Source organism: Roseovarius sp. JB2-10 (assembly GCF_055693585.1).
Window position 1 is genome coordinate 1,876,714 of sequence record NZ_CM146337.1, and the last position, 55,199, is coordinate 1,931,912.

The window sequence follows — 55,199 nt, forward strand, 5'->3', positions numbered from 1 at the left end:
GCACGGTCATCACCAAACGGGGCGGGTATAACCCGGTACGCGGTGCACAGTTCTTCACCCAGATCCCCGATCCCGGTGATCGGTTCCTGGGCACCCACCCGCCCAATGCCAAACGCCTTGAAACGGTGATCCGTGTGAACAACAGTCTTTGATGCGCCAGCTCACTGGTGTGATCAGCGATCGCGGGTCGAAATACGCTGTGTCGGGCGGTCCCGCTGCTGATCGGGCCGATGTAGATGAGTTCCTTAAAGAGCTGAAAAAAGACAAAAAATTCGCGCGCGCTACACATAACACGTGGGCCGTCCTGCAATCGGACGGCACACCGCTCAAAGGTGATGACGGCGAAGCAGGGGCTGGGATGGTGATCCTGCGCATGCTCGAACGTGACGAATTACACGATCATATCATCGTTGTGACCCGCTGGTATGGCGGTAAACATCTGGGGGGCGACAGGTTTCGCCACGTACAAGACTGCGTGCACGCCTATCTGGAAGACAGATCTCACCCGTAAGGGTTTGACCGAGATCAAAGTGACTACGGGCATTTCGCCTTATTCCTGAGATGACGCGGCCCGAGGTAGCGGGCGTTTTCATCCGAAGGGAGTTACGAAATGCCGAACCAAAAGACATTGCGCCAACATGCTGATCTGATGGACCGAATGGCCACAACTCTTGGTCTCGATCTGGAAGAGACGATCATGGCAGGTCAATTGCAAATCGATACGTTGGGAGATGCGGTTCTGGCCTGCACGGGATGTGCAAATGCCAGTGGATGCGGAAAATGGCTGGCACGGCAAAAACCGCCAGTCGCAATGGCACCGGAGATGTGCCGCAATAGCGATTTGTTTTCACTGTTGAAACGCGGGAAATGCGTTTGACGAGATCAGCCCGCGACAGCCAAGGCCGTAGAAACCGCGAAGAAAACGCATGCGGAGGCAATCAGAACGAAGCCGTGCCAGATCGCATTCGCGTATCGCAAACCTTCCCACCGATAAAATACAACACCTGTCGTGTAGAGCAGCCCGCCGACCACAACCAGTGTCAGGCTATACACAGGTAACACGCTGGCCAGAGGCGCGAAGAGTGCCACGCCAATCCAGCCCAGGGCCACATAAGGCACCCACCCGGTTGTCATCTTGCCGCGCGCCGCCATCAGTTTTGAAATCGCGCCCGCAAGAGCGAGGGCCCAGACGAAAATCAACACCACATAGCCAAAGGTTGTATTCAAAACAACACTGAGCGGTGTGAAGGTTCCGGCGATCTTGAAGTAGATAGCCGCGTGATCAATTCGGCGCAAAATGGGCCGTGCGGGCGTGTAGGCCGCGATGTGGTAGGTTGCAGAGGCGGTAAGCATGGTCACCAGCGCTGCGGAATAGACACATGCAGCCCAATAGCTGGGTCCTGATAACTGCGCAGACAGGTTTTTGAAGATAAGACTTACGCCGATGAGAGCCGCCACAACACCCAGTACGTGAATTGCCACATCGGCAATACGCTCCGCTCTGGTGTATACTGGGTACGACATAACTAACCACAACTCCTGTTTACTTTTTACGCCAATTATCGACGTTCAGCCTAACGAATTTGTGTCAATACTTTGTTTCCGCAACGGCAACTTGTGGTTGGGTCAGTAAAAACAGGCATATCTAGTGTTGTGGACAACTCACGACAACAGGATTTACTGGCTCTCTTTACAGAGCGCACGCTCTTTTCCCGGGTGTGAAAAGAGAACCGCGTTGCTTGGGAATAAGCACGGATGTTAACCTTTGGAAGGGGTCAACACGCCCCACAGGTCGTATTCACCGGCTTCATCGACGGTGACGGAAACCATATCGCCGACGGACAGGTTTTCGGTATCAGCATCAATAAACAAATTTCCATCAATCTCCGGGGCATCTGCCTTGGTTCGGCAGGTGGCGATGCCGTCTTCGTCGATATCGTCCACGATCACGTCTTGCACTGAACCGATTTTGGCGGCCAGTTTTTCCACCGAAATGACCTGCGCTTTTTCCATAAAGCGATCCCAACGTTCCTGCTTCACCTCGCTCGGTACATGGTCGGGCAAGGCATTGGATCTGGCGCCTTCCACGTTTTCGTATTGAAAACACCCAACTCGGTCGAGCTGCGCTTCGTCCATCCAGTCCAGCAGGGTCTGAAATTCCGCCTCGGTCTCGCCGGGATAGCCGACGATGAACGTACTGCGCAGGGTAATCTCAGGGCAAATGTCTCGCCATGCCGCAATTTCATCTAGTGTTTTGGTGGCAGCGGCCGGGCGGGCCATTCGGCGCAATGTCTCCGGGTGGGCGTGTTGAAAAGGAATGTCCAGATAAGGCAATACCAACCCATCTGCCATCAGCGGTATCAACTGCCGGACATGTGGGTAGGGGTAGACATAGTGCAGCCTGATCCACGCGTCCAAACCGCCCAGATCACGTGCCAGATCGGTAATATGCGCCCGGTGCCCGCGGTCTTCGGCATGTTTGATATCGACGCCGTAGGCTGATGTGTCCTGACTGATGACCAGTAACTCCTTGACGCCGGCATCGACCAGTTTTTCGGCTTCGCGCATCACGGCATGGGCCGGGCGGCTGGCCAACCATCCCCGCATGTCGGGGATGATGCAGAACTTGCACTTGTGATTGCACCCTTCTGAAATCTTTAGGTAACTGAAGTGGCGCGGTGTCAGTTTGACGCCGGAGGATGGCAACAAATCCACAAACGGGTCAGGGCTGGGAGGCACTACCGCGTGGACCGCATCCAGCACCTGTTCGTATTGATGCGGACCGGTCACGGCCAGAACACGCGGGTGCGCGCCGGTGATGTAATCCGGCTCAGCCCCAAGACACCCTGTCACAATCACCTTGCCGTTTTCGTCAAGCGCCTCGCCAATGGCATCAAGGCTTTCGGCCTTGGCACTGTCGAGAAAACCACAGGTGTTCACGATCACCGCATCGGCACCGGCATAGTCAGGTGATACGCCGTACCCCTCTGCACGCAACCGCGTGAGAATACGCTCACTGTCGACCAATGCCTTGGGACAACCGAGCGACACCATGCCGATGGTCGGCTGACCCCGGCGTGTGGTTTCAGCGACACGGGCGCGCGCAAGGTCCGGGCGCAGATCTGGTGGATTGGAGCTCATGCCGCCGCCTATACATCGCGCAATTGCCCCGGGGAAGGGGAAAGCGGTTGTTGGGGGCGGGGCCGCACCCTACATTCCAATCAACGAGCGGTGTGGGAGCGTATCATGAAATGGATCATTCGCCTGATAGGCCTGGTGTTTGTGCTATTGGCCGTCTTTGCCGGAGCGTTGTTTTTCCTCCCCGGTGACCGGATTGCAAAAATCGCCGCCGATCAGATCAGCGCGATGACCGGTCGCCAGGTCGAAATGTCGGGTGAGACCAAGCTGAGCTTCTATCCCGTTCTGGGCATCAGCACGGGCAAGGTTTCCGTGGCCAACGCGGACTGGTCCGATGCCGGGCCGATGATGACAGCGGAAAGTTTCAAGATTGGTGTCGATCCCCGCGCCTTGGTGGGGGGCGATATTCGGATCACGGGCCTTGAGGCCGTTGGGCCATCCATCCTGATGGAACGTGCTGCAGACGGTCGCGTGAACTGGGAGCTGGGCGTCGAGGGCGTGGCCCCTTCCGGAACAGCCTCACCGGACAAACCGGCAGAATCGCGGGCTTTGGCCCTTACGCTTGACCGCGCGTTGATCACGGGCGCGACGCTCAACTACGTAGATCACGGCACGGGTCAGCGCACCACACTGGCGAATTCCGATTTTGACCTGCGCTGGCCCGCCTATCAGGGCGAGGCGACATTTGATGCGGTGCTGCGCCCATCAGGCGAGGTGGTTGAGATCAGCGGGCAACTGGGTACAGTTGCCAATTTCATTGAAGGTGGCGTTTCAGAGATGACCGCAACGGTCAACGCACCCGGCGGCAGTCTGAGTTTTGACGGTCGCGGGGCCACATTGCCCCAACTGACCGGCAAATTTTCGGCAAACCTGAAAAACACAGCACAGTTTCTGGCGGCTCTCGGCCTGAGCGGGATCGATATTCCCAAAGGGCTGGGCCGGGCGGTCACGGCATCGGGTGAATTGACCATCACCGAAGACATGAGTGTGTCGTTGCGCGACGGCAGCCTGCAATTGGATCACAACACGCTCAACATCGCGGCAGATGTCAGCATGGCGGGTCCCCGGCCCCGGATCAATGCGCAGCTGCGTGCCGGAGCGCTTGATTTCTCGGCGCTGGCCAGCGGCAACAGTACCGAAGGGTCTGGAGGCGGCTCTGGTGGCGGGTCGGGCGGTGCAACCACCACCGGAACGGCCGTCAGCACAGGCTGGTCAAAAGACCCGATTGATGTCAGCGCGCTTGGCCTTCTGGATGGGGAAGTCGCGCTTGTCGCCGAAAAACTTGACTTTGGCACATTCAATTTCGGCAAGACACGCATTCTGACGACCATCGACAATTCACGCGCCGTGTTTTCGTTGCGCGAATTGCAGGGCTATGGCGGCTTGGTCACAGGTCAGTTCGTTGCAAATAACCGAAACGGGCTTTCGGTTGGCGGCGACATGGCGGCCCAGGGCATCGATATGAAGGCGCTTATGACGGATGCCGCCGGCATCAATCGCTTCTCAACATCCGGCAATGCAAAGCTGAAGTTTTTGGGTGTGGGTCAGTCGGTCGATGCGATTATGAACAGCCTCCAGGGCTCAGCCTCGGTCAAGACCACGAACGGACATATCAGCGGATTTGACCTCGACAAGCTGATGCGGTCCGGCAACGGCACGGGCGGCACCACGGTTTTTGACAGCCTGAGTGCCAGTTTCATCATCGCGGGCGGACAGATGCAAAACAGTGACCTCTTGATGCCCATGCCGCTGGCGCGGGCGTCTGGGCAAGGGCGGATCGGCCTTGGACCGCAGGATATAGATTACCTCTTTACGCCCGCGCTCTTGGAGGGCGAGAATTCCAAAGGTATCGCCATCCCTGTGCGTATTCACGGCCCCTGGGCCAATCCACGGTTCACGCCGGACCTCGAGAAAGCAATCGATCTCAATCTCAAGGATGAGAAAAAGAAGCTGGAAACAAAGGCCAAAAAAGAGGTCAACAAACTGCTTGAAAAAGAGCTGGGCGTGCAAAAGAAAGAAGGTCAATCGACCAAAAGGGCAATCCGGGAAAAGCTCGAAAAAGACGCGGCAAAGGAGCTTTTGAAGCTCTTCGACTGAGCGTCTTTTTGCGCGACGCAGTAACGATTTCCGGAGATTGCCGTTTTGGGCTTTTGTTTCCGTCGCTCAGGCATCTTAACTGCGTCAAACAGCAAAGGTATTTGACATGACGCACTCCGACAAAACGCGCGCATTTAGCGCCCTTCACGTGAAATCTGATCCGATCATCCTGTTCAATATCTGGGATCCGGGCAGCGCCAAAGCCGTCGAAGCGGCAGGGGCCAAAGCATTGGCAACAGGAAGCGCGCCTGTGGCAATGGCCCACGGGTTTGCCGATGGGCAAAAAATCCCGCTGGAAATGATGCTGGACAATCTCAGCCGGATTGTCAGTGCAACAGATTTGCCGGTCACGTCAGATATTGAGGGCGGATATGGCATAGCGCCCGCGGAGGTGGCGCAAACCGTCACCAAAACCATTCGCGCCGGTGCAGTAGGGTTCAATTTCGAAGATCAGATCGTGGGAACCCATGACCTTTATGATAGCGCCGAACAATCCGCGCGGATCGCCGCGGCGCGTGATGCGGCAGATGCGGTTGTGTCCGACGTGTTTATCAATGCGCGAACGGATATTTTCCTCAAGGCCAAACCAGATACACATACCGATGATATGCTGAATGAAGCCCTGTCGAGGGCGACGGATTATGCAGCGGCCGGGGCCAGTGGGTTCTTCGCACCAGGTCTGGCGGATGAGGCGCTGATCAAACGTCTCTGTGCGGAATGCCCCATCCCAATCAATATCATCGCGCTACCCCATGTGCCCGGTCCTGCGCGGTTGGCGGAACTGGGCGTGGCGCGGGTCAGTTATGGCCCGGTGCCGTACAAACAAATGACCGCATGGCTGGAAAGCCAAGCAAGCGCAGCCATCGGGTACCGCGATCAGAGCTGAACTGCACCTTCGATGATAATTTGCGTGGCGCCGCCGATCAGGACGGACCCATCTGTGGTGGCCGATATATAGACCCGGCCCTCGCGCCCCATTTTCGTTCCCTGCGCCACCACGATATCGTGCGTCAGGCGGCCATCTTTGTGCATCCACTGTGCCAGAGCTGCATTCAGAGACCCTGTGATCGGGTCCTCATCCATGCCGCTCGAAGGTGACACATTGCGCACCTCGTAGTCGCATTCTGACCCTGCCTGATGCGCGCCAATAAGGCTCACACCCTGAAACGCGGGCCAACGCACGGCACTGGCATCTACGTCCAACACAGCCTGCGCTGTGGCGAGTTCCAACACCTGCCATTTCGGGCCATTTTCCAACAGGGCGGATCGAACCACATCCTGCGTCGCAATGCCGAGCGCTTGGCACAATCGCTCACGGGTATCGCGCGGCATCTGTGCGATGCGCGTCTCCGGGGCGACAAAAGCCGGGACGGCACCACGCATATCGATGGCCACAAGCCCAATGGCGCATTCTTGCTGAATGATATCGGGGTCACGCGGAATGCCACCGGTGTGGAGCCATGCCGCGCAACTGCCCAAGGTCGGATGACCCGCAAACAGCATCTCTTTCATTGGTGTGAAAATGCGCACCCTGTAATCCGCACGAGGGTCAACCGGCGGCAATAGAAAAGTGGTTTCCGCCAGATTTGTCCAGGCGGCAAAGTCCTGCATTTGTGCATCGCTCAAGCCGTCCGCATCCACTACGACCGCCAGGCCGTTGCCTTTGGTCGGCACGGAAGAAAAGACGTCACATTGAATGAAACGGCGCGCTCTCGGGGCGGCCATTTTGCACAATTACCGGCGGCGATCGCGGCGCGAACTCATTGGCTGAAACGCCACGCCGACATGTGCTTCGCAATAGGGTTTGCCTGCTTGCACTGGCAAACCGCAGAACCAGAAATCTGGTGTCGCTGGATCACCCACAGGCCATTTGCATGTGCGTTCTGTCAACTCCATCAGGTTCAGCTTCTTGGCCTTCTTCTCGATCTCGTTGACCTTGGCCAGCGCAGCCGGGTCAATTTCATTTGTCGAAGGTTGCGGCGGCAATGGCTGACCGGCCGGAATGATCGGTTTGATCCGCGTAACCGGCTGGGGTGGTGGTGCCGCGGATTCGGTCTTGGGCTGCGGCTTCGGCGCTGCCTTTGGTGCGGCCTTTGGCTTGGCCGTTTTGGCTGCTGTCTTGGCCTTGGCATCAGATTTGTCCGAGCCACCGCCATTACGGTTCGACAGACCCAAACGATGCACCTTGCCGATCACGGCATTGCGTGTCACGCCGCCCAGCTCCTTGGCGATCTGGCTGGCCGATTGGCCTTCGCCCCACATCTTTTTCAGAAGTTCTACGCGCTCGTCGCTCCAGGACATGGCCTGTTCCTTATCTCAAAAGGCGGCATCGATTTGCGTGCCGCCCTGTACAATTCCATCAGCGCTCTATTCTAGTCACTCACGGCTGAGTTACAAGGCATCGATTCGGGTTATACGCAGGCACATCACATGGCGAACGAATTTGAAATGGGCACACGCCGCTTCGGACGTGTCAACTGGCTGGGTCTATGGACTTTGGCACGTCGTGAGGTTCAGCGCTTTATGTCTGTGTGGACGCAGACCCTGATGGCGCCGTTGGTTACTGCGGCCCTGTTTCTGATGATCTTTACCATTGCCATCGGGCCGCGGCGCGGTGATGTGATGGGTGTTGATTTCACGACCTTTCTCGCGCCGGGTATCTTGATGATGACGGTCATTCAGAACGCATTTGCCAACACGTCCTCGTCGATCGTGATTTCTAAGGTTCAGGGAAACATCGTTGATACGCTGATGCCCCCCTCAGCCCGGCGGAGATGGTGTTGGGCTATCTCGCGGGGGGTGTTGGACGCGGTTTCGTGGTGGCCTCAGCTATCGGGGCCGGGCTTTGGGTATTTCTCGGGATTGGCGTGCAACACCCGCTCTGGGCGCTTGCGTTTGTGCTTCTGGGCGCGAGTTTCATGGGCGCATTGGGGATTGTCGCCGGGATTTTTGCCAACAAGTTTGATCAAATGGCCGCCATCACAAACTTCATCGTGACGCCGCTCGCGTTTTTGTCCGGCACATTCTATTCGGTCGAAGCGCTGCCGCCGGTCTTGCAACAAATCACCCATTTCAACCCGATCTTTTACCTGATCGACGGCATGCGATACGGCATGATCGGTGTCTCCGACAGTGCACCAGAATTGGGTTTGGTCGTTGTGACGCTGGCAACGCTGGCCATTGCAGGCTGTGCGTGGATGATGGTGGCGCGGGGCTATCGCCTCAAGGCTTAACCTTTGCGAACCAAACGCGCTTCCCGCCACGCCAACAGGGCGGCACCGCTTAGAATGATCGCAGAACCGACAACAGAAACCGTATCAGGCCAAACGCCGAAAACCGCCCAGTCATACAATGCCGAAAAGACCAGAACCGCGTAAAAGAACGGCGCCACGAAACTGGCATCGGCACGGGCCATGGCATTGACAAAACACGCCTGTGCGCCTGCCATAAGCACACCAATTCCTGCCAAAGCCGCCCATTGAGCGGTGTTAGGCCAAACCCAGACGAAACTGGCGGCAAAAGCCGCGATACAAAGTCCGATGGCGTTATTGACCAGAAGGATCTGAACAGGTGCTTCGCGCGCCGACAATTGCTTGATCAAGATCACTTCCGTGCCCAAAAGCACAGCGGATCCCAGGGCCAAAAGGGCGCCGGCCTCGAGTGCCCCGCCCCCGGGTCGCGTCAGGATGGCCGCGCCGAGCAGCGCGATGAGGGCTGCGCCCCACCGCACGGGCCCTACTTTTTCACCCAGAAACGGGATCGCCAGGATCATGGCAAAGACCGGGTTGAGAAAGCTGATCGCGGTGGCATCCGACAGCGGAATAAATGCGGCTGCGGCAAACATCAGTGTGACGCCGCCCCAACCGAGTGCCGAACGCGCCGTATGCATCCTGAAATTGGGTCGCGTGAAGGAGGGTCGGGCAATGGCCACAAAGCTTGCGATGGTTATCAACGCAAAGAGAAACCGCCCGAAACTGACCTGAAGTGCAGGAATTTCAGGCCCAAGAACGCCGGTACCCAATGCTTTTGCCAGCAACATTGTGCCCGCGGCAAATGCTGCTGCCAGAAGCGTCAACACGGCGGCCAAACGCGGGTTCTGTTCTTGAGTCGTCTTCATGGTCTCAGCCATGACCCCGTTGCTAGGCAACAACAACCCCCGAAACGTCACGCGTGGATTTTTTGCTTCACCTTGCGCCGCGAACCCGCTAAGTGGCGTGCATGATCAAACGCCAACCATACGCGATGAACCGACGCCGACGCCAAAGCGCCTGACGTCCCGCCTTTCGTTTGATCCCGCGCTGACCAAGCGCATTTTACCCCACCATTGTTGACTTGGCCGTTGCCCTCAGGCAATTCTGCGGCCTTCCTGACCAAAAGGATGCAAGACATGATCCCGTCCGTTCTGCCGACCTATAACCGTGCCGCTCTAACTTTTGTCAAAGGCGAAGGCAGCTGGCTGATCGAGGCAGATGGCCGCCGATTTCTTGATCTGGGCGCCGGGATTGCCGTGAACGCTTTGGGGCACGCGCATCCGGCATTGGTCAAGGCGTTGACCGATCAAGGCGCGGCGTTGTGGCATACGTCCAACCTTTACAATATCCCACAGCAGCAGGCGCTGGCGGACAAGCTGGTTGAACACAGCTTTGCAGACACGGTGTTTTTCACCAATTCCGGGACAGAAGCTTGTGAGCTGGCTGTTAAAATGGCACGTAAGCATTTCCATGATGCCGGGCATCTGGAACGCACGGAAATCATAACCTTTGAGGGCGCGTTTCACGGTCGGTCCTCGGCGGGTATCGCGGCGGCGGGTTCGGAAAAGATGACCAAGGGTTTTGGTCCCTTGCTTCCGGGGTTCACCACGCTGCCTTGGGGCGATCATGATGCAATCACTGCAGCGATTTCCGATACGACTGCCGCGATTTTGATCGAACCCGTACAGGGTGAAGGTGGTATCCGCCCAGTGCCCGATCAATGCCTGAAGGGGTTGCGCGACCTTTGTGATCAATACGGCCTCTTGCTCATCTTTGATGAGGTGCAATGCGGTATGGGCCGTACGGGCCGTCTGTTTGCACATGAGTGGGCGGGCGTTGACCCCGATATCATGATGGTTGCCAAGGGTATTGGTGGTGGATTTCCCTTGGGTGCCGTGCTGGCCAATGAACATGCGGCCAGTGGCATGACCGCTGGCACACACGGCTCTACCTATGGCGGCAACCCATTGGCATGTGCTGTGGGTTGCGCTGTTATGGATGAGGTTACAGCGCCCGGGTTTCTGGCGGATGTAAACCGTAAGGCGGGCCTGCTGCGGCAAAAGCTGGAGGGGTTGGTGGCTGATCATGCTGACGTGTTCGATGCGGTTCGCGGATCAGGCTTGATGCTGGGGCTGAAGTGCAAAGCGTCCAATATGGATGTGGTCAATGCAGGCTACCGCGCTGAGGTTATCACAGTGCCTGCCGCCGATAACGTGGTCCGGTTGCTGCCGCCGCTGACATTGAGCGAAGAAGAGATCACTGAGGCTGTTTCGCGATTGGCCGCTGCGGCTTCGGCGGTCAAAGCCGCCGGTGCAATTGAAACGGCCTGAATTCCCGGCTGATCCTTCCAAATTTAGACTAGTTAGAAGCGACGTGTTCCATGAATCATTTTCTAGATATTCACAAAACTCAACCCGATGACCTGCGGTCTATCATCGATCAGGCCAAGGCCATGAAGGCCGCACGTCTGGGCCGTCCACGCGGCACGGCGGATGACGATCAACCTCTGGCCGGTCATGTGGTTGCTTTGATTTTCGAAAAACCCTCAACCCGGACGCGTGTCAGTTTCGATGTGGGCGTTCGGCAGATGGGGGGCACAACGATGGTGCTCAGCGGTACAGATATGCAGCTTGGCCATGGCGAAACCATCGCCGACACGGCCCGCGTGCTGAGCCGCTATGTTGATTTGATCATGATCCGGACTTTCGACGAAGCTGTTTTGATGGAAATGTCGGAATATGCTGATGTTCCGGTGATCAACGGGCTGACCGATCGGACACATCCCTGTCAGATCATGGCGGATGTCCTGACCTATGAAGAACATCGCGGGCCGATTGCTGGCAAAAAAGTGGTGTGGTGCGGAGATGGCAACAATGTATGCGCTTCGTTTTTGCACGCGGCTGCGCAGTTTGAGTTTGATTTGACGTTTACCGGTCCTGCCCAGTTGGATCCAGAGGCCGAATTCGTAGGGCTGGCCCGCAAGGCCGGGCGGACAATCACGGTGGAGCGCGACCCGTTCAAAGCCGTTGAAGGAGCAGACCTTGTGGTGACAGACACCTGGATCAGCATGCATGACAGCCAATCCGCCAAGGAGCGGCGTCATAACATGCTGCGCGCCTATCAGGTGAATGAGGATTTGATGGCCGCCGCCAAACCGGATGCGGTGTTTATGCATTGCTTGCCTGCCCACCGCGAAGAAGAGGCCACATCTGCGGTCATGGACGGCCCGAATTCCGTGATCTTTGATGAGGCCGAAAACAGATTGCACGCGCAAAAGGCCGTGATGCGATGGTGCCTGGGTGTTTGATCTGGCACCCGAGACGTGCTGAGCAAGAGAGGACCCAAAGATGGTGATTAAACGCATCAATGCAGAAGACGGGGCTGAAGCGGCGGGCGCGTATGTTCAGGCGCTTGAGGTTTCGGGCACATCGCGCCGGCTCTACATCAGCGGGCAGGCACCGATGACGGCGGATGGTCATGTTCCGGAGGGCTTCAAAGCGCAGGCCGAAGCCGTTTGGCACAACATTCTCGCGCAATTGCACGCGGCCGATATGACCGCCGAGAACCTTGTGAAAGCCACGACATTTCTGGTGGACCGTAAACACCGCGATGAAAATCGCGACGTGCGTCAGGCCATGTTGGGCGGTCACACATTCGCGCTGACCGTCGTTTTGGCCGGTATGTTCGAAGAGGGGTGGTTGCTTGAAATAGATGCGATCGCAGAGAAATAACACTGGCTGAAACATGCGGCAGGAGACCGGCCTATCCGAACGGATATCACCCGTGGCGCGGCGCTTGCAAATCCCGCAGCAGTCCCTAGCCTGCAGATAGCAGAACAGGTCACAGGGGTTTTCATGTCCAAAGCACAAATCGGGGTCTATGGCTTGGGCACAATGGGCAGTGCTCTGGCGTTGAACATGGCTGACAAAGGCTTCCGTGTGGCTGTGACCAACCGTGAAACCTCATGGATCAGCGATTTCATCGCCGAGGCAGGCCCTCTGGCTGAAAACCTTTTCGCACATGAAGAGCTTGGCGACTTTGTGGGCGCGCTGACCACGCCGCGCGTGATTTTATTCATGATCCCGTCGGGCAAGCCGATGGATATGATGATCGAGGCTATTGCGCCGCTTCTGGCGCCCGGCGACACGATCATCGACGGGGGAAATGCCGATTTTCACCAAACACGCAGGCGTTCAAAGGAACTGGCCGACAAAGACATACACTATGTCGGCATGGGGGTGTCGGGCGGTGAAAAAGGAGCGCGCCACGGTCCTTCGATGATGGTGGGTGGCACAAAACACAGTTGGACCCAATTGCGTGATGTCCTTCGCGCCATTGCTGCCCGGTTTGAGGGTGACCCTTGTGTCGACCACCTCGGACCCGACGGCGCGGGTCATTTCGTCAAGACCGTGCATAACGGCATTGAATACGCGGAAATGCAGGTCATTGCGGAGATTTACGGTCTGCTCCGGTATGGGTCCGCGTGGACGCCTGCGGATATCGGCAAGATGTTTACCCGGTGGGATCAAGGGAAGCTGAAGTCATACCTGATTGAAATTACGGGGAAAACACTCTCTTTCGAGGACCCGCAAACCGGTCACCCCATGGTGGATGTGATTCTGGACGCGGCGGGTCAAAAAGGTACTGGGCGCTGGACGGTGGTAGAGGCAGTCAAGCTGGGCCAGTCGGCCAATATGATCGAAGCGGCGGTCGGCGCGCGCAGTTGGTCGTCCGAAAAGCAAACACGTGTCACGGCGCAAGACGTGCTTGGTGGATCACGCGGTGCGCTGGACCTCAGCGAGGCGGAATTGTCGGACGCGTTTCTGGCGGTGCGAATTTTGGGATATGCACAGGGTTTCCGCGTGTTGGCCGCGGCCTCGCAGGAGTTTGAATGGGATCTGAATTACGCCCGTATTGCAGAGGTCTGGCGCGCCGGATGTATCATTCGCTCGGCGCTTTTGGATGATATTTCAGAAGCCTTTGACGGTGACTTGCCCGCGGGACAGCTGATGTTGGCGCCCAAGCTGGTGGCAATGCTGGAGTCGGGCATTCCCGCGTTGCGGCGGGTGGTTGCGGCCTCGGTAACGGCGGGGCATGCGGTTCCGGCAATGGCTGCGGCGCTCAGTTGGTTCGACACAATGCGCCAAGGCTACGGTACCGCCAATATCATTCAGGCGCAGCGTGATTTCTTTGGTCACCATGGGTTCGAGCGTCTGGGTGAAGAGGGCAAACATCACGGTCCGTGGTGGACGTAACAGTTGTCAAAATGAGTGCGCTGAAGCGCACGCTCGATACCTCGTCGTCGGGCCTGCGGCCTCCTCTTCGGTACATGTGGCCAGCGCGATGACAAGGTGCTGAGCCGGTTCTGTTTGGTAGGCCTGCAAAAGGGGTGCTGATCAGCCGGATAATCGCTACAGAATCCCTTGACGACCGAAGGCTTTGAGCCTAAAGACCGCAAACGGAATTCGGGGCGCTGCGCGAAACGCACGCGCCCGTTTGTATTGAAGAGGGCCGCATGCGCCCTGGACCCTGGAAGAGGATGACCCCATGTCGCGCCGCTGCGAACTGACCGGAAAAGGCCCGATGGTTGGCAACAACTCCAGCCACGCCAACAACAAAACACGCCGTCGGTATTTGCCGAACCTGAACGATGTGACCCTGCAATCGGAAACGCTGAAGCGCGGTATCAAGCTGCGTATTTCGGCCGCAGCCCTGCGCAGCGTTGATCATCGTGGTGGTCTGGATGCGTTTTTGGCAAAAGCCAAAGACACTGAACTGTCGGCCAATGCGCTAAAAGTCAAAAAAGCAATCGCCAAGGCCCAAGCAGCCAACGCGTAAGCGAATTTCAAACGAAGACCGCAAGGCCCTGCCAAAACGGCGGGGCTTTTTTTATGTGTCGGTTTGTGTGGCGAGTATCTTGTCGACCCAAGCGGGTACAATGCGGGTGGCGGGGCCGTGGTGCACTTCGGAGAAGTCGCGCACATTGACCGAGGCTTCGAGGTTCAGTTCAACCGTGTGCGCGCCTGCACGTCCCGCATGTTGACCAAATGCGGCCGCCGGATAAACATTGCCTGACGTGCCAATGGCGGCAAAGATGTCCGCTTCATCCAGATGCGCCCAGATGGCCTCGGACCAATAAGGGGTTTCACCAAACCAGACGATATCTGGACGGGTGGTGGGGGCCGCGCATGAGGGGCAGGGATCACTAACGTGCATTTCCATGGGTGCGGGCCATCGATGCCCGCAGGTCGCACACAGCGCACCGGTCAGAGCACCATGCATGTGGATCACATCGGGTGAGCCTGCGGCTTCATGCAGGGCGTCGACGTTTTGCGTAATGAGCACAACCTCATCTTTGTAGTCGCGCGACAGGCGCGCCAAAGCGCTATGCGCAGCGTTTGGTTTGACAGTGGCGGCCTTGGCACGCCGGGCGTTGTAGAACCGATGAACAAGCTCCGGATTGCGCGCGAACGCCTCGGGTGTCGCCACATCTTCGATGGCATGCTTTGCCCAAAGACCATCGGCGTCGCGAAACGTACTCAGCCCGCTTTCTGCCGATATACCCGCACCGGTCAGGATCACGATTTTTCCCATGGGCCACCTTTTTTACCCTGTCTGACAGGAATCGCATCGATTTGGACAAAAGAATACCAGTCTTCACTGGAAAATAATGTGCGGGTTGATTTACCTCGTACGGTCAATTGCCTCGCAGCTTCGGGAAATCCGAAAGGGGAATTCGGCGCTTGAAAAAACCGATGCCATCGCCATGAGAACCACTTGCCCGGCCCACGTATCAGGCGCATTTGAGAGGGTAAGGAGTACGCATATGCCAATCTCATGCCTCAAAACAGCCCCTGGACAGCCGCCCCAAACGGCAGCAGACATTGCCGATACCGTACAGGTGATGCTGGCGCGATTACGCACGGGTGGCGCACAGGTTGCGTTGGAATACGCGCGGCAATTGGATGGTTGGCAGGGTGAAATCACCGTCTCCAAAGCCCAAATCGAGGCGGCGGTGGACCGCGTGCCTGATGCGCTTAAGGAAGACATCCGGTGGGCGCATGAAAACATCTCGCGCTTTGCCGCCGCCCAACGCGCGACCGCACAGGACATGGAGATTGAATTGCGCCCCGGTCTGGTTGCCGGGCAACAGCAGATTCCACTCTCGGCCACCGGGTGCTACGTCCCGGGCGGAAGATACACGCATATTGCATCTGCGCTCATGTCGATTGCCACGGCACGCGAAGCCGGGGTCGCTGATATCACCGCCTGTTCACCGCCCAACGGGTCAGACGGCATACCGGATGCGATGCTGTTTGCGATGGATTTGGCCGGGGCCACGCGTATTCTGGCGATCGGCGGCGTGCAAGGTGTTGCGGCCATGGCGTTTGGTATGTTTGGGGCACCTGCGGCGGATATTCTGGTGGGGCCGGGAAATGCCTATGTGGCTGAAGCAAAAAGACAATTGTTCGGACCCATAGGTATCGACATGTTCGCAGGCCCGACAGACAGCCTGGTGTTGGCGGATCGCACGGCAGATGCGGAAACCGTTGCTGTCGACCTGATCGGTCAGGCAGAACACGGCGCGAATTCACCGGTTTGGCTCGCCACCACTCACAAAGAACTGGCAGATCAGGTGGTGGCGCGCATTCCTGCGATCATTGCAGATTTGCCCGAGCCGAACCGCAGTGCCGCCGCCACCGCATGGGCCGATCTTGGGGAGATCGTCCTGTGCGACACGGCAGAAGAGATGGCGCAATTTGCCGATGACAAGGCGCCCGAGCATTTGCATGTGCAGGCGGAAGATCTGCCATGGTGGCGAGACCGTCTGCGCGCCTACGGGTCGCTTTTTTTGGGTGAAGAGACCACCGTTGCTTTCGGCGATAAGGCAGCTGGTCCCAACCATGTGCTGCCAACATCCGGCGCCGCACGATACACGGGCGGCTTGAGCGTTCATAAGTTTCTGAAGACGGTGACGTGGCAACACGTCGATGAACGCTGCCTGCCAGATCTGGCGCGTGTCACAGCCAGTCTGAGCCGTGCAGAGCGGATGGAGGGGCATGCCCGGTCTGCTGATATCCGGTTGGAGCGGTTTGCGCTGCGGACGGAGCGGCAGGCAAACAGCATCTAACACGACCTAAGATGCCAACGGCAGCTCGACGATGAAGGTTGCGCCTTTTCCAGCCTTGGAGTCGAGTTGGATGCGGCCTTTGTGCGCCGCAATGATCCGGTGGCAATAGGCGAGGCCGACGCCCGTTCCTTTGCCGACCTCTTTTGTTGTGAAGAGCGGGTCGAATATGCGCGTTTTCAGCGCGTCCGGCACACCCGGTCCGTTGTCGGATATCGTTAAACGCAGTGTCGTATCGTCATGCGTCCCGTCGATAGTAATTCGATCGCCGATTTCCGCATCCCGAATGGCATGAACCGCATTCGTAAGCAGGTTGATCACAACCTGCATGAGCTGCACTTCATCCGCTGTCACATCTGGGCAGTTTTCGGGCAGCTGAGAGGTGAGCTGAATACCAAGCGCTTCGGCTTCGCCCTGAATAACCTCTTGTGCTGCATGGATTATTTTTCTGGGTGAGAGGGGCTGTAGGTCGAGCGGTTCCTGTCGTGCCAGTGACAGGAATGAACGCACAATCCGGACGCATCGGTGGGCCGCCAGGGATAGTTTGTTGACCCTCTTTTCAAGTGGTGAATTCTCCAACTCTTCTTGCAGGATTTCCGCGTTGCCGACGATGATAGACAGGGGATTATTCAACTCATGCGACACGCCGGCCAGAAGTTCACCAAGGGCCGAAAGTTTTTCGGATTGGAACAATTGCTCTTTCTGGCGATCAAGCTCGCTGCGCACCGCCAGATCGTCCGTCAGGTCTTCGATGTTAGCAACGATCACATCCTCGCCATGGTAATCAATCAGACGGGCGGAGATATCTGCCGGAAAGGCTTGTCCCTCCGCGCTCAGACAGGTCACCCGCATGTTGTCGACGCGGGCATCCGGTAGCAAAGCGGTCACAAAATCTGCACGCTCTTCGACATGGGCGAAATGCGCAAAACTGCTCTTGGCAACCCCCAGCAATTCCGTCGCCGAAGGCGAACGATAGAGGATCATACCGTCGGCCACTCGCGACATTGTCAGGCTGGTTGGGCAGGCCTCCAGCACCTTGCGCAACAGCAATTCCGCCTCGCGGATAGCGTCAGCCTCACGCAGACCAACTGCGCCCGCAGACTGGGTCATCGCAAATCCACCATCCGACGTTTGCGACAATTGGATACTGAAGGCCGCGCCGCCGGCCACTGGCATTTGAACGGCTTCAACCCGTGTATTGTCGTCCAGACGCGCTTCGGTCTTGCTCAGCAACAAGCTGACAGGTTGAGGCATGGCACCACGGTTGACGGCCTCGTGCAAAAACATTCCCCATGGCGTCCCCGGCTCCAACATATCTGGCAATGCCGGGTACATGCCACGAAAGCTCGAATTGGTGGTTGTCAGCTTCGCATCCGCGTCAAAGAGCGCGACCCCGTGATCGATCAGATCAAGGGCTTCCTTTAGAATATCCGGGTCGCGGGTCATGCGATCTCAGCCATCCGCAGCGGTCGCGGTGGCATCCTCGATCAGGATAAAGTCACCCGTTTGCCAAGGGCTTGCCGTGAATTTTTCTGATACCAGCGAGCCAAAATGGGCGTTGGAAAGCACCGACATTGGCCCGGCTTCAGACCGGTGCAAAACGGCGTCGCTGACTGTGGGGCCGAACACATCATAGATGTAGTTCTGATTGCCGACGACGGAACCGATCACCGACCCGCTGGCCAAACCTATCCTGGCGCTCCATTTGATCGGGTGCGAGGCATTCCGCCGTTCCAGATAACGCAAAAATCGCACGGCAGAGTTGGCCACGGCCATTGCGTGATCTTCGTTCGGATCCGGAACGCCGCAGACCGCTACATAACTGTCCCCATTGGTGCGAATGCGTTGGCAGGCAAACTGCGCACCAATACGATCAAAAGCACTGTAAATATCGTTCAGATCGCTCAGGATAACCGCAGGTTCATGCTCACCCAACAGGGCATTAAAGCCGATGAAATCCAATGCCAACACGGAAACAGGATCAAACAGGCGCGGAGACACAACGCCGAAGGTTTTGTATTCTTCATAGGCCGCACGGGGCATCATGTTGAGCAGCAGTTTTTCCACCTGCTCCTTCTCGCGCTTGATCTCGTGGGTGTTGCGTTCGACCATCATGGAATAGGAATCAATCATTGATTCCAATTCCTTAATCCGTGTGATGTTCTGGCAAACCAGAACGGCAATATTGCCAGTTTTGTCGTCGGCCCGGTTGAATTCCATCGCAACTGTCATGCTGCGACGGCGCAGTTTGAAGGAGGCCTCCGTGGTCAAATGCCCGCCGGCTTCCATTTCGCGCACCAATTCATCCATCGCGATGTCCGGAAAGACATGCGTCAGCCGGGTGGACGGATCTGGTTCACCGAACCATTCGTTGAATGTATCATTTCGAAACCGAAAGGCCTGGGTTTCCAGGTCGATCAGGGCCACACCTACGCCGATGGCGCGCAGCAGTTGCTCGTTTATGGCTTCAATCGACATGTGGCGCCTCGGTCAAAAGCGCGCGCCGGGCCTCAAAAGCACCTACAATGGTTGTCACATCAGCCTCTGAAACGTCAAACTCGGTCAAGACCTCGCCGACGATTGTTTTCAAACGGTCAAAGTGATGATTTTCGATGGTCATGCTCTGATGCGCCCGCGCAATATGCTCATCGGTAAATGAGGCAGGCCCCCCATCAGGGATGATACAAACTTGGTCTGATGATCAATCAGGCGCGGCAGGTCGACATGATCGAAAAACGGCCCCACATCATCATCTTCCAATAGCCGGTCATACAGCTTCAAAACTATCCGGCTTACGGCAGAAAAACCGCCGTATTTGTCAAAAAGTGACTTTTCCATTCGCCCCTCGTGACGGTTTGGACCGTCTTTAAAATTTGGCTTGGTTACCAATGCAGCGAGATTTATGCAGGATTACTCAAGCCGGTCAATGTTTGTGATCAGGTCCACATGGCTCAGATCATGGCTGCATCAAACCCAATGCGTTCAAAATAGCCCTGTTTCGCCTTGGGTCGCGACCGGCGCACCTGCGCCAACGTCATGTCAGAAAAAGCGTGCTGGTTTGAGTTTCTAAAGCGTGCCATTTGGGTTGTCCTTTCCAGTTTGGTTCATGCCATTTCTGGCCTTTGTGCGGAGCTCTGGAACGTCTGGTTCCGATAACTCCTTCCCTGCAAAAAACTTACCAAGCCGATGTTTCAGCTTGCGGTCTGCAAACGCGGCATCGTGTTTCAACTGTTTCAGGTGCAAACAAGCCGGACAAGGGCCAGTTTCCGCACTGAAAAACCCCGCCGATGGTATCGGCGGGGTTGACGGGAAAAGCAGACTAATCCGAGAAAAACACCGTTATCACGCAGCGCACAGATCCGCCCAGAGCGCCTTAATGCGCACTGCAAGTTCCTGCATGTGCTGTGGCCCTACGTCTTGATTGATGACCGAAACCCGCAATACGCACCGGTCCTGCCATTGTGCGGTGCGAAACAGATATCCCTCATCCGCGTTCAATGCGTCGGCCATGGCCTGTGTTGCAAGGTCGGTATCTGCCTGTCCATGCCCACGATCAAACGAAACAACCAGTTGGTTCAGAACAACGTCATTCAGAACCTGCACGCCGGGTAGTTGACGCAGCTTGTAGTCGAGCAAACTGGCACAGTTGCAATGGTTGTGAACCATATCGGAAATGCCATCGCGGCCCAAAGACTTCAAAGTGGCCCAGACAGCAAACCCCCGGGCCCGGCGCGACAATTCGGGGTTGTAGTTTGTCGCGTTACGGCCGTCGCTCTCACCTTCCGGCAAGTAGCTGGCCGAGATATTCATGGCACGGCGATGCGCATCTTTGTCCCGAACAATGGCAAATCCGGCATCAAATGGAATTTGCAGCCACTTGTGCCCGTCCGTTGACCAGCTGTCTGCGCGGTCAATCCCATTGGTCAGGCTTCGCGTGCTTGTGCTGGCCCGCGCCCACAGACCAAACGCCGCGTCGACATGCAGCCACGCGCCTTCTGCTTGCGCGATATCCGCCAGAGCTTCGAAGTCGTCAAACGCGCCCGAATTGATATGCCCTGCGGTGGCGATCACGATTTTGGGTCCGGATATGTTAGCCATTGATGTGGCCAGTTCCTCGACGATGATCCGCCCTTGGTCATCGGCGCCAATTTCCTTGATGTTGCGTTTGCCGAAGCCCAGATACCGCAATGCCGCACGGTTAGACACATGCGTGTCTTCCGACAGAAAGACAGTGATCGTTGGTGCAAATTGCAACCCGGTTTCCGCGATGTCGTATCCCAAACGCCGCAGAACCTCGTCACGCGCAGCAGCCAATCCGATAAATCCGGCCATTGTCGCGCCGGTGGTCAGACCAACGGATGCGTCCCGCGGCAGATCGAGAATATCCAGCATCCATTCGCAGGCCACTTCTTCGGCGGTGGCTGCGGCAGGCGAACATTGATAAATGCCTGCGTTTTGTCCCCAGATCGAGGTGAGCCAATCGGCACCAACGCCCGCGATGTTGGACCCGCCCATGACCCAGGAGTAAAATCCAGGCTGTGTAGAACCCACAAGCCCGGGTTCAGCCGCCTTGATGAGCTCGGCAATCACTGTCTCTGCGGCTTGTCCCTGGGCTGGCAGGTCGCCGCCAAAGGCTTGGTGCAGTTCCGCGTGACTGGCTGTGGCGTGCAAATTGGTTTTGCGTTCCCGATATGTCGAGGCATAGGCGGAGGCCGTTGCCAGAGGACCATCGAGGGCGGGGAAGGCGTGAATATGTTGCATTTCTAAAATTCCTATCTGGCTTTTTGAGACGGCAGAATTCTCCAGAAGGGCCTGCCAGAACATTTGATTGGGGAGGACGGGCAAAGCGCAGTTGCCTTGCCCGGTCCAATGATCAGGCCGCTGCGGCCGGTACGGGTGCTGGGTATTGAGCATTCGGTGTCGAGTGCGACAACGTCTGTTCGTCTTCTGTCATCTCGGCCGGAATGTGCTCGAAGAGCGGCGTTGAAAGGTAGCGTTCTCCGGTATCTGGCAGCATTGCCAGAATTTTCGATCCGGGCGCTGCAGTTCTTGCGACATCCAGCGCTGCGGCAAAGGTCGCGCCGCTGCTGATCCCGCAGAAGATGCCCTCTTTACAGGCCAGTTCGCGCGCCTGATGCAATGCATCCGGTCCGGTGACAGGGAGCATCTGATCGATCAAGCCTTGCTGCATGGATTGATGCGCGAGGTCGGAAATGAAATCGGGTGACCATCCTTGCATCGGATGCGGGTTGAAGGCCACATGGCTGGTTGCGGCGCTGCCATCGTCGTTGAAGGGTTGCACCATGCCGCTACTCATCAACTGAGCATTTTCAGGTTCGGCGACGACGACTTTTGTTTTGGGGCTTTGTGATTTCAACACGCGGGCAACACCAGTCAGCGTGCCGCCGGTTCCGAAACCGGTGACCCAGTAGTCCAATTGGTTTGCGCCAAAGTCATGCAAGATTTCCTGAGCCGTCGTACGGCTGTGCACGTCAGTGTTTGCGGGGTTTTCGAACTGTCGTGACATAAACCAGCCGTGCTTTTCCGCCAGTTCGCGCGCCTTGGCAACCATGCCACTGCCCTTCAGGGGGGCCGGTGTCAGGATGACTTTCGCCCCCAGAAAACGCATCATTCTACGGCGCTCAACACTGAAGCTTTCGGCCATGACAACAACAAGCGGATATCCTTTTTGCGCGCAAACCATCGCGAGGCCAATGCCCGTATTGCCGCTGGTGGCTTCAATAATCGTCTGGCCGGGTTTCAGCGATCCATCGCGTTCGGCGGCTTCAATCACGCCAAGGGCCAAGCGGTCTTTGACAGACCCCATAGGGTTGAATGCTTCGAGCTTTACAAAGAGGTCAACGCCCTGGGGCGCGAGGTTGTTGATTTTCACAATCGGCGTGTTGCCGATGGTATCGAGGATGGAGGCTTTGATCTGTGACATGTGAGTACCTTTTGGTAGGGTTTTTGTATGAGGTGACCGTGAGTGGAAATTATTGGATCGACGCAGCCAGAACACGGCGCCATGTGCGGCTGTTCGTCAGCCCGCCGGACGGAACCTCATTTGGGTCGCATCGGAAGCGGCGCATATTGCCGAACACTGAGTCAGACTGAGGTAAGCTGTGTTTCATTGGTTTCGTCTTTCCGTTGTGCGGCAGTTCCGAAAGAGCGCCGCGTTGCTGATGCCGCTTTTTTTGGAAGACGCGTGTTGCAATCGGATTTCGTGACAAACGGTTTTGTGTTTCAGCTTGGAAACGGAGAGATCAATTCTCGGAAATTAAAATTATGAAGCTAATTCAGATGCTTGAGGGCGAACTAGGGGAATTGAGTGTATGCGTCGCTGTTACAATTGAAACAAAACACTGACGGATTGAAAACGAGTTGAAACACTCGCAAATTAAAAAATGCCTATGAGTAATCGTTCAGATAGCACCGCCACGCTCGACGTTCCTTCCGCCGATCTTTTGGTCGATGCCATCGAAGCGTTGTCGGAAGGCATGGCCATTTACGACGCGGAAAACCGATTGGTGACGTGCAACCAACGCTACCGCGACATGTTCCCGATGATCGCGGAACTGATTCAGCCCGGCGTTCTCTGGCATGATCTTTTGCGGGCGGGGGCCGAACGGGGACAGTATGTGGCCGCGATTGGCCGGGTGGAGGAATGGTTGGAAGAGCGTTTTTCGCACCAAACCCCGTTTAATCAGCAGCTTGAAGTCGAACTAACGAGCGGTGAGGTCTACGAAGTCCGGTTCAGCACGACCCGGCAAGGTGGATTTGTTGTCACCAACACGGATATTTCTGAGCGTCGCAAGGTAGAGACTGTCGCGCGTGAGCGGGAAACCATCCTTCGCACGGTTCTGGAAACAAGCCCGATGGCGGTTGTCATGGGGCGTCTCAAGGATGGCCGTATCCTCTATAGATCGGCGAGCGCGATATCGTTATTCGGGGACAAGCAGACAGCCATTGAGCATTATGCTGACCCGGCGGAGCGGGAGGCCTATGTTGCCAGGCTTATGGAAACCGGCGTGGCGGATGACTTTCGCATTACGATTATCAATGCCGATGGCCAGCCTGTAGCAGCATCATGTTGGGGGCGCGTGATCGAATTTGACGGCGAGCTTTACGTCGTCAGTGCAATTGTGGACATGAGCGAACGTCAGGCGCAGGAGGATTTGATCCGACGCGTTCTGGAGGCGTGTCCGGCGCCCATTCAAATGACCAAGGCTGACACGGGTGATGTGCTGTTTACCAGCCCCGAGACGCAAACGCTGTTTGGGACCCTGGACAAGGCCAAGCAGTTTTACGCAGATCCGAAAACCCGGGAACGGTACCTGAAACAGTTACGCGCCAATGGGATGGTATCGGAGTTCAAGGCCGAATACGTGAACGCCAAGGGCGAAGAATTCTGGGGCTCGGTTTCGGCGCGCATGATCCGATACAACGGCGAAGATGTGATCGTTTCGCACACCCGCGATTTGACCGAACAGATGGCGATCGAAGCAGAGCTTTCGCAACAGCGCGATCAGCTCTTTCAAAACGAAAAAATGTCTGCGATGGGCGAACTTCTGGCCGGTGTGGCGCATGAATTGAACAACCCGCTTTCTGTAGTTGTCGGCCATGCGCTGATGTTGCGTGAAGATTGTGATGACCCAGATGTCTTGCACCAGGCGGAGAAAATAAGCAGTGCCGCAGAACGTTGCGCCAAGATCGTCAAAACTTTCCTGACCATGGCACGCCAGCAGCCTGTCAAAATGCACCGGGTTGATATCAATGAAGTTATTCAAACGGCCGTAGACGTGGCGCGGTATAGTGATGCTGAGCAAGGCCAGATGATCGACTGTCAGCTTAGCTCCGAACTTGGCTTGGTCCACGCGGACCCGGATCAAGTGACACAGGTGGTTATCAATCTGATCCTGAATGCCGAACAAGCGATGCGCGACAGTGATACTGGCACAAAAATTCTCGTCAGTTCACGGCTTTCAAATGCCGCGGATGGAGTTGAAATTCTGGTCGAAGACGATGGGCCGGGCATCCCGGATGACATACGCGGTCGGGTTTTTGAGCCGTTTTTTACGACCAAAGAAGTGGGCACGGGAACCGGCATCGGCTTGGCCTTATGCCACCGGATCGTGCAAACCCATAATGGACGGATCACAGTCGGCAAGGGCCGCGATGGTGGTACGGCCTTCAAGATTTTCCTGCCATTTGAGACGGATCAACCCACAGTGCCGGTTGCCAAAACAGCCGAAACCGAAGCACCGCAATCGGCCCGTATTTTGATATTGGATGACGAGGACGACGTGGCTGAGCTCAATGCCGAAATCCTCGTCAGAGGGGGCTATGAGGTGGACGTCTTTGACCAAGGTGATAAGGCCTTGGAAAGCCTGCAGCATCACGATTATGCTTTGATCATCAGTGACCTCAATATGCCGGGGTTGGATGGGCGTGGTTTTTTTGAAAAGATCATTAAGGAGTATCCGCAGATGGTTGACCGTATCGGCTTTGTCACGGGCGACACAATGGGCAGGTCCTCGCAGAGTTTTCTGTTAGAAGCCGAACGTCCCTACATCGAAAAACCCGTTTCACCCAAAGAGCTACGCGCTTTTGTCGCGGGCATCCTGTCCGATGCAGAAAAGAGCAACGCATGAGTGCGGCGACAACCATACTTGTATGTGACGACGAAGCCGATGTGCGCGACATGCTGCAGGAATATCTGCGCAAACGCGGGTTTGAAACTCTACCAGCCTCGAACAGCGATGAGTTGCGAACTGCGTTGGAAGCATCAGAAGTTGACCTGATCCTGCTCGATATCAATATGCCGGGCGAAGACGGGCTGACGACACTCCGGTCATTACGGTCAACCAATCAGGTGCCCGTTGTGATGCTCACCGCGGCAGGCGAAGTCATCGACAAAATTGTCGGGCTTGAAATGGGCGCTGATGACTATCTTGCCAAACCAGTGGACCTGCGTGAGCTGGAAGCACGGATCAAAGCCGTGTTGCGCCGTAAGGCGGAACCAGCACAAGCGCCCGCCAAAGCAGAGACACCTGATACGGCGAAGTTTGGCGCGTTTACACTTGACCTAACCGCGGCGAAGCTGATTGCCGAAAACGGGGAAGAGGTGGCCCTGACCGCCATGGAATTCAATCTGCTCAGCCTGTTTGCCCGCAATCGTGGCCGGGTTTTGAACCGGGACCAGATCCTCGAACAGGCCCATGATCGCTCCTGGGATCCGTTCGACCGCAGTATTGATATCCGCATTTCGCGCCTGCGTCGCAAGATCGAACCCAATGCGCAAAAGCCGCAGATTATCAAAACCGTCCGCGGGATCGGCTACATTTACGATCCCGACTGAGGCTGCCAGTATTTAGTAACTACCGTTGTATTGCCGCCGCATTCCGCTCGGAAAGGCCGCTACCGGCACCAGATTTGATGCAATATCGTTCACGCTGAAGGTGGGACGCATGGCCCATGCCTGACGCAGCGCATGCATGACGGGCATCCGGGTTTGACCGATCAAAACGCCCAGCAAGATGAACGCCGCGCCGGGCAGAAAGCCCGGGCCGGGATTTTCACCCAAAAGCAGCATGGCAAAGGCGATACCGGCAAGGGGTGAAAAGGACGTTGCCAAAGACATGTCGCGCGCGGTTGCGTATTTCAGGGCGAACGACCACGCCAATTGACCCACGATGATCACAGGGATGGCATAGGCCCAAACCCAGGTCAGAAGGACCGGTGAAAATATGTCCTGGAACGTCTGTGGTCCTTGCAACAAACTGACCAATGCAAAGTAGAGAACGCTGCCCATTGCCGCGCGGTAGATCGTGAACAAGCCAATCGGGATACTGCGTAACGCATGGCGGGCAACGATGGCGGATGCGATGTAAGAGAGGGTCGCGCCAAAGGCTGCAATTTCGCCGATGCCCAACTGAAAACTTCCGCTTGGGTCCCGCAGACTGACCATAACCATGGCCCCAAAGAGCGCGATCAATCCGGCCGCAAATGTGCGTGGGTCAATCCGTTCCTTCAGGGCAAACGCCGCGGCCAACAAGAAAAGCGGTGGCTCAACACGGCTGACCAATACAACATTCGTCACGCTGGAATGATCCAGCGCGAAAAAGAACAAGCCAGGTGTGATGGCGGATGACAAAAGCGCGGCAACCTGCATAAGACCCCAGTCCTTGAACGAGAGCTTGCGCAGGTTCGCGCGGGTCCAGTCGTGGCGAAACATCAGCGTCAGCGGGATCACGGAAATGAGCGATCCCAGCAAAAGCAGGTTGGCAAATGTGATGGCGTTGCGACCGGATGCAAGAGGGGATTGAGTGCCAATATCGACCAGCGCCGTGACGATGGAATTGGATGCGGCATAGATCAGCACGCCCAACCAGGCAAAGGCCATCCCGATCTTAGCAACCGGGAGAGTTTCGATAAATTGTTGTGTACCTGACCGCATAACCGCGCTCCATCATTCTGAACTGCGCAGAACCTAGGCACGGCCTGTTTCCGGTTGATTTCGCCAACGGTATCAAGAGGTATCAATTGTTTCGGCCATGTTTCGGCGCGGCAAGGTGTTGGTGTAAAAGAGGTTTTTTGAAACCTAATTGCAGCGCATTGGGTCGTATCTTTCTGCAGCAATGTGCCCTACGTGGCGGCGGCAAAAGCGCGGGAAGGAACATATTGGTACCTTCAGCAAACGGAGCTGGCTCTTGCGTCCTTGGATGGCTGCGCTAGGTTGCCCGCCGAGGGATAAGAAGGATTTTGTGATGAAGATGAAACCGCTGGGCCGTACCGGCATGATGGTCAGTGAGCTTTGTTTGGGGTCGATGACGTGGGGCACGCAAAACACGGCTGAGGAAGGACATGCACAGATCGACAGGGCGCTGGAGCGCGGCATCAATTTCATAGACACGGCGGAAATGTATCCGGTTAATCCCATTAGTGCGGAAACGACGGGTCGCACGGAAGAGATCATTGGCCAATGGAATGCGACGTCGGGACGTCGTGATCAGGTGATTTTGGCCACCAAGCACTCGGGGCAAGGAATGCGCCATGTGCGCGACGGGGCCGAGATTTCCGCACAGACCATCCCCGAGGCAATAGAAGGTTCGTTGCGGCGCTTGCAGACGGACTACATTGACCTTTACCAATTCCACTGGCCCAACCGGGGCAGCTACATGTTTCGGCAAAACTGGCGCTATGATCCTTCGTCACAGGATCGGGCAAAAACGGTTGCGAATATGCATGAAACGCTCGAAGCGCTGCAAAAGCAGGTTGATAAGGGCACGATACGATCCTTTGGCCTGTCGAATGAAAGTGCTTGGGGCACCGCGCAATGGTTGCGCGTTGCCGAAGACAACGATTTGCCCCGTGTGGCGTCGATCCAGAATGAATACTCTTTGATGTGCCGCCTCTACGACACGGATCTGGCCGAGCTGAGCGTCAACGAAGACGTCGGTCTGCTGTCGTTTTCACCTCTGGCGGCGGGACTGTTGACTGGCAAGTATCAAAACGGCGCGGTCCCGGACGGGTCGCGTATGTCGTTGGTGGATAATCTTGGGGGGCGCAAAGGGCCGCGGGCCTTTGCTGCTGTTGATGCCTATCTCGACGTCGCACGTACCCATGGGCTTGATCCGGCTCAAATGGCTTTGGCATGGTGCGGGACACGCCCATTCATGTGCTCTGCGATTTTCGGGGCCACGTCGATGGAGCAGCTGGATACCGCACTGGGGTCCGTCGAAGTTGAGATGACCGAAGACATCATCCGTGATATCGACAAGGTGCATCGCGCGCACCCAATGCCATACTAAAAAAGCGCCTCAGCGGGAGGCCTTCATATCGATGCCATCCACCTGCAATGTGGATATTTGATCATTGAGCCGCCCCCAGGCCTCATTTGTCAGGGCATTCCCACCAGTGCGCGTTCGCATCAAGCGAATATGCAGCTCCGCGCTCGGCAGGTCGGATGAGAGATCGGTTACATCGCCACGCGTCAGGGCTTCGTGCACAACCGAGCGCGGTAGCCAGCCAATGCCCAATCCCTGCCGGACAAATTGCAGAATGGCGGGGGTCAGACCAGTCTCCGCAACGCTGTGCGTTACCGCGTCACGCGGCAGCGCCGGCAAAATGTGAAACTGCAAGATCTCGCCCAGATAGATATCAGCCGGGTATGTAATCAGGGGCAATTCCATCCGCTGCAAACCCGTGGCCATTGTCGGATGATCGCGGAGGTTTGCAACGGGCAATAAGCGGTCCTTTCCGATGGCAATTTGCTCAAAAAGGGCACTGTCGGAGGCCGATGCTTCGCCGTCGATCTGGTAGACCAGTGCAAAATCTATTTCCTGGCGCAACAGCATCAACTGACATTCGCTTCGCGTGCCGGAACGGATCCGCAGTTCGACCTGACGCCCCTCAATAAGGCTCCGTGCCAGAAGCGGTGATACCATGGTTGTCAGCGCGTGTTGGCACCCAAGGGTCAGGCGTTTGCGGTTACGCCCGTCAATATCGGCAAGCCCGGTTTGAACTTCCCGGAACCGCCGGGCGGCGGCGCGCAATTCAGTTTCCATTGCGCGGACATGTGGCAAAAGGGTAACCGGTTTGCGGTCCCGGTCAAATAGCTGACATCCCAATGCGGCTTCAATGCCGCGGATGCGACGTGTAAAAGCAGACGCGGTCAGAAACCGTCGTTCCGCCGCCGCGCTGAAAGACCCGGCGTCTAGAACCGCCAATATATCTTCGATCCATTCCAACCGCATCAGGCACCATAACTTGCAAGTTTTGCAAAAAGAAGTCGGAATTTCGAATTTGTGACCGCGAGAGGGATGTGATTAATGTCGGAAAACGTCAATTAAGGAGCGATCCCATGAACCTTGCCAAATTCCCTCGTGTGCGTCTGGCCCATCTTGCCACACCTCTGGAGCACATGCCGCGTCTGAGCGAACATCTGGGCGGGCCTGAAATTTGGATCAAGCGGGATGATTGCACAGGTCTCAGCACAGGCGGCAACAAAACCCGCAAATTGGAATTCCTGATGGCCGAAGCGCAGGCCGAGGGTGCCGAGATGGTGATGACGCAGGGCGCGACGCAATCCAACCACGCGCGTCAGACGGCGGCGGCGGCGGCCAAGCTGGGGATGGCCTGCCACATCCTTTTGGAAGATCGCACCGGATACAACCACGAGAACTACAAATATAACGGTAACGTTCTGTTGGATCACCTGCATGGCGCCACGATGGAACATCGCGGCCCCGATCTGGATATGAACGCCGAGATGGAGGCCGTTGCCGACAAGTTCCGCGCCGAGGGCAAAAAGGTGTACACCATCCCCGGCGGCGGATCGAACGCGACAGGTGCGTTGGGCTATGTCAATTGCGCCTTCGAGATGATGAACCAGTTCGTGACCATGGGCCTGAATGTGGATCATATCGTACATGCCACGGGCAGCGCGGGTACTCAGGCGGGACTGATCACCGGCCTCAAAGCCATGAACGCGGGCATTCCATTGCTAGGCATCGGCGTTCGCGCGCCCAAGCCAAAGCAAGAGGAAAACGTCTATAACCTCGCTGTGAAGACGGCTGAAAAGCTGGGATGCCCCGGCGTGGTGGCACGCGAAGATGTAATAGCCAACACCGATTACGTGGGCCCCGGCTACGGCATGCCCGGCGACGACACGCTTGAAGCCATCGATATCTTTGCCAAGACCGAGGCGATCCTTCTCGATCCGGTTTATTCGGCCAAGGGCGGTGCCGGCCTGATCGATCTGATCCGCAAGGGCCATTTCAAAAAGGGCGAGCGGGTGGTGTTCCTGCACACTGGCGGTGCAATCGGATTGACCGGCTATACGCATTGCTTTGACGTGCCAAAATGAAGCCAGTCGGCGTACTCGGTGGGATGGGGCCCGAGGCCACCATCCTGCTGATGCAAAAGGTTCTGGCCGCGGTTCCGGCACAGGGTGATGCGGATCATATCCCGTTGATCGTACATCAAAATCCGCAAGTTCCATCGCGGATTGCAGCGTTGATCGAGGGTGGCAGCGAAGACCCAGGACCAACGCTGATTGCGATGGCGCAGGGCCTGGAACACGCCGGTGCGCAGGCGTTGGCCATGCCATGCAACACCGCGCATCACTATGCCGCGACGGTTCAGGGTGCTTCAGCGCTACCTTTTCTGAATATGATCGATCTTGCGGCAGACGCGCTGGCCAGTGCGGGTGCGGAAAACGTGGGTATGTTGGCCTCTCCGGCGACGCGCCTAACAGGTGTCTTTGATCACGCGTTTACCCACCGGTCGATCCACCCAGTGTGGTCAACCGATGAAGAGGCCATGCTGCGCCTGATCAAATCGGTCAAAGCTGGTGGTGTGACGGAACCGGTACGCACGGAATTTGTACGTTTGGCACAAGGTTTGCTGCATCAGGGGGCAGATCATTTGCTGATTGCCTGTACCGAATTATCTCTTTTGGTCAGCGATCTTCCGGACGGCACGCCATGGATCGACAGCCTTGATTGTCTGACATCGGCAATTGTTGCGTTCTCTTGCGAAAACTGACGCTGTAGTCTGCCCTCGGGGACGCCGCCCCAGTCGTTTACCGACAGACTTGAGCCGCACGTTCGCTATATGCCTTGTAGGCTTTCCAGAAGCGTTCATCTGAGGCACGGTCTGACTGCCGGGTATCTTGGGCCAGTTGCAGGTTGGAATAGAATGTGGCCGCACGACGCTGTTCTGATCCGTTCAACGACTGATTGGCGACGGCCTGAATACAGCCGCAGAGACTTCGGGATCGAGCGGACCTGCCCGAGGCCAGACATGCGCTGTTGATCGGGCCTGACGCAAGCGGCATCGGGGCTTGCGCAGGCGAACGTTGGGACTTCGAAGCGCCGCCACAACCGGCCAGTGTGAACGCCAGTACCGTTGAGATCAGAATGAATTTCACGGTGAGTACCCCGCCTGCTTTTGCTCGTTATTCTTGTTGTTTTGATCCATGCCGCATTCAAACGGCAATTTCAATTCGTTCGTCGCGTCGCATTTACGCGCCGGGTCCTGTTGGTGAAAATGTGATCGAGCGGCGCTGTCCTGAATGAACCACAAACTGTGGAAATTGCAGCGTGACAGAGCTCGTCTCAATGGAGGCAGTCCATGGGTGCCCGGTATCGACGCAATGTGCGGACCGTCCGGCATAAGAACTGCGGCGGGATCCTTGGCGCATGAACCGCAAATCTTGCTTGACGGGTTTGCCATCCACCAAAATAGACGCCCGCGCCAACACTTCCGGCGCTTGCATTTCTGTGAACTGAGATTGCTTCGGTGATTTGGCCCAGATGCCGCAAGCATAGGCCATGTCGCCAATCTGACGAAGTTCAACCGCGGCCGTGATGCCGCCGCCGGAGCTGTATGTGCCACCGCCCATGATGGGTGATTGCCCCAAGGGCAGGCGCACAGTGTCGCCAAAAAGGGCCTCTACCAAATCTAACGATCTACTCAACGCCCCCGGACCAGTTTGGCCAAATTCAACGCGTGGGCCCGACACGTCCCCGGGGTCTTGGTAGACCAATTGACGTGGCATGCGGATGTCCGGCACGCGGGTTGCATGTGCCTCTTGCCAATTCTGCTGGGTCAGCGCGCAGGTTGCCTTCTTTCCTTTGTATGTGACGCCTGCCTGGGATTTTTGCAGGAACGTCAGCCCGCTGAGGGTTCTTTGACCGTCCAGATATACGGCGCTGCTGGCCAGTACATCTCTGGCGCGGCCGCGCGTGTATGCCGTTTGAGACTGGCTTTCTGACCAAAGACCGCACAACGCCGTTTTGCCGTTGATCTGCTTGAACTCACTGGCGATGGTGAGACCACCGCCTGTCGAATAGGTCCCGCCTGTCTGCGCCGGTTCGGTACTAAACTGGTGTTTCGTCTGGCCGCTGCCGGTCGCGCACGCGGCAAGTGTCACCATCGACGCCGCGAAAATCAAAGTTCCAAACTTCATGACCACCTCACAACGACCTGCACGATTGAGGGCTTAAGCGTAGCAAGCAATCTGTGGTCTCTCAACCAATTGAACCGAACCCGGCGCATTGTGGCGCACAAAGCTGCAGCCGTGTGGTGCGAAATTTGTACTTCAGCTCTTTGGCGAGGCCGTGGGGTAATGGCCGGATTTCCCACGAGCGTTTGTGTCTCCGCCGTTTCGCCCAGATTGAAACCCTGTTATCCCGAAGATGCGTGTCGCAACAGAGGCAAACATGGAACCCGAGGCATTTGACGTTGTGGTAATTGGCGCCGGTCCCGCTGGGGCCTCAGCGGCCTTCACGGCAGCGTCTCTGGGTTTGCGCGTTGCCCTGATTGACCGCAAGGCTTTTCCCCGTGAGAAACTCTGTGGCGGCCTGATCACAGGTCGGTCAAGGCGCTACTTCCGGGAAATTTTTGATGAGGAATTGTCGGACGAGCTGCTGGATCTCAAGGAGACAATCGCCTTCCAGTTCCAAGGCCGACCCATCGGTTTGATTGATGGTGCACCGCCTATGTTTCTTTCGATGCGTTGGGATCTGGACCATCACGTGTCAAACATGGCCATCGCGCGCGGGGCCGTGGATATGACGGGTTGTGCCGTTGCCCAAATCGATCCCGCCCAGCAAAGTATAGACCTCAAGGACGGACGTGCACTGAGTTACCGTGTCCTGATCGGTGCAGATGGGGTCAATAGCATGGTCGCCCGCGCGCTCTTTGGTCAGAGTTTCAACCGCGCGCGCATCGGATTTGGCTTGGAAATCGAATTGCAGGGTGCTGAAGCAGACCCACAACAGCCGATCAGCGTCAACATCGGTGCGGCCGATTGGGGATATGGCTGGAGCTTTCCCAAGAAGTGTAGCACGACGATTGGGGTTGGTGGCCTGCTTTCAAAAAATGAGGACATGAAGGCAGCGATGTCCGCCTATCTTGAAGAATTGGGCGTGACTGCCGCGCCTGCGACATTCAAGGGCCAGTTTTTGCCTTTTGGCGATGTTCGGGACAGACCAGGCAAGGGGTCTGTTCTCCTGTGCGGCGACGCCGCCGGTTTGGTAGATCCGATCACAGGTGAAGGCATCGCTTATGCCATGAAAAGCGGTCAATTGGCGGCGCAGGCGGCCGGGCAGGTGTTGGCATTTGGAAAACCGGACCAAGCTTTGCAGGTGTATCGGCGACAGTTGAAGCCCGTTCACCGCGCGCTTCGGATGGCGAATATCCTGCGCCCGCTGATCTTTTGGCCCGGCTTGCAGGGTGCGTTTGAACGCGCTTTTCGCAGCTCAGCAAACGTACGAAAACAATATCTGGATTTGCTCGCCGGTGACGCCGAATACGGAGATATCCTATGGGCATGTTTGCGCCGCAGCCCAAAAATTGCCCGGCTGGCACTTTTTCCCGCGAAGCGCGATGAGCTGTCTCTTCTAGCTTACGGTTAGACCGGATGGCTGTCTTGACAGAACGGTACGCTTCAATTCTGATCAAATCCTGGGATTGGAAGTGGCCATTTGAATGATTGAAATTGCGAACCTGACCAAAATTTTTGGCGAAGGATCGGACGCGTTCACGGCGCTGGACAACGTTTCAATAACAATCGAAGCCAATGAATTCTTTACGCTTTTGGGTCCATCTGGGTGCGGCAAGACCACGCTTTTGCGGGCAATTGCCGGGTTTCTCGACCCCACCGACGGGCAATTAACTCTTGAGGGTGAGAACCTGCTTGAAAAACCACCACATGCGCGCCCGGTGAACACGGTTTTCCAATCCTACGCACTCTTTCCGCACATGAGCGTGGCGCAAAATATCGGGTTTGGGTTGGAAATGCTGGGCAGACCCAAGGCCGAAATCGATGCCACGGTGAAAGACATGTTGTCCCTGGTGCAAATGACCGAAATGGCCGATCGCAAAACTGCCCAGATCAGCGGCGGCCAGCAACAGCGTGTTGCATTGGCGCGCGCCCTGGCACCACGGCCGAAAGTTCTGTTGCTTGATGAGCCCTTGTCCGCGTTGGACTTCAAGTTGCGCAAGGAAATGCAACTGGAGTTGAAGCGCCTTCAATCAGAAACCGGGATTACGTTCGTCTTTGTCACGCATGATCAGGAAGAAGCGCTGACCATGTCCGACAGGATTGCGGTGATGAACCAAGGCACAATTCGCCAGGTGGGTGGCCCACGCGATATCTATGACCACCCGGCCGAACGGTTCGTTGCTGATTTTATCGGCGACACGAATTTCCTGCCGGCTGATGTGATCAGCACCGCGGGTGATGTGGCGCAGATACGTCTGGCGTCCGGCCGGGAAACGACGGCGCGTGCCGCAACAGGAGGTCAGGACACATCCTCCGGGCGCGTCACCCTTGCGATCCGTCCGGAACATGCGCGATTGCAAGCCGAACAGGATGCGCTTTTGCCCGGAACATTGGAAAATGTCGTTTATTTCGGCACAGATACGCATTTTCACGTGGCGCTTGATGATGGCGGGCAATTTGTGATCCGCCAGCAAAATCAACCGAACCAAAATCAAACGCGCCATCAAGGTGACAGGGTTGGTGTCAGTTTCGAAGCTGGCATCGGCCAGGTATTGAGGGACTGAACCGGATGCGCAGTCTCACCGATATCCGAATGAGAAAAGAGCGCCGTGATCGGTTTCTCTTGCTGGGACCCGCGATGCTGTTGCTATTGATTGCGGCAAGCGGCCCCCTCATCGTTGTCTTGATCTACTCCTTTTTGACGCCCGGAGATTACGGCGGCGTCGAATGGCAGTTTTCCACCAAGGCGTGGTTCAACGTGGTCGTCGAGCGGGACTTCTTCACCGATGAACTGACATTGGCCGACGCGCATTTGAGCGTGCTCTGGCGATCCGTAAAACTGGCCCTGATGACAGTGGTACTGGCCTTTTTGGTTGGGTTTCCGACAGCCTATTTCATCGCCACCCGCGCTCCTGGTAAACGCGATATGTGGATGTTGCTGATTATGATTCCGTTCTGGACCAATCTGCTGATCCGCACTTTTGCGATCATGGAATTGATCCGAAATCAGGGTACAATAAACACCCTGCTGATCGCGACCGGTCTGATTGACCAGCCCATCCAGATGCTGTTTACCGAATTCGCCATGCTCGTCGGGATGACATATGTCTATCTGCCCCTGATGATATTGCCGATCTACGCCTCGATGGAGCGGCTTGATTTCAGCCTGGTCGAAGCCGGATATGACCTCTACGCCAACCGCTTTCAGGTGCTGCGCCGGATTATTTTTCCGTTGGTCAAACCGGGTGTTGTGGCGGGGTCCATTCTGGTCTTTGTCCCGTGTCTGGGGGCTTATGTGACGCCGCGCGTGTTGGGCGGCGGCAAGCAGTTGATGCTGGGAAATCTGATAGAATTGCAATTTGGACAATTGCGCAATTGGCCCCTGGGCGCGGCTTTGTCGTTGACGCTCTTGGTGGTGGTTATGGTGGCACTGATTTTCTATGTCCGCGCGGTCGGTCGCGAGGAGGTCCGGCATGGCTGATCGGGGCTTTGACGTTCGCCGCCAAACCGGCTTCACTACAATGGCAGTACTTTGTTTTCTGCTGCTCTACATGCCAATTTTCCTGCTCGTGGCGTATTCCTTCAACGCGGGAAGCTCGATTGCAATCTGGGAAGGGTTTTCGTGGCGCTGGTATGTCTCCGCATGGGAAAACGAACAGGTTCAGGCCGCGACGGTGCGTTCTTTGGTGATCGCGGTGTCCGCATCCCTTATCGCAACGTCAGCGGCCGTTTTGGCAGCACTGGCAACCACCAGATCCAAGCCATGGCGCGGGCAAACGGTTGCCTTTGCACTGATCAACCAGCCCTTGATGGTCCCTGAGATCGTGACAGCCGTGTCGCTCTTGATCGTCTTTGCGGCCGTAAAAGTCTGGACTGGTTATACCGGGCTTGGCTATTTGATCCTGGCCCATTCGGCCTTTTGCATTCCCTTCGCCTACATGCCAATTCGCGCGCGATTGCAGGGAATGGATTTGAACCTCGAACAGGCTGGCGCAGATCTTTATGGGACGCCATTCAAAGTTTTCCGCCGGATCACCCTGCCACAGCTTTGGCCGGGCATTCTGGCCGGTGCGATGCTGGCCTTTGTGATCTCGCTCGATGATGTGGTGATCACAGAATTTGTAAAATCCGCAGGTCAGGATACGCTGCCCACATATATGCTGGGGCAGTTGCGGCGCGTTGTGACGCCCGAAATCAACGCAATCTCAACCGCTCTCCTGGCGATTTCCGTCCTTATGGTGATCGCTTTTTTCTTTCTGAACCGGACAAAGAAGTGATCCGGAAAAATTAAACCAAAACTGCCAACTGGAGGAAACTAAATGAAAAAATTGTTTGCAACGACCGCAGTGGTCGCACTGACAACTGGTGCTGCTTGGGCCGAAGGTGTGCTCAACATCTATAATTGGGGCAATTACACCAGCCCTGAAATGATCGAAAAATTTGAAGCCGAGACGGGCATCAAGGTCACCATCACGGATTACGACAGCAACGATACAGCGCTGGCCAAAATCAAGGCCGGCGGGCATGGCTTCGATATTGTAGTGCCGTCAGGAACTTACATTCCCATCTTCGTCGAAGAAGGTCTGTTGCTCGAAGCCAAGCCTAACGAAATGGAAAACTTCAAACATATGGATCCGCGTTGGGTCGATGTCGATTTTGACCCTGGCCGCAACTACACGGTGCCATGGCAGTGGGGGACCGTGGGCATCACGGTCAACACGTCCGTCTACTCTGGTAACATCCATGATGCATCGCTGATTTTCGACCCACCCGAAGAGTTGAAAGGCAAGATCAACGTCGTGCCCGAAATGAGCGACGTGATGGGTCAGGCGATCAACTACATGGGCGGGGAGCAATGTACTGACGACAAGGAAGTGCTCAAGAAGGTCCGCGACAAGCTGGTCGAAGCCAAGGAACACTGGTTGTCGATGGCTTACGGCAACATCGAAAAATTCGCCAAGGGCGATCTGGCAGCCGGAGTGAACTGGAACGGGGCCAGCCTGCGGTCACGACTGGAAAATGAAGATATTGCGTTTGGTTATCCGCAAACAGGCTTTCCGATCTGGATGGACAATGCGGCCGTGTTGGCGGATGCGCAGAACGTCGACAACGCCAAAACGTTTTTGAACTTCATTATGGATCCGGAAAACGCGGCAATGCTGTCCAATTTCGCGCGCTATGCCAACGGCATCAAAGGATCTGAGGCGTATATGGATGAAATCATGGCAACAGCACCCGAGGTTGTGATCCCGGAGGAGCTGGCAGGGGCGGGCTACATTGCCAAAACCTGCGCTCCGGAAGTACAGAAAATCTACAGCGCGATCTGGACGGAACTGACCAAGTAATATCGCTACTCCGCGCGATCGCCCGCAAATCTATGGGCGGTTGCGCATCTTTTTTGCCGGAGCATCCTCATGTCTGACACCGTTGATACCGTTATCCTGAACGGCAGCCTGATCACCTTTGATCCGAACCGTCCCCGTGCCGAGGCATTGGCCATCAGTTCGGGTAAGATCATCGCGGTAGGCAATACCGCAGAGATGCGTGATCTGGCGGGGCCCGCTACGCGGATCATCGATGCAGGCGGGGCCACGGTTTTGCCGGGGTTTATCGACAGCCATGTGCATCTTTTTGGCGGTTCGGTTGAGTTGGGATATCTCGACCTCTACGGCGTTGAAGGCGAGGAACAATTGACTGCTGCGGTGCAGGGTTGGGTGGGCCAATGCGAAAATGATCGCGTGGTGTTCGCGGTGCAGGCAGATTACGCGATCCTGGGGCAGGGGCGTAGTACAACGCGGCATGATCTTGATCGGGTGTGTCCTGAAAGGCCCTTTGCAATGTTTGCGCCGGATCACCACACAATCTGGGCCAACACCGCCGCCCTCGAAGCGGCGGGAATTCTGCATGGCGGTGACGTCGACAAAGGGGCGCAGATCGTCATGGGATCGGATGGTCTGGCTACGGGTGAACTGCAAGAACCGTCTGCATATGCGCCGGTTCTCAAGCTCACGCGCCACGGAGGGCGCGACATGATCGGGCTGGTCACGGGCAACAATCCTGATCCAGCGGCGACCGCTGCGGAACGCATCCTGGATAAAGAAGCGATTGCGCGCGGCATGCAGCATTGCGCCAGCCATGGGATCACCGGTTTGCACAACATGGACGGCAACTTCTACCAACTCGAACTGCTTTCCGAGATGGAGGAGGACGGCAACCTGCTTTGCCGCACCGAGGTGCCGTTTCATTACAAGAGTTTCGATCCGATGGAGCGTTTTGAAGAGGCAGAAGAAATGCGCCGCCGGTTTCAGGGCGACAATGTCTGGTGCAATCGGGTCAAGATGTTCATGGACGGCGTGGTCGAAAGCCGGACTGCGTTGATGATCGACCCCTATCCCGGCACGGACCACATCGGGGATGCCGTGTTCGAAGCGGATCATTTCATCGCGGCCTGCGTTCGCGCAGATGCAATGGGTCTGCAGATTGCCACACACGCGATTGGCGATCAGGCCATCCGCACCACGCTGGATGGCTACGAGGCCGCACAAAAGGCCAACGGGAAACGCGATGCCCGCCACCGGGTCGAACATATCGAAGTGTTGCACCCGGATGATCTGCCGCGTTTTGCCGATCTTGGCGTCGTCGCCTCGATCCAGCCGGGCCACGCGCCCTTTGGCGCATTTTTCCCACCCACAGGCGTGAATGAAGTGCTGCATGATCATCAGGTGCCGTTGGCTTTTGCCTGGAATGACATCCGGAAAAGCGGCGCCCGCGTTGTGTTTTCCACGGATTGGCCGGTGATCCCTGTGGATGTGATGTTGAGCGTTAAATCTGCCGTGGCGCCAACGCAATTGCCGGGCTGGCCGGACCAAAGCCAAACCCTGATGGACACACTTGAAAGTTACACGGCGGGCAATGCGTGGGTCGAATTCAATGAGGACCGCAAGGGCAAGCTGATGCCCGGGATGATGGCTGATATCGCGGTCATGTCGCATGAACTGGAAACACTGGAACCCGGCCAACTGGACAATGCGCGGGCGCGTGTAACGCTATGCGGTGGTCGCGTGACCTGGGAGGGGTAGCTGCTCCGCAGGACCCAATGCAGTTTACTGCGTTGACAGTTTGACAGTCAGTTCGCGGGTCAACTGATCCGCCAAAATCACAATCAGACGTTCCAGCGCATCTTGCCGGGCGCTTACAAACAAGCCGTTGGAAACGGAGTACCCGGTAAATGTATCGACGACGCCCCGTGTCAGAACGACATCTGTGTCACGCGATACAAGTTCGTAGGTCACAACGCCCACAAATCGGCGCCGTTCTGTTTCGCTTTCCACCCCTTCTGGCGTTACCGTGATCTGATATTTGAGTAGCTTTGACGGGTCCGCGGGACGACCAAGACGTTCCTCCATTTCGCGAACAAACAGAAAGCTCGCCTGGTTCGTTGGCGGCGCAACAAGGATGTTCGACAGGGCCGCCGCTGCTTGTGAACCGGGCGCGTAAACCGGCGTGAAACCGCAGGAGGCCAAACCCAGAAGGAGGACACAAGCATATAGGAAAGGTCTTCTCAATACGGCATGCATTTCGGCGGTCCTTTTCGTTGGGCCCGGATCGCGGGTCTCACCAGACATAGTAGAAAACCACGACGGGAAGAAAGTCAGAAATCTTTCTCCTGGGATTATCACCTGAGCGGTACCGTGCTTGCCGCGCCTCCACAGGTATTTGCCCTTGAAGGCGAAAATGGTACACGAGAGCTAAAGAAACCGGCCTTTTCCAGGATACCGGTTGAACATCCCGAAGAGCCCTTGTAGCGGATGGAGCACTTTAATTCGCGGCGCTAAAACTGTCATGACCGTACCCAAATTTAGAGCAAGCCTTCTGGTTCTTGCCTACAACCAAGAGAATTTTGTGCGCGCGGCAGTGGAATGTGCGTTTGCCCAGGACACAGATGGGCTTGAAATCATTTTGTCCGACGATTGTTCGACCGACAAAACCTATCAGATCATGTGTGACATGGCGGCCGAATATGACGGGCCCAATACCGTTCGGGTCAACCAAAACACGAAGAATCTGGGTGTAAACAACCACATAAATTTTCTCGTTGATTTGGCGTCGTCTGACATCTGCATTCCGTTCCCGGGTGACGACACATCTGTGAAGCACCGGGTATCGCGCCTGCTGGAGGTCATGGAACGCGACGACGCCCTTTTGGTTCATTCTGACGCGACCACGATGGATGCAAACGGCAACCGAACCGAAGCGTGGCACAAAATTGCACTTTTCTACATATCAACGGACCCGGTTGCAGCGGCGGCGTCTGATGCGCTTTATCTGGGTGCGACGGCGGCCTATCGGCGCGAACTTTTTACGAAATACGGCCCGTTGCCGAGCTACAGCAAAGCGTTTGAGGACCTGATCACCGGGTTTCGGGCCGCGCTGGAGGGCCGCGTGACATATATTGACGAGCCATTGGTCAGTTACCGCAACGATGTCGGCATTTCCAACGCGATGAACCGACGCTATCGGCTTGATACGATGAGCAGAATCCAAAAAACGCCGGAAAATCAAAGTTACAGCCAGAAAAACCCTGATGGAACAACGGATTAAAGATGCCAAAACCTTTGGTCTGACCGAGCAGGACGAGATCATGCAGGTTCTGCACCACGAGTATGAAAAGGTTAATCTACGGGGCGAATTCTACGAAAAACCCCGACTGAAATTCCTTGCAACACGCGGTATGAAAGGCATGCGGGCCATGCTTTCGGAGGTAAATTATATCATCCGGCGTAAATGACACAAGCGGCGTTTGCGTGGCGCTTTGGTTGTCATTTAGGCGTATTTATGTAATTGCCCAGCTGATAAATGCTGGCGTAGATGACCACTCTCGGCGACCGCGACGGATGACCTGAAGCATATGCAAAATACCGATACCCCAAAGCGGCGTCCGTTCTTTTCGGAAGAAGATCGCACCAATCTGAGCTGGCTTTGGCACACGTATTGCAAGCAACGTATCAAAACGCTTTTGCTGGTCCTGGCGATGATCATCATTCAGGGCCTGGTGTATCAGCAGTTTTTGACCATGACCGAAAGCGGCCTGCGTGTCATTTTCGAATCCGGCACGATGCGCGAGCTGGCCTATGTCTGCGCCTTTGTGTTTTTGCTGTTTTTTATCCGGGGCTTGATGTCCTATTTCGTGCCCGTTGTGTCCGTCCGGATGAGCAACGCAATCGTCTGGGAGATGCGTCGCGATATGATTGCGCATCTCATGACGCTTGATCTGGCCTATTTTGAGCACACAAAATCAGGGAAAATACTGCAGCAGATTGTGGGGCAGCCGCAGCAATTGGGTATGTTCGTGGGCCTTGCCACGGCAAATGCACTGCGCGACGCTGTCACGGTCATCATCGTCTCGGCCTATCTGGTGTGGAAAAACCCTGTGTTGTTCGCGACAGCCCTGATCGTTTTACCCTTCATCATCTGGATCATGAATTACGTGGCCGACCGGGTGAAAGATGCGCAGGAGAAAATCCAGAACTCGATTTCCGAATACATGAACGGCATTGAGGAAATGACCAACGGCATGCGGACGGTCAAGATCGCACGTCAGGAACCGGTTGAACGCGACAGGATGCTGACGGGGACAACTGCGATCCGCGATCTGATGATCCGGGCCCAGACGACGCAGGCTCTGTTGATGCCGTCGATCGATCTGTCTTCTGCATTTGTTTATGTGCTGGTGATTGGTGGCGGTGGATATATGGTCCTCAGCCCCGGTTTTGATATGGATGGCGCGGGTATCATCACCTTCCTTCTGGGCATGGTAATGATTTTTGACCCGGCGCGGCTGTTGGCGCAGTTCTTTGGCGGTTTGCAAAACAATCTGGTCGTTTTGGGACGTATCCGAAAGTTTTACGAAGAGCAGCCGACCATCCGCGATGTACCCGGCGCGGTCACGGAATTCGATACGGGCGCAGATATCGTTTTGAACGATGTTGGTTTCAGCTACAGCAAGGACCAGCCGCTGTTTGATGGGTTGAACATGACGTTCAAGGGGGGCAGGTGTCGGCGATTGTGGGTTCTACCGGTTCGGGTAAAACCACCATCCTTTCGCTCTTGTCGCGCTTGTATGATGTCAAAAGCGGGCAGATCACCATCGGTGACAAACCAATTGATCAGCTGAAAATCACCAGCCTGCGGGATGCGTTTTCCGTCGTTGCGCAGGACATCGTGATCTTCAACAATTCAATCTGGGAAAACATTCGCTACGTGAACCCGAATGCCACCGATGCAGAGGTATGGCAGGCTGCGGAAGATGCCGAGATCGCTGATTTCGTGCGACAGCGTGGCGATGCACCCGTGGGCCCTAAGGGGGCGCAGCTTTCTGGCGGTCAAAAGCAACGGATTGCCATCGCGCGGGCGTTTTTGCGGGATGCACCAATTCTGCTGCTGGATGAGGCGACATCGGCTTTGGATCAGGCGACAGAGGCACGTATCAAGACGGCGTTGGACCGTCTGACCAAGGGCAAGACCACAATTGTTGTGGCCCACCGTTTGTCATCGGTTGCGGATGCGGATCAGATTTACGTGCTGGAAACCGGTAAACTGGTGGAGCAGGGCAAACATGAAAAACTGCTGAGCGATAATGGTCTCTACGCCCAGCTCTATAATGCGCAAAAGGACGGCTACGACAAAAAGTAGCCGGATGTTCAGCGCCGTCGCAAAATCCGCAGACCTTCCGCAAGGGCCGCAGAAATCGCCTGCCGTGGATGCCGAAAATTGGCGCGGATCATCCCTAATATGCCGTCATGACAGGATCGCCGCATCAAGTCCTGAAGCCGCGCGCGCTCGAGCTTTTTCACCACTGGATGATCGGAAGGTAGGCCAAAGGTTTTTGCGTCCTTGAGCCGTTGGCTGAAGGTTGCCACCCGCATATCCAAGATCTTTTTCCGGCGTGCCGATGCGGCGTCGCGGTGCGCCTGCGCGCGTCCAAGCACGTGGGAAATGCCAACACCTTCACGGTATTTGAGCAGGGGTTTTTCGATGAATGCAACGCGCCCTTCCAGTGCGGCCCGGAACCCCAGAATGTGATCGTCATAGATGTTGGAATAGTCCAGTGGGCCATACTTCGTGAACAGGTCGCGATGCCAGGCACCCGCAGCCCCCAGATAAAGCGACATCGATGTTGCGGTCGCAAGAGGATCGGTTGTGCGGTAGAAATCGGCTTTGCGATACTTCGATGCCGTCTCTTGGCCGTTTGCGTCAATTGCAATGGCATCCGAATGCACAAGCAACGGGTTGCCATCCCCAAACGCCCGGATGACCTCGCTCACGCGGGAGGTCATTGAAATATCATCGCCATAGGCCGGGACAATGATGTCGCCGGTGGTAAGAGATGGCACCAGATTGAGATGCGCCACCAGCCCCAAATTCGCCGTGTTGCGGCGCAGTTGAACGCTATGCGGCCCATTGTAGTCGGCAAGGGCCTCTTCGATGGCGTCATATGTGCCATCCGTCGATGCATCATCAGAAACAACGATCTGGATTGGCGGGCTATCCTGCGCCAGCACGGCTCGCACGGCCTCGCCGACAAATTTCTCTTGATTATACGTCAGCACCACCACGCTCACGGGGCATGGGCCATTGGATTCGGGTTCAATCATGCGGCTTTACTGCGTTGCAGCACTGACGGATCGGCACGCCGATCTTTCGTTCTGTAAAGGCCGCAATTGTTGGGCATCTCCATTTGGTCTCTATTCTGCGGGTGAGCGCCGTTGCGTTTTCGGGCGCAAAATTTTGGGCGGCACGTCATGCGATCTCTCTGGGCTTCTGGACATTTGGCTTGATGAATTTGGTAACGCGAAGCATGCGCTCTTTCCACCCAAATGCAATGAACACATCAGGCTATCTGCCGGCCGCGTCCGGGGACGCCCCGTGGCGGGTAACAAGCTCTTCGCGCAACGCGGACCAATGTTCGAGCCGCGCGCGTTCATCGGCTGGTAGTTCCAGATATGCGGGCTTGGTCCAGGGCTCCTGCGCCTCCAAAGCGGCCTCAAGCGCTGCAAGGTTGTCGTAGGATCCAAAGGAAGGCGCGTCAGCGGGACGGGACAGTTCATAGCCAAAACGCGCCATTAACAGGCCACAGACGGCCTCGACATAGGCGATTTGATCGTCATTCAATTGGTCTGCGAATTTATTGAAATTGTCACTCATGATCTCACGCGACAGGTTTTTCCAAAGTGTCGTTCTTTGCGCGTCTTCGGCAATGCCAACCCCTTTCGATACATGTGATAACATGCTGTCATCAAAGATAATTTCCATCTCATGGCAGACCTTTTGCAACGTCTTGGCCGGTGCCCGAAGCAGGTCTTCGTAGGTTAGCGTTACGATTTTTCTATCCGCATTTTCGATGGCCAGACTCCCTTCCAGATCGCTGCACCACCGTCTTACGGCCCGAACAACCCCGCCGCGCAGTGTTGGCGCTTTGACCCATGAGGCGGCCATATCCCGCGGGTCACGTATCATGCGCAGGTATCGCGGATTAACTGCCACAGTTTCGATACGTTCGATAAATCCATGCACCATGTTTTCCTTCAGGAAAACATGGGGTTTACCTTGCAACGCGCCCTCGGCGTTCAACAGGGCGGCGATCCGCTCGGGCGTATTTTTGCAGTCATCAAAAAGTGCGAGACGATCAGCGCGGGGCCACGCATCGATCTGCCAGACACCCAGTTTTGCATCAAACATCCGCAAAAGATCATGGCTGAGGTCCTGTTGGTCGTCGAATGTTGCAAAAACACGGAACAAATGCGCAGGGCTGGGGGCGAAAAAACCGGATGAGAGCCAAAGATTCGCGCGATCAGATTGCTACCGGATCGTTCCGAGCAAAGCAGGATCACAGGGTCGATCAGTTGCTTGTGGTGCATATTAAAAACCCCTAGCGTGCGACCCATATCTGCGCTGCGTAGACCCAATGCAATTAGTTTAGTAGATCGGCTTTCTGCTGCAACACAACAGCACCATACCGCCCCAGCCTAACGGCAAAAGAGTGGCAATAATGCAGCCCTATTTCCTGCCCTACATTGGCTATTGGCAGATGATGCAGGCGGTGGATGAGTTTGTGGTCTACGACGATGTTCAGTTTTCACGCGGCTGGATTAACCGGAACCGGCTGCTGTGGAATGGCGAGGCCGATACGTTCACACTGCCGTTGCTCAAAGGCAGCACACGGGTTTCCATCAATGAACGGTTTTTGACGGATGCGTGGCCGGAGGCGCAAACCGCGCTGGCGCAAAAAATCACCCATGCCTATGCGAAAGCCCCTTTCTTTTCGCAGGTTATGCCGTTGGTCGATGCCATACTGACAACCGACAAGGCCAATCTTGCGGATTTTCTTTTTGATGGTTTGCGGCACGTGCAGGCCTATTTGGGTATCAACACGCCATTGAAGCGCGCCTCATATATGCCCGTGGATGATCATTTAAGGGCGGCTGACCGTATCTTGGCGCTGTGTCGGGCGCGCGGCGCGCAGACCTATATCAATGCGGCTGGCGGGCGCGAGCTTTACGACAAAGACGATTTCAAAGCGCAAGGTATTGACCTCTATTTCATTCAAACGGGCGAAATCACGTATCCACAGTTTGGCAATGAGTTTGTGCCGAACCTATCCATTCTGGATGTGATGATGTTCAATGACGTGGCCGCCATCCAGGAGATGTTGGGCTGCTACAAATTGGTCTGACAAATCCGCGCGTTTCAGCGGCACGCCTTGCGCCAAATCCCTCTGGCTGATAGCCAGATTGTGACTGTCTGCGTGACCCGGATCGCACAAATGACAAGGATCAGAACGTGGTAAAATTCGTCGAAAACAAGGTGCCTGATCTGACGCGTGTGGCAACGCTTCTGGAGGATTGCGCACGGGACAACACGTGGGCCAATCGCGGCCCGATTTATCACCGAATGGCCGAAGCATTTGCCGAACATCTTGAGATTCCGGATGGCGCTCAGGTCACACCTTGCGCAAATGGCGGCGTGGCATTGGAAGCAATGGCCCGTCTGCATGAAGAGGCGGCAGGAAAACCGCTGCGTTGGGTCTCCTCCAGTTTCAGTTTCCAAAACATGGGGCGCGGGTATTTCGCGGATGTGCAGTTTGTGGATTGTGATGAAACCGGATTGCTCGATTTGGAGGCAGTGCAGGCACTGGATCCGGATGCGTTCGACGGGATTGTTGTGGTGAATACCCTTGGGATGGTGCAGGATTTTTCCCGTTATATCGCCTTTGCGCGCGAGACCGGTAAAGCGCTTTTGTTCGACAATGCCGCGGGCATACGGGCTGGTGTGCCGGATTGGCCGTGGCAAAGTTTCAGCCTGCATCAAACCAAACCTTACGGATTGGGCGAAGGTGGATTGGCCATTACACCCGCTGATCAGGCAGAACCTCTATATACGCTCCTGAACTATGATGCGCCGCCTCAACCAGCCCATCTGTGGATGAACAATGGCAAGATTTCGGATATTGCTTGTGCGTTTCATCTCAGCCGGTTGGAGAAGGTGGCCGAGTGGGCCCCGCGCTACCACGAACAGGAGCTGAGAATTGAAGGTATTGCCAAAGAAATGGGCCTGCGCCCCTTGTTGCCCGTGGGGGGTATGACCCCAAAGACAAGCTGCGCCTTTTTGGCGGAAACGCCGATCCCGCTGGAACGGCTCCGGATGACGCGGCACATAAATTTTGCCAAGTATTACAAGCCGCTAGCGCCGCTTCCGGTGACGGAGCGTGTTTATTCCAATATTCTCAACATCCCGACCCATCCCGATATGGCGGGTGCGACCAAAGACCAGATCGTGGAAGACCTGACAACGTTGATTTACGCAAACAGCCTCTAGCGGGCCAGATAGGCGTTGAACTCTGCCTTGATGTCACTTGGAATTTCCGGCTGCGACACCGTTGTTTTGGGCAATTTGTTTTGGCCGGAAAGATCAACACCGCGCGCGGCGTAAAGAGACCTGAGTTTACTAAAGGCACCGTCCGGATCACCACAGAGCTGGGAATAATCCAATGACAGGCACCTGTCGGTCGGCAGATCGGAAATTTGCTGCCGTAAATCGCGCCGAATGGTTTCAATCTGTCCCATCACCTGCTTCGCGGCAGGAAGGCGGGACAGCTCGGCAAAATTGGGCGTCTGGAAGGAATACCAAGTCTCCCGGTCTCCATGCATCCGCTCCCTCGCGCGCAGCAATGACCATGCGGCGTCTGCCGGATCACGGTCCAGACACAGGAACAACGCATCTGGTGAATTTTGCGCAAATGCCGTGACCTGATGGTTGATGATCATGCCCTTGGTCGCAAATGGTTTACCCAACACATGCGATACCTCATGGATTTTCCGGGCAAAGGCTTCGAAATCCGAAGGCGCGGCCTGTGAGAGGTCAATGCCGATATCGCCATCTGACGGAAAAATTGCGCGCCAGAAATACCAGAATTCGTTTGGCGACAACACGCCCTTTGTCTTGCCCAATTCCGAGCTTTGCTCTGTTATGGCGAGTTCAAGGTCGGTAAATTCGCCGCGGAAATCATAGGCCGGATCGGTCAGCATTTGCTGGCATATGGCACCGATAGCCGGCGACTGCCAAAACCGTGCCATCAGGTTCGATGGATAACAAAACGCGCCGCTGGCGGCCAACCACTGCAAACAATATGTGGTCCCACTGCGGGGCGGTCCCAGCACGATCAACGGGGGCCGTTTGGGTATGTCAGGAACGGAAATCTGCGTGTCGGCGATGGCGGTGTTCAATTGTGCCAACAGCGTTTCAAGTGCCGGGTTACGCTGGAAATTCGTTGTGCGGTCAGATGTCATGCCTGTGCGCCCCCCCATGAAATCCCGCCTGCCTGCGTGCCAGGATCGTGCCCTGAATACCAAGATGCATCATTTTATCCTATGCGATTATCCGCGCGATCCGAACACAGGGGCGGTAAGCTCCATCATCCGGTCCGCCAGATTGCGGGTGTGTCGGGCCACACGACAGGCAACGCGGACGTTTCGCGGGATCGGTTTTTCGTGGCTGATCGCAGTCCAGAGCGCGTTGAATGGTGCCGGTGCATTACGCGCAATGTATTTCTGAACAACGCGCGTTTTTGCCAACCGCTCGTCATATGATTTCCCGAACCACATATTGTTTTCATGAATGCGGTATTTGGTCATGAATTCCGGGACCAGCCCGATCCAGCCGCTGCGGGCGATGAGAGCAAATTTGGCGTAGTCTCCAAAGCCGATTTCATCGAAATCCGATGGCAGCTCTGGCAATGCGGAACGTCTGTGCATGACGGCGGAGGACAGCAGGAAATTGGCCGGGGCCATGTCCTCAAAATAGTGGCGGTCGTTTCGGCGATCCTCTGCTGGAAACTCCTGAATCGTTTCACCGGTTTCACTGTTGAAAAACGTCGACAGCGTTTGCGAGATCATGCATCTGGGATGCCTGTCCATGTAATCGATCTGAGTTTGCAATTTATGCGCGCTGGTCCATTGGTCATCACCGTCGAGATAGGCAATGTATTCTGCAGAATAATGCGGCCACAGCAGCGTGGCGATCCGGCGGCCCTGCTGGAATTGGTTCTCAGTTTGCAGGATGCAATTGAACCGATGTGGATACCGGGTGGCGTAGTCTTCGACGATCTCGCGCGTGCCGTCCGTTGAGGCATCGTCATGCAACAGGATCTGAAAGTCGTGCGTCGTTTGCTGTGCGAGAATGCTATCCAGCGTTTTCGCAATAAAGGGTGCGTGATTGAACGTGGGCACAACCACTTGAACTTTAAGCATTTTCCACCACGTATCCAGATCGTATCGACGACGTCTTGCCTTGTCATTCGCCAGCGTGCTTCTGTAACGTGCACCGGTGTTATCGGTACTGCATGAAGCCCGCCAAATAAGCACCTCCAGAAATACCCAGCTTGCATGCTTGGGGCAATGATACCGGGTCGTTCGAGCGTTTTTTCTGTTTCATTGCAGTTTTGGTGCATCTTGAGGAAGCCGGGCCGAACGCGGATGACTTCAATGCCGCGATCGCAAAAGCGATCATCGCTTGCAATCTCGTGATTGGACTTTTCAGGCCAGATTGCCCTTTCTGGTGGCAATGCGATCAAACGATACGATAAAGCCCGTGTGGCATATCAGGAATGCGCTGTGTTTCCTGGCCGTGGCACTCAGCCTGTTGTCAGTGCCTTCGTCGGCTGCGGCGGGTCCCAAACCTGACATTTTGATCTTGGGCGATAGCCAGATTTCATTTGGGGCAGGCGAAGTATATCTTGATTTCTTTCAGAACCTGCCGCGGCATTGCAGTTTGACGGGTGCGCAACAGGATCGCCTGAGCAAGCTTGGTGACCGGCGCACGGCGGCGATCGGCGTACGTTCTACGTCGATTGGATCATGGGCAGCCCGGCGCGGTGCTGCCAAAGCCAGCATTTGTGATGTCGATAAAAAATACGGCGTGAATGCTGGCGTTTATGGCATCGCTGGCAATCCGGGTAGAGATTTCGTGCAAATCGGACAGGGGCGCGATTACCAGTTTTGCAAGGCCAACACCTCGGCGTTTGAGGCGTTGTTTGCGGATGGTTACTACAATCCCAAATTGATCGTTATGAACTTTCTCGGCAATTCTGCCAAGGATTGGGCCCGGGATGCGGCGGCCGCGAAATCGGATCTTTCGCGGGCCCTTCGGCAGGTTCCTCAGGATGTCCCTTGTGTTTTTATGACCACGGTGCCGGTCTTTTCGAAAAAGACGAATGATTTGCGCAGTCGGGCTCAGGACAGTCTTAAGGCGGCCATTGAAGGGACGAACGGCCGTTGTCATCTGGTCGAAGGTTTCACGCAAGAAACCCGCAATGCCATCGAAGGCAAGGCGCGATTTTTCTCCAGGCGCAGCGATGGAAGTGTCAAAGACCCGCTGCATCCCAGTATGGCGGCGGTGAAGCTGTTCATGAAAATCAACACACCAAGGCTATGCAGCGCGGTTCTGAAGGCCCTAGAGTGATCAGGGCGGTATTGACCCACCGGGCATGAAGGCAGGAAAGATCCAAGAATGAACTACCTGAAATCGATCATTACCTTAGTAAAACGCGTAACACTTGCCATGCCGCTGCTCATCGGCGCAGCACCTACGGCCCATGCAGAAGGGTTCGTGTCACCCGATATCCTCATCCTGGGGGACAGTCAGATTTCTTTTGGGTCCGGCCCCGCGTTCCTCGAATTTTTCACAGATATCAAACAACACTGTCATCCCAACGCTGAACAGGCGAGGTCACTGAAACGCCTGGGCGATATGACCGTTGCCGTAATCGGCGTGCGCTCCACCTCTATCCACTCGTGGACGGCGCGATCTGGCAAGGCCAAGGATGCAGTTTGCAAAGTCGATCCGAAATGGCGCGTCAATGCGGGTTCCTACGGGTTTCTGAACATGACCAGCAACAAATATGTACAAATTGGCCGGGGCAAAGAATATCAGTTCTGCAAAGCAAATACATCGCCATTTGAGGCCATGTTTGACCCCAATTATTATCGTCCAAAGCTATTGTTACTTTCGTTTTTGGGAAATTCGACCCGGCGGTGGTCGGAGAACAAGGACCTGGCCATCAAAGATGTCATGGCGATGATGCACCAAATTCCCGAAGATATTCCGTGCATCTTTATGACGACCGCGCCTGCGTTTTCCAAAAAGATCGTGGATCGTCGCCTGCGCGCGCAAAAAAACCTGATGGATGCGTTCAAGGAAACGGGTAACCGATGCACATTTGTGCCGGGTATGACGCCTCAAACAGTCGCCGCCAATCAAGGCAACAAACACTATTTCAGGCTGAACAAGAAAGGCCTTGTGAAGGACCCGTATCACCCCAACCAAGATGCCGCTGAAAATTTCTTTGCGCTAGAAATGGATGGAATTTGCAATGCAATCTTCCAGCAAATTGGGGGGCCATCCGCCACAAACTGACCTGTTTTGGGGGCGTTTGCACAACAAAAGGTGATCTTGCCCGTCTCCATCTTGATTTGATTTGGTCGCGACCTGCGCCTAGTTTTGTGGCCGATTGTAGATGAAGAGGACTGCCCCATGACGATGTTCGTGCGTTACATTGCTACCGCCATCTTTGCGCTTGCTTTGGGCGTGACCGCCGCGTTTGCCCAAAACCTGCCCGAGCTCAACCTATCAAAATCGGGTTTGGCCTTGCGCGGCGTCGATCCGGTTTCCTATTTTACCGTTGGCGCGCCGCAACGCGGGAGCAAGGAAATCAGCGTCAAACACGCCGGTGGCACCTACCGTTTCACGTCTGAAGAAAACAAGGCTTTGTTCCTCTCCGACCCCGACAAATACCTCCCAGCCTATGGCGGATATTGCGCCTATGGTACCGCTGTGGGCGCCAAGGTCGATGGCGATCCAAATCTGTGGCATATCGTCGATGGGCAGCTTTATCTGAACATCAACCGCTCGGTTGACCGGACATGGAAACGTAATATTCCAGGCTACATCAAGGATGCCAATGCGAAATGGCCGGGCCTAAAGTACCAGTAACATATGGCCTGGCGATTGAACGCGCTTCTCTGAAAATTTCAATTTTGAACAGCCCAAAAGGCCAGCGTTCCACATATGGCAAAGGCTGCGGGCAGTACCAACACTCAAATGCGATTTGAGCCTGATCGATCAATTGTGACAAACTCACACGAAATTATCCCAACGGATCACGTCACTGTCATGTGGGTTCTATTCAGACAATTTTTGAGTACTTGTGTCAGCACCATAACCTGATGAGGAACAAGACATGACCAACCGCAGAGTATTCCTGGCCTCCGGCGCCGCCTTTGTCGCAACAGCAATTGCCACTCCCGTGCTGGCGGGTAGCGAACGTTCGGGCAAGTTTAAGGGCGTCAGTGGCCACGTAACGACCGGACATGCCAAGCTGGTCACCAAGAATGGCAAATCCTATGTGGAGCTGCAATCGGACTTCACCTTTGACGGTGCGCCTGATCCCAAGGTTGCGTTGGGCACCAACGGCTATGACAGCTCAACACTGATGGGACTTTTGAAGAGCAACAATGGCGCGCAAACATATGAAGTGCCCGCCGGTGTGGACGTCACCAAGGCAAATGAAATCTGGATCTGGTGTGAGAAATTCAGCGTTGGTCTGGGTGTTGCGAAACTCAACTGATCGCGCGCCTTTCTAACCGATATGATGGGCTGTGACGGTCCTCTGATACAGGCATCGCCGCTGACCGGGAAACCGGGAACAGATGGCGGTGCCTTAAAATTTGTGCAGACGTCAGTGCTAGAAGCGGCGCTTTAAATGGCAAAAATTGGTGCGTGTGTCAGCCGTCATCCGACAGCAACCGGTCCGCCTTTTTGCGGACCAGCACAGTGCGTAGATCATGCATGGCCAGCAGGAGCGCGTCTGTCACTTCGTCGAGCTGCTCATCAGTTGCCTTGCCCTGGACCCAATGGGTTGTGGTGTTGAGGTAGTCAACGGCGCGGTGAATGTCGTCAATATCGCGGTACTCCACCAATTCCAACCGCTCCGCCATCCACTCTTCGATGACCTCCAGATCGCGTGCACTTAGCTCTCGCTCGCCATGTGGTTTAATCTCGCCTTTGCGGATATTGACCGCGGCGATCTGATCCATGTCGATCCGACGCTGGCGATTTTCGGTGTCCACACGGAACACAAAGGCGCCGTTCTCGCGCACTCTGAAATAGTATTCCGGCAGGTCTCCGGCCATGCTGCCCTCTTCCCATCTGGTCTTTGCGGGCCTCTTTTGTGCCACGTCAAATACAACCTAGCGGACCCAGCAGGATGGGGGAAGCCTGAAGAATGGCTCATCCCCGAACGGGACAGGCGGATGGGGCAGGGCGGTCGTCCATCAGATGTGTTTGGTACGCCGCCCGACAGCCAGCAAAACGCCAAAGCCGCCCAGTAAAAGAGGGAGGCCCGCTGGTAAGGGGATTGTTGCTGGAGCCCCGGTATATTTGAAGTCGAACACCCCGTAGGTGCCGTCGTTATTGGCGTCTCTGTCAAACACGACGCGATCAAATCCGCCCAAGTCTTCGAAGCCCTCAAATCCCCAGTTGTCGCCAATTGGATTGCCGATTGTGAGTGTGTTCAAAAAAGTGGCGCCATCAAAAAATGAAAGGTCGACGTCATAGATCAGGTTGCCGCCAAAATTGAAGCCGAACTGCGTGACCTTGAAATCAAAGCTCACAGTCAATTCGTCGGAGGCAACGACCTGTCGATCAATTGCGGACCCCCCACCATAGGCATTGCCGTCGATCAGGCTGTTGAACGGGCCGTCCCCCATTGTCGTGGTGAAGTCGCCAAAATCGCGTCCCTGGGCGTCACCCAGTGCTTCTGCATCAAAATCAAACATGGTTGCAGCGGGGTCAAACGCGCCCATGCCGATTTCGACAACGGCTGAATGGGCGGGTATCGCAAATGAAATCGCGCAAAGCGCGAGGCATGTCTTGTTCAGTTTCATAGTGTGAACCTCAAAAAAAATCGGGTTTTGAAAATGCGAATCTTCTAATGCCAGAAAATGTACCCGAAGCTCAGGCAATGCGTAGTGGGTTTCGTCGGTTGGTCCGCAAACTGGCGGTGTGACGCTCAGCGCAAAAAAGAAGGCCCCCGCGGGACCTTCTGTTCATTTTTGAAAGATGCGTTTGATCAGCTCAGACTGGCGCAAAAGTTCTGAATGCGGGTGCATGCCTCTTTGAGCGCTTCGTCCGATGTCGCGTAGCTGACACGGAAATTCGGGCTGAGCCCGAAGGCCGCACCAAACACCACCGCCACACCGGTTTCTTCCAGCAGAGCGGTTGCGAACACCTCATCGTTTTCGATCACGGTGCCCTTTGCTGTCGTCTTGCCGATCAGGTCTGAAATGGATGGGTAGACGTAAAACGCGCCTTCCGGCGTCGGGCAGACGATGCCTTCCGCGTCATTCAGCATTTTGACCACAAGATCGCGCCGCCGCATGAACACGTCATTATTGGCGGCCAGAAAATCCTGCTTCCCGTTCAGGGCCTCAACCGCCGCCCACTGGCTGATCGACGAGGGGTTGGATGTGCTCTGGCTCTGGATCTTGCGCATTGCAGCGATCAGTTTTTCGGGTCCCGCCGCATAGCCGATCCGCCAACCGGTCATCGCATAGGCCTTGGAGACGCCGTTACATGTCAACGTACGGTCATAGAGCTGTGGTTCAACCTGCGCCGGTGTGCAAAATTCAAAATCACCATAAGCGAGGTGTTCGTACATATCGTCCGTCATGATCCAGACATGTGGATGGCGCAGCAACACATCTGTCAGTGCTTTCAACTCCTCGCGGCTATATCCGGCACCGGTAGGGTTCGACGGCGAATTGAAAATGAACCACTTGGTCTTTGGCGTGATCGCGGCTTCCAACTGGTCCGGTGTCAGCTTGTACCCGGTTTGCATCGATGCCTCGGCGATAACTGGCTCACCACCGGCCAGCAGAACCATATCCGGATAACTGACCCAGTAGGGTGCCGGGATCACAACCTCTTCGCCGGGGTTCAGCGTGGCCATCAGGGCGTTGTA

The 55,199-nt window shown here is 55.9% G+C and carries 57 protein-coding genes and 1 pseudogene (2 of these 58 only partly in view); 33 read left to right on the plus strand and 25 right to left on the minus strand.

Annotated features, from left to right (window positions below; translation table 11 throughout):
• The 3 genes from ACZ1HJ_RS09365 to ACZ1HJ_RS09375 all read left to right on the plus strand — a co-directional run.
• Positions 1-152, plus strand: the 3' portion of a protein-coding gene (locus tag ACZ1HJ_RS09365; RefSeq protein WP_472722022.1) for a M48 family metallopeptidase. It extends 571 nt beyond the left edge of the window; 152 of the gene's 723 nt are visible here — the last part of the coding sequence; its start codon lies off the left edge, out of view; it ends in the stop codon at positions 150-152.
• Positions 152-511: a YigZ family protein gene (locus tag ACZ1HJ_RS09370; RefSeq protein ID WP_472722023.1), complete on the plus strand. Its 360-nt coding sequence runs from the start codon at positions 152-154 to the stop codon at positions 509-511. The genes ACZ1HJ_RS09365 and ACZ1HJ_RS09370 overlap by 1 nt, the downstream gene beginning before the upstream one ends.
• A gap of 99 nt (positions 512-610) precedes the next feature.
• Positions 611-877, plus strand: a complete 267-nt coding sequence (locus ACZ1HJ_RS09375; protein WP_472722024.1) for a DUF6455 family protein — start codon at positions 611-613, stop codon at positions 875-877.
• Between the two features lie 5 nt (positions 878-882).
• Here ACZ1HJ_RS09375 and trhA read toward each other — a convergent pair whose 3' ends face one another.
• A complete protein-coding gene (gene trhA, locus ACZ1HJ_RS09380; protein ID WP_472722025.1) occupies positions 883-1,524 on the minus strand; it encodes a PAQR family membrane homeostasis protein TrhA in 642 nt (213 codons plus the stop codon).
• Positions 1,525-1,758: 234 nt separating this feature from the next.
• Positions 1,759-3,141, minus strand: coding sequence for a 30S ribosomal protein S12 methylthiotransferase RimO (gene rimO / locus ACZ1HJ_RS09385; protein WP_472722026.1), 1,383 nt, complete (start codon positions 3,139-3,141; stop codon positions 1,759-1,761).
• Between the two features lie 105 nt (positions 3,142-3,246).
• Between rimO and ACZ1HJ_RS09390 the strand changes: the two genes are divergently transcribed.
• Entirely contained in the window at positions 3,247-5,235 is a 1,989-nt protein-coding gene (locus ACZ1HJ_RS09390; RefSeq protein WP_472722027.1) for an AsmA family protein, read from the plus strand.
• 106 nt (positions 5,236-5,341) lie between these two features.
• A complete protein-coding gene (locus ACZ1HJ_RS09395; RefSeq protein WP_472722028.1) occupies positions 5,342-6,121 on the plus strand; it encodes an isocitrate lyase/PEP mutase family protein in 780 nt (259 codons plus the stop codon).
• On the opposite strand, the gene ACZ1HJ_RS09400 is transcribed toward ACZ1HJ_RS09395, so the two are convergent.
• Together ACZ1HJ_RS09400 and ACZ1HJ_RS09405 are read right to left on the minus strand one after the other, a co-directional pair.
• On the minus strand, positions 6,112-6,960 hold the full coding sequence (locus ACZ1HJ_RS09400) for a PhzF family phenazine biosynthesis protein (protein ID WP_472722029.1): 849 nt from the start codon (positions 6,958-6,960) through the stop codon (positions 6,112-6,114). The two genes, ACZ1HJ_RS09395 and ACZ1HJ_RS09400, sit on opposite strands and share 10 nt — an antisense overlap.
• A 9-nt stretch (positions 6,961-6,969) precedes the next feature.
• Positions 6,970-7,536 (minus strand): GcrA family cell cycle regulator, encoded by a 567-nt coding sequence (locus ACZ1HJ_RS09405; protein ID WP_472722030.1) that lies wholly within the window; start codon positions 7,534-7,536, stop codon positions 6,970-6,972.
• A 129-nt stretch (positions 7,537-7,665) separates the two neighbouring features.
• Between ACZ1HJ_RS09405 and ACZ1HJ_RS09410 the strand changes: the two are divergent.
• Positions 7,666-8,468: pseudogene (locus ACZ1HJ_RS09410) on the plus strand (ABC transporter permease).
• On the opposite strand, the gene ACZ1HJ_RS09415 reads toward ACZ1HJ_RS09410, so the two are convergent.
• Positions 8,465-9,352: a DMT family transporter gene (locus ACZ1HJ_RS09415; RefSeq protein ID WP_472722031.1), complete on the minus strand. Its 888-nt coding sequence runs from the start codon at positions 9,350-9,352 to the stop codon at positions 8,465-8,467. The pseudogene ACZ1HJ_RS09410 and the gene ACZ1HJ_RS09415 overlap by 4 nt on opposite strands.
• A gap of 270 nt (positions 9,353-9,622) precedes the next feature.
• Between ACZ1HJ_RS09415 and ACZ1HJ_RS09420 the strand changes: the two genes are divergently transcribed.
• From ACZ1HJ_RS09420 to rpmB, 5 genes are all read left to right on the plus strand, one after another.
• Positions 9,623-10,816, plus strand: coding sequence for an acetylornithine transaminase (locus ACZ1HJ_RS09420; protein ID WP_472722032.1), 1,194 nt, complete (start codon positions 9,623-9,625; stop codon positions 10,814-10,816).
• Positions 10,817-10,866: 50 nt separating this feature from the next.
• Entirely contained in the window at positions 10,867-11,793 is a 927-nt protein-coding gene (gene argF, locus ACZ1HJ_RS09425; RefSeq protein ID WP_472722033.1) for an ornithine carbamoyltransferase, read from the plus strand.
• Positions 11,794-11,833: 40 nt separating this feature from the next.
• On the plus strand, positions 11,834-12,217 hold the full coding sequence (locus ACZ1HJ_RS09430) for a RidA family protein (protein ID WP_472722034.1): 384 nt from the start codon (positions 11,834-11,836) through the stop codon (positions 12,215-12,217).
• Between the two features lie 123 nt (positions 12,218-12,340).
• On the plus strand, positions 12,341-13,741 hold the full coding sequence (gene gndA, locus ACZ1HJ_RS09435) for an NADP-dependent phosphogluconate dehydrogenase (RefSeq protein WP_472722035.1): 1,401 nt from the start codon (positions 12,341-12,343) through the stop codon (positions 13,739-13,741).
• Between the two features lie 292 nt (positions 13,742-14,033).
• Positions 14,034-14,324 carry a 50S ribosomal protein L28 gene (gene rpmB / locus ACZ1HJ_RS09440; RefSeq protein WP_472722036.1) on the plus strand — a complete coding sequence of 97 codons (291 nt, stop codon included), beginning with the start codon at positions 14,034-14,036 and terminating at the stop codon, positions 14,322-14,324.
• 51 nt (positions 14,325-14,375) lie between these two features.
• On the opposite strand, the gene ACZ1HJ_RS09445 is transcribed toward rpmB, so the two are convergent.
• On the minus strand, positions 14,376-15,080 hold the full coding sequence (locus tag ACZ1HJ_RS09445; RefSeq protein ID WP_472722037.1) for an NAD-dependent deacylase: 705 nt from the start codon (positions 15,078-15,080) through the stop codon (positions 14,376-14,378).
• A 232-nt stretch (positions 15,081-15,312) separates the two neighbouring features.
• Between ACZ1HJ_RS09445 and hisD the strand changes: the two genes are divergently transcribed.
• Positions 15,313-16,617 (plus strand): histidinol dehydrogenase, encoded by a 1,305-nt coding sequence (hisD, locus tag ACZ1HJ_RS09450; protein WP_472722038.1) that lies wholly within the window; start codon positions 15,313-15,315, stop codon positions 16,615-16,617.
• 6 nt (positions 16,618-16,623) lie between these two features.
• Here the strand turns inward: hisD and ACZ1HJ_RS09455 are convergent, their stop codons facing one another.
• From ACZ1HJ_RS09455 to cysK, 7 genes are all read right to left on the minus strand, one after another.
• Positions 16,624-18,060: an ATP-binding protein gene (locus tag ACZ1HJ_RS09455; RefSeq protein WP_472722039.1), complete on the minus strand. Its 1,437-nt coding sequence runs from the start codon at positions 18,058-18,060 to the stop codon at positions 16,624-16,626.
• Positions 18,061-18,066: 6 nt separating this feature from the next.
• Positions 18,067-19,092 (minus strand): adenylate/guanylate cyclase domain-containing protein, encoded by a 1,026-nt coding sequence (locus tag ACZ1HJ_RS09460; RefSeq protein WP_472722040.1) that lies wholly within the window; start codon positions 19,090-19,092, stop codon positions 18,067-18,069.
• The gene (locus ACZ1HJ_RS09465) at positions 19,082-19,234 is read right to left on the minus strand and encodes a globin family protein (RefSeq protein ID WP_472722041.1); all 153 of its coding nucleotides are present in this window, start codon (positions 19,232-19,234) and stop codon (positions 19,082-19,084) included. The genes ACZ1HJ_RS09460 and ACZ1HJ_RS09465 overlap by 11 nt, the downstream gene beginning before the upstream one ends.
• Positions 19,231-19,452, minus strand: coding sequence for a globin domain-containing protein (locus tag ACZ1HJ_RS09470; protein ID WP_472722042.1), 222 nt, complete (start codon positions 19,450-19,452; stop codon positions 19,231-19,233). The genes ACZ1HJ_RS09465 and ACZ1HJ_RS09470 overlap by 4 nt, the downstream gene beginning before the upstream one ends.
• Positions 19,453-19,565: 113 nt before the next feature.
• On the minus strand, positions 19,566-19,694 hold the full coding sequence (locus ACZ1HJ_RS09475; RefSeq protein WP_472722043.1) for a hypothetical protein: 129 nt from the start codon (positions 19,692-19,694) through the stop codon (positions 19,566-19,568).
• Positions 19,695-19,956: 262 nt separating this feature from the next.
• Positions 19,957-21,375: a pyridoxal phosphate-dependent decarboxylase family protein gene (locus ACZ1HJ_RS09480; protein ID WP_472722044.1), complete on the minus strand. Its 1,419-nt coding sequence runs from the start codon at positions 21,373-21,375 to the stop codon at positions 19,957-19,959.
• A 112-nt stretch (positions 21,376-21,487) separates the two neighbouring features.
• Positions 21,488-22,558: a cysteine synthase A gene (gene cysK, locus ACZ1HJ_RS09485; RefSeq protein WP_472722045.1), complete on the minus strand. Its 1,071-nt coding sequence runs from the start codon at positions 22,556-22,558 to the stop codon at positions 21,488-21,490.
• 466 nt (positions 22,559-23,024) lie between these two features.
• On the opposite strand from cysK, the gene ACZ1HJ_RS09490 reads away from it, so the two are divergent.
• Entirely contained in the window at positions 23,025-25,265 is a 2,241-nt protein-coding gene (locus ACZ1HJ_RS09490; protein WP_472722046.1) for an ATP-binding protein, read from the plus strand.
• Positions 25,262-25,972: a response regulator gene (locus ACZ1HJ_RS09495; protein ID WP_472722047.1), complete on the plus strand. Its 711-nt coding sequence runs from the start codon at positions 25,262-25,264 to the stop codon at positions 25,970-25,972. The genes ACZ1HJ_RS09490 and ACZ1HJ_RS09495 overlap by 4 nt, the downstream gene beginning before the upstream one ends.
• Positions 25,973-25,984: 12 nt before the next feature.
• Here the strand turns inward: ACZ1HJ_RS09495 and ACZ1HJ_RS09500 are convergent, their stop codons facing one another.
• On the minus strand, positions 25,985-27,070 hold the full coding sequence (locus ACZ1HJ_RS09500; protein WP_472722048.1) for a DMT family transporter: 1,086 nt from the start codon (positions 27,068-27,070) through the stop codon (positions 25,985-25,987).
• A gap of 310 nt (positions 27,071-27,380) precedes the next feature.
• On the opposite strand from ACZ1HJ_RS09500, the gene ACZ1HJ_RS09505 reads away from it, so the two are divergent.
• Positions 27,381-28,424: an aldo/keto reductase gene (locus ACZ1HJ_RS09505; protein WP_472722049.1), complete on the plus strand. Its 1,044-nt coding sequence runs from the start codon at positions 27,381-27,383 to the stop codon at positions 28,422-28,424.
• A 9-nt stretch (positions 28,425-28,433) separates the two neighbouring features.
• Here ACZ1HJ_RS09505 and ACZ1HJ_RS09510 read toward each other — a convergent pair whose 3' ends face one another.
• A complete protein-coding gene (locus ACZ1HJ_RS09510) occupies positions 28,434-29,369 on the minus strand; it encodes a LysR family transcriptional regulator (RefSeq protein ID WP_472722050.1) in 936 nt (311 codons plus the stop codon).
• A 107-nt stretch (positions 29,370-29,476) separates the two neighbouring features.
• Between ACZ1HJ_RS09510 and cuyA the strand changes: the two genes are divergently transcribed.
• Positions 29,477-30,481 carry a D-cysteate sulfo-lyase gene (gene cuyA / locus ACZ1HJ_RS09515; RefSeq protein ID WP_472722051.1) on the plus strand — a complete coding sequence of 335 codons (1,005 nt, stop codon included), beginning with the start codon at positions 29,477-29,479 and terminating at the stop codon, positions 30,479-30,481.
• Positions 30,478-31,161, plus strand: a complete 684-nt coding sequence (cuyB, locus tag ACZ1HJ_RS09520; RefSeq protein WP_472722052.1) for a cysteate racemase — start codon at positions 30,478-30,480, stop codon at positions 31,159-31,161. Before cuyA ends, cuyB begins: the two co-directional genes overlap by 4 nt.
• Before the next feature lie 37 nt (positions 31,162-31,198).
• Here the strand turns inward: cuyB and ACZ1HJ_RS09525 are convergent, their stop codons facing one another.
• Positions 31,199-31,546 carry a hypothetical protein gene (locus ACZ1HJ_RS09525; protein WP_472722053.1) on the minus strand — a complete coding sequence of 116 codons (348 nt, stop codon included), beginning with the start codon at positions 31,544-31,546 and terminating at the stop codon, positions 31,199-31,201.
• 93 nt (positions 31,547-31,639) lie between these two features.
• On the minus strand, positions 31,640-32,587 hold the full coding sequence (locus tag ACZ1HJ_RS09530) for a hypothetical protein (protein ID WP_472722054.1): 948 nt from the start codon (positions 32,585-32,587) through the stop codon (positions 31,640-31,642).
• 253 nt (positions 32,588-32,840) lie between these two features.
• Between ACZ1HJ_RS09530 and ACZ1HJ_RS09535 the strand changes: the two genes are divergently transcribed.
• The 6 genes from ACZ1HJ_RS09535 (at position 32,841) to ACZ1HJ_RS09560 (ending at position 39,705) form a co-directional block, all read left to right on the plus strand.
• Positions 32,841-34,037 (plus strand): NAD(P)/FAD-dependent oxidoreductase, encoded by a 1,197-nt coding sequence (locus ACZ1HJ_RS09535; RefSeq protein WP_472722055.1) that lies wholly within the window; start codon positions 32,841-32,843, stop codon positions 34,035-34,037.
• Positions 34,038-34,110: 73 nt separating this feature from the next.
• Positions 34,111-35,190, plus strand: a complete 1,080-nt coding sequence (locus tag ACZ1HJ_RS09540; protein WP_472722056.1) for an ABC transporter ATP-binding protein — start codon at positions 34,111-34,113, stop codon at positions 35,188-35,190.
• Between the two features lie 5 nt (positions 35,191-35,195).
• Positions 35,196-36,107, plus strand: a complete 912-nt coding sequence (locus ACZ1HJ_RS09545) for an ABC transporter permease (RefSeq protein ID WP_472722057.1) — start codon at positions 35,196-35,198, stop codon at positions 36,105-36,107.
• A complete protein-coding gene (locus ACZ1HJ_RS09550; RefSeq protein ID WP_472722058.1) occupies positions 36,100-36,903 on the plus strand; it encodes an ABC transporter permease in 804 nt (267 codons plus the stop codon). Before ACZ1HJ_RS09545 ends, ACZ1HJ_RS09550 begins: the two co-directional genes overlap by 8 nt.
• A gap of 42 nt (positions 36,904-36,945) precedes the next feature.
• Positions 36,946-37,971 carry an ABC transporter substrate-binding protein gene (locus ACZ1HJ_RS09555; protein ID WP_472722059.1) on the plus strand — a complete coding sequence of 342 codons (1,026 nt, stop codon included), beginning with the start codon at positions 36,946-36,948 and terminating at the stop codon, positions 37,969-37,971.
• Positions 37,972-38,040: 69 nt separating this feature from the next.
• Entirely contained in the window at positions 38,041-39,705 is a 1,665-nt protein-coding gene (locus ACZ1HJ_RS09560; protein WP_472722060.1) for an amidohydrolase, read from the plus strand.
• 24 nt (positions 39,706-39,729) lie between these two features.
• Here the strand turns inward: ACZ1HJ_RS09560 and ACZ1HJ_RS09565 are convergent, their stop codons facing one another.
• Positions 39,730-40,203: an LPS assembly lipoprotein LptE gene (locus ACZ1HJ_RS09565; protein WP_472722061.1), complete on the minus strand. Its 474-nt coding sequence runs from the start codon at positions 40,201-40,203 to the stop codon at positions 39,730-39,732.
• A 265-nt stretch (positions 40,204-40,468) separates the two neighbouring features.
• Here ACZ1HJ_RS09565 and ACZ1HJ_RS09570 point away from each other — a divergent pair, with 265 nt between their 5' ends.
• The 4 genes from ACZ1HJ_RS09570 (at position 40,469) to ACZ1HJ_RS09585 (ending at position 43,318) form a co-directional block, all read left to right on the plus strand.
• Positions 40,469-41,227 (plus strand): glycosyltransferase, encoded by a 759-nt coding sequence (locus tag ACZ1HJ_RS09570; protein WP_472722062.1) that lies wholly within the window; start codon positions 40,469-40,471, stop codon positions 41,225-41,227.
• Complete coding sequence (locus ACZ1HJ_RS09575) at positions 41,211-41,414, plus strand: hypothetical protein (protein WP_472722063.1); 204 nt, start codon at positions 41,211-41,213, stop codon at positions 41,412-41,414. The genes ACZ1HJ_RS09570 and ACZ1HJ_RS09575 overlap by 17 nt, the downstream gene beginning before the upstream one ends.
• Before the next feature lie 120 nt (positions 41,415-41,534).
• Entirely contained in the window at positions 41,535-42,800 is a 1,266-nt protein-coding gene (locus tag ACZ1HJ_RS09580; RefSeq protein ID WP_472722064.1) for an ABC transporter transmembrane domain-containing protein, read from the plus strand.
• Positions 42,692-43,318 carry an ABC transporter ATP-binding protein gene (locus tag ACZ1HJ_RS09585; RefSeq protein WP_472722187.1) on the plus strand — a complete coding sequence of 209 codons (627 nt, stop codon included), beginning with the start codon at positions 42,692-42,694 and terminating at the stop codon, positions 43,316-43,318. Before ACZ1HJ_RS09580 ends, ACZ1HJ_RS09585 begins: the two co-directional genes overlap by 109 nt.
• Before the next feature lie 8 nt (positions 43,319-43,326).
• Here the strand turns inward: ACZ1HJ_RS09585 and ACZ1HJ_RS09590 are convergent, their stop codons facing one another.
• The gene (locus ACZ1HJ_RS09590; RefSeq protein ID WP_472722065.1) at positions 43,327-44,280 is read right to left on the minus strand and encodes a glycosyltransferase; all 954 of its coding nucleotides are present in this window, start codon (positions 44,278-44,280) and stop codon (positions 43,327-43,329) included.
• A gap of 241 nt (positions 44,281-44,521) precedes the next feature.
• Entirely contained in the window at positions 44,522-45,424 is a 903-nt protein-coding gene (locus ACZ1HJ_RS09595) for a sulfotransferase (protein ID WP_472722066.1), read from the minus strand.
• Between the two features lie 250 nt (positions 45,425-45,674).
• Between ACZ1HJ_RS09595 and ACZ1HJ_RS09600 the strand changes: the two genes are divergently transcribed.
• Together ACZ1HJ_RS09600 and ACZ1HJ_RS09605 are read left to right on the plus strand one after the other, a co-directional pair.
• A complete protein-coding gene (locus tag ACZ1HJ_RS09600) occupies positions 45,675-46,358 on the plus strand; it encodes a WbqC family protein (RefSeq protein WP_472722067.1) in 684 nt (227 codons plus the stop codon).
• A gap of 107 nt (positions 46,359-46,465) precedes the next feature.
• Positions 46,466-47,500, plus strand: coding sequence for a DegT/DnrJ/EryC1/StrS family aminotransferase (locus ACZ1HJ_RS09605; RefSeq protein ID WP_472722068.1), 1,035 nt, complete (start codon positions 46,466-46,468; stop codon positions 47,498-47,500).
• Here the strand turns inward: ACZ1HJ_RS09605 and ACZ1HJ_RS09610 are convergent.
• Together ACZ1HJ_RS09610 and ACZ1HJ_RS09615 are read right to left on the minus strand one after the other, a co-directional pair.
• A complete protein-coding gene (locus ACZ1HJ_RS09610; protein WP_472722069.1) occupies positions 47,497-48,489 on the minus strand; it encodes a sulfotransferase in 993 nt (330 codons plus the stop codon). The genes ACZ1HJ_RS09605 and ACZ1HJ_RS09610 overlap by 4 nt on opposite strands.
• Before the next feature lie 69 nt (positions 48,490-48,558).
• On the minus strand, positions 48,559-49,431 hold the full coding sequence (locus ACZ1HJ_RS09615; RefSeq protein WP_472722070.1) for a glycosyltransferase family 2 protein: 873 nt from the start codon (positions 49,429-49,431) through the stop codon (positions 48,559-48,561).
• A gap of 340 nt (positions 49,432-49,771) precedes the next feature.
• Here ACZ1HJ_RS09615 and ACZ1HJ_RS09620 point away from each other — a divergent pair, with 340 nt between their 5' ends.
• The 4 genes from ACZ1HJ_RS09620 (at position 49,772) to ACZ1HJ_RS09635 (ending at position 52,805) form a co-directional block, all read left to right on the plus strand.
• Positions 49,772-50,641 (plus strand): SGNH/GDSL hydrolase family protein, encoded by an 870-nt coding sequence (locus ACZ1HJ_RS09620; protein WP_472722071.1) that lies wholly within the window; start codon positions 49,772-49,774, stop codon positions 50,639-50,641.
• A gap of 48 nt (positions 50,642-50,689) precedes the next feature.
• Complete coding sequence (locus tag ACZ1HJ_RS09625; RefSeq protein WP_472722072.1) at positions 50,690-51,595, plus strand: SGNH/GDSL hydrolase family protein; 906 nt, start codon at positions 50,690-50,692, stop codon at positions 51,593-51,595.
• 117 nt (positions 51,596-51,712) lie between these two features.
• The gene (locus tag ACZ1HJ_RS09630) at positions 51,713-52,171 is read left to right on the plus strand and encodes a YHS domain-containing (seleno)protein (RefSeq protein WP_472722073.1); all 459 of its coding nucleotides are present in this window, start codon (positions 51,713-51,715) and stop codon (positions 52,169-52,171) included.
• 247 nt (positions 52,172-52,418) lie between these two features.
• Positions 52,419-52,805 (plus strand): DM13 domain-containing protein, encoded by a 387-nt coding sequence (locus ACZ1HJ_RS09635; RefSeq protein WP_472722074.1) that lies wholly within the window; start codon positions 52,419-52,421, stop codon positions 52,803-52,805.
• Between the two features lie 157 nt (positions 52,806-52,962).
• On the opposite strand, the gene ACZ1HJ_RS09640 is transcribed toward ACZ1HJ_RS09635, so the two are convergent.
• The 3 genes from ACZ1HJ_RS09640 to ACZ1HJ_RS09650 all read right to left on the minus strand — a co-directional run.
• The gene (locus ACZ1HJ_RS09640; protein WP_472722075.1) at positions 52,963-53,370 is read right to left on the minus strand and encodes a hypothetical protein; all 408 of its coding nucleotides are present in this window, start codon (positions 53,368-53,370) and stop codon (positions 52,963-52,965) included.
• A 141-nt stretch (positions 53,371-53,511) separates the two neighbouring features.
• Complete coding sequence (locus tag ACZ1HJ_RS09645) at positions 53,512-54,123, minus strand: VPLPA-CTERM sorting domain-containing protein (protein WP_472722076.1); 612 nt, start codon at positions 54,121-54,123, stop codon at positions 53,512-53,514.
• A 185-nt stretch (positions 54,124-54,308) separates the two neighbouring features.
• A protein-coding gene (locus ACZ1HJ_RS09650) for a pyridoxal phosphate-dependent aminotransferase (protein ID WP_472722077.1) crosses the window boundary here: on the minus strand, positions 54,309-55,199 show its 3' portion. Its footprint extends 312 nt past the window's final position; the window shows 891 of its 1,203 coding nt (coding positions 313-1,203); its start codon lies beyond the right edge, outside the window; its stop codon occupies positions 54,309-54,311.

Bases quoted from the DNA above. Each gene is read 5' to 3' on its own strand.
- cuyA (WP_472722051.1), top strand. From the start codon at position 29,477: ATGAACCTTGCCAAATTCCCTCGTGTGCGTCTGGCCCATCTTGCCACA.
- ACZ1HJ_RS09600 (WP_472722067.1), top strand. From the start codon at position 45,675: ATGCAGCCCTATTTCCTGCCCTACATTGGCTATTGGCAGATGATGCAG.
- ACZ1HJ_RS09475 (WP_472722043.1), bottom strand. From the start codon at position 19,694: ATGGCACGCTTTAGAAACTCAAACCAGCACGCTTTTTCTGACATGACG.
- ACZ1HJ_RS09540 (WP_472722056.1), top strand. From the start codon at position 34,111: ATGATTGAAATTGCGAACCTGACCAAAATTTTTGGCGAAGGATCGGAC.
- cuyB (WP_472722052.1), top strand. From the start codon at position 30,478: ATGAAGCCAGTCGGCGTACTCGGTGGGATGGGGCCCGAGGCCACCATC.
- ACZ1HJ_RS09430 (WP_472722034.1), top strand. From the start codon at position 11,834: ATGGTGATTAAACGCATCAATGCAGAAGACGGGGCTGAAGCGGCGGGC.
- ACZ1HJ_RS09420 (WP_472722032.1), top strand. From the start codon at position 9,623: ATGATCCCGTCCGTTCTGCCGACCTATAACCGTGCCGCTCTAACTTTT.
- hisD (WP_472722038.1), top strand. From the start codon at position 15,313: ATGCCAATCTCATGCCTCAAAACAGCCCCTGGACAGCCGCCCCAAACG.
- ACZ1HJ_RS09445 (WP_472722037.1), bottom strand. From the start codon at position 15,080: ATGGGAAAAATCGTGATCCTGACCGGTGCGGGTATATCGGCAGAAAGC.
- ACZ1HJ_RS09455 (WP_472722039.1), bottom strand. From the start codon at position 18,060: ATGACCCGCGACCCGGATATTCTAAAGGAAGCCCTTGATCTGATCGAT.
- ACZ1HJ_RS09550 (WP_472722058.1), top strand. From the start codon at position 36,100: ATGGCTGATCGGGGCTTTGACGTTCGCCGCCAAACCGGCTTCACTACA.
- trhA (WP_472722025.1), bottom strand. From the start codon at position 1,524: ATGTCGTACCCAGTATACACCAGAGCGGAGCGTATTGCCGATGTGGCA.
- argF (WP_472722033.1), top strand. From the start codon at position 10,867: ATGAATCATTTTCTAGATATTCACAAAACTCAACCCGATGACCTGCGG.
- ACZ1HJ_RS09480 (WP_472722044.1), bottom strand. From the start codon at position 21,375: ATGCAACATATTCACGCCTTCCCCGCCCTCGATGGTCCTCTGGCAACG.
- ACZ1HJ_RS09635 (WP_472722074.1), top strand. From the start codon at position 52,419: ATGACCAACCGCAGAGTATTCCTGGCCTCCGGCGCCGCCTTTGTCGCA.
- rimO (WP_472722026.1), bottom strand. From the start codon at position 3,141: ATGAGCTCCAATCCACCAGATCTGCGCCCGGACCTTGCGCGCGCCCGT.
- ACZ1HJ_RS09415 (WP_472722031.1), bottom strand. From the start codon at position 9,352: ATGAAGACGACTCAAGAACAGAACCCGCGTTTGGCCGCCGTGTTGACG.
- ACZ1HJ_RS09400 (WP_472722029.1), bottom strand. From the start codon at position 6,960: ATGGCCGCCCCGAGAGCGCGCCGTTTCATTCAATGTGACGTCTTTTCT.
- ACZ1HJ_RS09570 (WP_472722062.1), top strand. From the start codon at position 40,469: ATGACCGTACCCAAATTTAGAGCAAGCCTTCTGGTTCTTGCCTACAAC.
- ACZ1HJ_RS09510 (WP_472722050.1), bottom strand. From the start codon at position 29,369: ATGCGGTTGGAATGGATCGAAGATATATTGGCGGTTCTAGACGCCGGG.
- ACZ1HJ_RS09545 (WP_472722057.1), top strand. From the start codon at position 35,196: ATGCGCAGTCTCACCGATATCCGAATGAGAAAAGAGCGCCGTGATCGG.
- ACZ1HJ_RS09615 (WP_472722070.1), bottom strand. From the start codon at position 49,431: ATGCTTAAAGTTCAAGTGGTTGTGCCCACGTTCAATCACGCACCCTTT.
- ACZ1HJ_RS09500 (WP_472722048.1), bottom strand. From the start codon at position 27,070: ATGCGGTCAGGTACACAACAATTTATCGAAACTCTCCCGGTTGCTAAG.
- ACZ1HJ_RS09470 (WP_472722042.1), bottom strand. From the start codon at position 19,452: ATGGAAAAGTCACTTTTTGACAAATACGGCGGTTTTTCTGCCGTAAGC.
- ACZ1HJ_RS09375 (WP_472722024.1), top strand. From the start codon at position 611: ATGCCGAACCAAAAGACATTGCGCCAACATGCTGATCTGATGGACCGA.
- rpmB (WP_472722036.1), top strand. From the start codon at position 14,034: ATGTCGCGCCGCTGCGAACTGACCGGAAAAGGCCCGATGGTTGGCAAC.
- ACZ1HJ_RS09580 (WP_472722064.1), top strand. From the start codon at position 41,535: ATGCAAAATACCGATACCCCAAAGCGGCGTCCGTTCTTTTCGGAAGAA.
- ACZ1HJ_RS09565 (WP_472722061.1), bottom strand. From the start codon at position 40,203: ATGCATGCCGTATTGAGAAGACCTTTCCTATATGCTTGTGTCCTCCTT.
- ACZ1HJ_RS09530 (WP_472722054.1), bottom strand. From the start codon at position 32,587: ATGAAGTTTGGAACTTTGATTTTCGCGGCGTCGATGGTGACACTTGCC.
- ACZ1HJ_RS09640 (WP_472722075.1), bottom strand. From the start codon at position 53,370: ATGGCCGGAGACCTGCCGGAATACTATTTCAGAGTGCGCGAGAACGGC.
- ACZ1HJ_RS09460 (WP_472722040.1), bottom strand. From the start codon at position 19,092: ATGTCGATTGAAGCCATAAACGAGCAACTGCTGCGCGCCATCGGCGTA.
- ACZ1HJ_RS09590 (WP_472722065.1), bottom strand. From the start codon at position 44,280: ATGATTGAACCCGAATCCAATGGCCCATGCCCCGTGAGCGTGGTGGTG.
- gndA (WP_472722035.1), top strand. From the start codon at position 12,341: ATGTCCAAAGCACAAATCGGGGTCTATGGCTTGGGCACAATGGGCAGT.
- ACZ1HJ_RS09560 (WP_472722060.1), top strand. From the start codon at position 38,041: ATGTCTGACACCGTTGATACCGTTATCCTGAACGGCAGCCTGATCACC.
- ACZ1HJ_RS09505 (WP_472722049.1), top strand. From the start codon at position 27,381: ATGAAGATGAAACCGCTGGGCCGTACCGGCATGATGGTCAGTGAGCTT.
- ACZ1HJ_RS09610 (WP_472722069.1), bottom strand. From the start codon at position 48,489: ATGGGGGGGCGCACAGGCATGACATCTGACCGCACAACGAATTTCCAG.
- ACZ1HJ_RS09490 (WP_472722046.1), top strand. From the start codon at position 23,025: ATGAGTAATCGTTCAGATAGCACCGCCACGCTCGACGTTCCTTCCGCC.
- ACZ1HJ_RS09555 (WP_472722059.1), top strand. From the start codon at position 36,946: ATGAAAAAATTGTTTGCAACGACCGCAGTGGTCGCACTGACAACTGGT.
- ACZ1HJ_RS09370 (WP_472722023.1), top strand. From the start codon at position 152: ATGCGCCAGCTCACTGGTGTGATCAGCGATCGCGGGTCGAAATACGCT.
- ACZ1HJ_RS09405 (WP_472722030.1), bottom strand. From the start codon at position 7,536: ATGTCCTGGAGCGACGAGCGCGTAGAACTTCTGAAAAAGATGTGGGGC.
- ACZ1HJ_RS09630 (WP_472722073.1), top strand. From the start codon at position 51,713: ATGACGATGTTCGTGCGTTACATTGCTACCGCCATCTTTGCGCTTGCT.
- ACZ1HJ_RS09645 (WP_472722076.1), bottom strand. From the start codon at position 54,123: ATGAAACTGAACAAGACATGCCTCGCGCTTTGCGCGATTTCATTTGCG.
- ACZ1HJ_RS09390 (WP_472722027.1), top strand. From the start codon at position 3,247: ATGAAATGGATCATTCGCCTGATAGGCCTGGTGTTTGTGCTATTGGCC.
- cysK (WP_472722045.1), bottom strand. From the start codon at position 22,558: ATGTCACAGATCAAAGCCTCCATCCTCGATACCATCGGCAACACGCCG.
- ACZ1HJ_RS09625 (WP_472722072.1), top strand. From the start codon at position 50,690: ATGAACTACCTGAAATCGATCATTACCTTAGTAAAACGCGTAACACTT.
- ACZ1HJ_RS09395 (WP_472722028.1), top strand. From the start codon at position 5,342: ATGACGCACTCCGACAAAACGCGCGCATTTAGCGCCCTTCACGTGAAA.
- ACZ1HJ_RS09465 (WP_472722041.1), bottom strand. From the start codon at position 19,234: ATGACCATCGAAAATCATCACTTTGACCGTTTGAAAACAATCGTCGGC.
- ACZ1HJ_RS09535 (WP_472722055.1), top strand. From the start codon at position 32,841: ATGGAACCCGAGGCATTTGACGTTGTGGTAATTGGCGCCGGTCCCGCT.
- ACZ1HJ_RS09495 (WP_472722047.1), top strand. From the start codon at position 25,262: ATGAGTGCGGCGACAACCATACTTGTATGTGACGACGAAGCCGATGTG.
- ACZ1HJ_RS09575 (WP_472722063.1), top strand. From the start codon at position 41,211: ATGGAACAACGGATTAAAGATGCCAAAACCTTTGGTCTGACCGAGCAG.